At 70.4% G+C, this 53,120-nt stretch carries 61 protein-coding genes and 2 tRNA genes (2 of these 63 running past the window's edge); 39 read left to right on the top strand and 24 right to left on the bottom strand.

All coding sequences use genetic code 11. The features are described from left to right. The 3 genes in view from sdhC to GWK16_RS02100 are tightly spaced (each overlapping or abutting the next) and all read right to left on the bottom strand, a layout consistent with a single transcriptional unit that may run on beyond the window. Positions 1 to 133: the 5' portion of a succinate dehydrogenase, cytochrome b556 subunit gene (gene sdhC, locus GWK16_RS02110; protein WP_170052312.1), read on the bottom strand. It extends 209 nt beyond the left edge of the window; 133 of the gene's 342 nt are visible here — the first part of the coding sequence; its start codon is at positions 131 to 133; its stop codon lies off the left edge, out of view. Next, complete coding sequence (locus tag GWK16_RS02105; RefSeq protein ID WP_338144373.1) at positions 133 to 471, bottom strand: succinate dehydrogenase; 339 nt, start codon at positions 469 to 471, stop codon at positions 133 to 135. Before GWK16_RS02105 ends, sdhC begins: the two co-directional genes overlap by 1 nt. Beyond that, positions 468 to 1,205: a succinate dehydrogenase/fumarate reductase iron-sulfur subunit gene (locus tag GWK16_RS02100; RefSeq protein WP_170052311.1), complete on the bottom strand. Its 738-nt coding sequence runs from the start codon at positions 1,203 to 1,205 to the stop codon at positions 468 to 470. The genes GWK16_RS02105 and GWK16_RS02100 overlap by 4 nt, the downstream gene beginning before the upstream one ends. Before the next feature lie 93 nt (positions 1,206 to 1,298). On the opposite strand from GWK16_RS02100, the gene GWK16_RS02095 reads away from it, so the two are divergent. Both GWK16_RS02095 and GWK16_RS02090 read left to right on the top strand, forming a co-directional pair. Next, entirely contained in the window at positions 1,299 to 2,930 is a 1,632-nt protein-coding gene (locus GWK16_RS02095) for a thiamine pyrophosphate-binding protein (protein ID WP_170052310.1), read from the top strand. Positions 2,931 to 3,398: 468 nt separating this feature from the next. Continuing rightward, entirely contained in the window at positions 3,399 to 3,971 is a 573-nt protein-coding gene (locus GWK16_RS02090) for a transglycosylase SLT domain-containing protein (RefSeq protein WP_248291075.1), read from the top strand. Here GWK16_RS02090 and GWK16_RS02085 read toward each other — a convergent pair. The 7 genes from GWK16_RS02085 to GWK16_RS02055 all read right to left on the bottom strand — a co-directional run bounded on the left by GWK16_RS02085 (position 3,964) and on the right by GWK16_RS02055 (position 11,141). Further along, positions 3,964 to 5,325 carry a class-II fumarase/aspartase family protein gene (locus tag GWK16_RS02085; protein WP_170052308.1) on the bottom strand — a complete coding sequence of 454 codons (1,362 nt, stop codon included), beginning with the start codon at positions 5,323 to 5,325 and terminating at the stop codon, positions 3,964 to 3,966. The genes GWK16_RS02090 and GWK16_RS02085 overlap by 8 nt on opposite strands. A 202-nt stretch (positions 5,326 to 5,527) precedes the next feature. Beyond that, a complete protein-coding gene (locus GWK16_RS02080) occupies positions 5,528 to 6,640 on the bottom strand; it encodes an S-(hydroxymethyl)glutathione dehydrogenase/class III alcohol dehydrogenase (RefSeq protein WP_170052307.1) in 1,113 nt (370 codons plus the stop codon). 66 nt (positions 6,641 to 6,706) lie between these two features. After that, positions 6,707 to 8,029: a TRAP transporter large permease gene (locus GWK16_RS02075; RefSeq protein ID WP_170052306.1), complete on the bottom strand. Its 1,323-nt coding sequence runs from the start codon at positions 8,027 to 8,029 to the stop codon at positions 6,707 to 6,709. Continuing rightward, positions 8,029 to 8,523: a TRAP transporter small permease subunit gene (locus tag GWK16_RS02070; protein ID WP_170052305.1), complete on the bottom strand. Its 495-nt coding sequence runs from the start codon at positions 8,521 to 8,523 to the stop codon at positions 8,029 to 8,031. Before GWK16_RS02070 ends, GWK16_RS02075 begins: the two co-directional genes overlap by 1 nt. 13 nt (positions 8,524 to 8,536) lie before the next feature. Next, positions 8,537 to 9,583 carry a TRAP transporter substrate-binding protein gene (locus tag GWK16_RS02065; RefSeq protein ID WP_170052304.1) on the bottom strand — a complete coding sequence of 349 codons (1,047 nt, stop codon included), beginning with the start codon at positions 9,581 to 9,583 and terminating at the stop codon, positions 8,537 to 8,539. Positions 9,584 to 9,642: 59 nt separating this feature from the next. Beyond that, complete coding sequence (locus GWK16_RS02060; protein ID WP_170052303.1) at positions 9,643 to 10,263, bottom strand: 2-dehydro-3-deoxy-6-phosphogalactonate aldolase; 621 nt, start codon at positions 10,261 to 10,263, stop codon at positions 9,643 to 9,645. Beyond that, positions 10,260 to 11,141, bottom strand: coding sequence for a 2-dehydro-3-deoxygalactonokinase (locus GWK16_RS02055; protein ID WP_170052302.1), 882 nt, complete (start codon positions 11,139 to 11,141; stop codon positions 10,260 to 10,262). The genes GWK16_RS02060 and GWK16_RS02055 overlap by 4 nt, the downstream gene beginning before the upstream one ends. 129 nt (positions 11,142 to 11,270) lie before the next feature. Here GWK16_RS02055 and GWK16_RS02050 point away from each other — a divergent pair, with 129 nt between their 5' ends. Then, a complete protein-coding gene (locus GWK16_RS02050) occupies positions 11,271 to 12,467 on the top strand; it encodes a lactonase family protein (RefSeq protein WP_170052301.1) in 1,197 nt (398 codons plus the stop codon). An 87-nt stretch (positions 12,468 to 12,554) separates the two neighbouring features. Here the strand turns inward: GWK16_RS02050 and GWK16_RS02045 are convergent, their stop codons facing one another. From GWK16_RS02045 to GWK16_RS02025, 5 genes are all read right to left on the bottom strand, one after another. Further along, positions 12,555 to 12,992, bottom strand: a complete 438-nt coding sequence (locus GWK16_RS02045) for a GNAT family N-acetyltransferase (RefSeq protein ID WP_170052300.1) — start codon at positions 12,990 to 12,992, stop codon at positions 12,555 to 12,557. Positions 12,993 to 12,999: 7 nt separating this feature from the next. Beyond that, positions 13,000 to 13,713: a maleate cis-trans isomerase family protein gene (locus GWK16_RS02040; protein WP_170052860.1), complete on the bottom strand. Its 714-nt coding sequence runs from the start codon at positions 13,711 to 13,713 to the stop codon at positions 13,000 to 13,002. Positions 13,714 to 13,715: 2 nt separating this feature from the next. After that, positions 13,716 to 14,549 carry an ABC transporter permease gene (locus GWK16_RS02035; protein ID WP_170052299.1) on the bottom strand — a complete coding sequence of 278 codons (834 nt, stop codon included), beginning with the start codon at positions 14,547 to 14,549 and terminating at the stop codon, positions 13,716 to 13,718. After that, positions 14,539 to 15,354 (bottom strand): ABC transporter ATP-binding protein, encoded by an 816-nt coding sequence (locus tag GWK16_RS02030; protein ID WP_211187027.1) that lies wholly within the window; start codon positions 15,352 to 15,354, stop codon positions 14,539 to 14,541. Before GWK16_RS02030 ends, GWK16_RS02035 begins: the two co-directional genes overlap by 11 nt. 179 nt (positions 15,355 to 15,533) lie before the next feature. Beyond that, the gene (locus GWK16_RS02025; RefSeq protein ID WP_170052298.1) at positions 15,534 to 16,556 is read right to left on the bottom strand and encodes an ABC transporter substrate-binding protein; all 1,023 of its coding nucleotides are present in this window, start codon (positions 16,554 to 16,556) and stop codon (positions 15,534 to 15,536) included. A 207-nt stretch (positions 16,557 to 16,763) separates the two neighbouring features. Here GWK16_RS02025 and GWK16_RS02020 point away from each other — a divergent pair, with 207 nt between their 5' ends. The 9 genes from GWK16_RS02020 (at position 16,764) to GWK16_RS01980 (ending at position 23,687) form a co-directional block, all read left to right on the top strand. Beyond that, positions 16,764 to 17,123 carry a hypothetical protein gene (locus tag GWK16_RS02020; protein ID WP_170052297.1) on the top strand — a complete coding sequence of 120 codons (360 nt, stop codon included), beginning with the start codon at positions 16,764 to 16,766 and terminating at the stop codon, positions 17,121 to 17,123. 68 nt (positions 17,124 to 17,191) lie between these two features. Continuing rightward, entirely contained in the window at positions 17,192 to 18,394 is a 1,203-nt protein-coding gene (locus tag GWK16_RS02015; RefSeq protein ID WP_170052296.1) for a pyridoxal phosphate-dependent aminotransferase, read from the top strand. Beyond that, entirely contained in the window at positions 18,391 to 18,852 is a 462-nt protein-coding gene (locus GWK16_RS02010; protein WP_170052295.1) for a GNAT family N-acetyltransferase, read from the top strand. The genes GWK16_RS02015 and GWK16_RS02010 overlap by 4 nt, the downstream gene beginning before the upstream one ends. A 46-nt stretch (positions 18,853 to 18,898) precedes the next feature. Beyond that, positions 18,899 to 20,101, top strand: a complete 1,203-nt coding sequence (locus tag GWK16_RS02005; RefSeq protein WP_170052294.1) for a pyridoxal phosphate-dependent aminotransferase — start codon at positions 18,899 to 18,901, stop codon at positions 20,099 to 20,101. A gap of 49 nt (positions 20,102 to 20,150) precedes the next feature. After that, positions 20,151 to 21,149, top strand: a complete 999-nt coding sequence (locus tag GWK16_RS02000; RefSeq protein WP_170052293.1) for a GNAT family N-acetyltransferase — start codon at positions 20,151 to 20,153, stop codon at positions 21,147 to 21,149. 15 nt (positions 21,150 to 21,164) lie between these two features. After that, positions 21,165 to 21,689 carry a DinB family protein gene (locus GWK16_RS01995; protein ID WP_170052292.1) on the top strand — a complete coding sequence of 175 codons (525 nt, stop codon included), beginning with the start codon at positions 21,165 to 21,167 and terminating at the stop codon, positions 21,687 to 21,689. After that, on the top strand, positions 21,686 to 22,828 hold the full coding sequence (locus GWK16_RS01990; RefSeq protein WP_170052291.1) for a SpoIIE family protein phosphatase: 1,143 nt from the start codon (positions 21,686 to 21,688) through the stop codon (positions 22,826 to 22,828). Before GWK16_RS01995 ends, GWK16_RS01990 begins: the two co-directional genes overlap by 4 nt. Before the next feature lie 65 nt (positions 22,829 to 22,893). Next, a complete protein-coding gene (locus GWK16_RS01985) occupies positions 22,894 to 23,235 on the top strand; it encodes an STAS domain-containing protein (RefSeq protein WP_170052290.1) in 342 nt (113 codons plus the stop codon). Next, positions 23,232 to 23,687 (top strand): ATP-binding protein, encoded by a 456-nt coding sequence (locus GWK16_RS01980; RefSeq protein WP_170052289.1) that lies wholly within the window; start codon positions 23,232 to 23,234, stop codon positions 23,685 to 23,687. Before GWK16_RS01985 ends, GWK16_RS01980 begins: the two co-directional genes overlap by 4 nt. On the opposite strand, the gene GWK16_RS01975 is transcribed toward GWK16_RS01980, so the two are convergent. Continuing rightward, the gene (locus tag GWK16_RS01975) at positions 23,677 to 24,561 is read right to left on the bottom strand and encodes an alpha/beta fold hydrolase (RefSeq protein ID WP_170052288.1); all 885 of its coding nucleotides are present in this window, start codon (positions 24,559 to 24,561) and stop codon (positions 23,677 to 23,679) included. The two genes, GWK16_RS01980 and GWK16_RS01975, sit on opposite strands and share 11 nt — an antisense overlap. A 48-nt stretch (positions 24,562 to 24,609) precedes the next feature. Then, the gene (locus GWK16_RS01970) at positions 24,610 to 25,038 is read right to left on the bottom strand and encodes a cupin domain-containing protein (RefSeq protein ID WP_170052287.1); all 429 of its coding nucleotides are present in this window, start codon (positions 25,036 to 25,038) and stop codon (positions 24,610 to 24,612) included. A gap of 60 nt (positions 25,039 to 25,098) precedes the next feature. Here GWK16_RS01970 and GWK16_RS01965 point away from each other — a divergent pair, with 60 nt between their 5' ends. The 4 genes from GWK16_RS01965 to GWK16_RS01950 all read left to right on the top strand — a co-directional run bounded on the left by GWK16_RS01965 (position 25,099) and on the right by GWK16_RS01950 (position 27,725). Further along, positions 25,099 to 25,566, top strand: coding sequence for a MarR family winged helix-turn-helix transcriptional regulator (locus GWK16_RS01965; protein WP_170052286.1), 468 nt, complete (start codon positions 25,099 to 25,101; stop codon positions 25,564 to 25,566). A 61-nt stretch (positions 25,567 to 25,627) separates the two neighbouring features. After that, positions 25,628 to 26,026: a carboxymuconolactone decarboxylase family protein gene (locus GWK16_RS01960; protein WP_168041031.1), complete on the top strand. Its 399-nt coding sequence runs from the start codon at positions 25,628 to 25,630 to the stop codon at positions 26,024 to 26,026. Then, entirely contained in the window at positions 26,026 to 26,934 is a 909-nt protein-coding gene (locus tag GWK16_RS01955) for an NAD(P)-dependent oxidoreductase (RefSeq protein ID WP_170052285.1), read from the top strand. The genes GWK16_RS01960 and GWK16_RS01955 overlap by 1 nt, the downstream gene beginning before the upstream one ends. Further along, positions 26,931 to 27,725, top strand: a complete 795-nt coding sequence (locus GWK16_RS01950; protein WP_170052284.1) for an N-acyl homoserine lactonase family protein — start codon at positions 26,931 to 26,933, stop codon at positions 27,723 to 27,725. The genes GWK16_RS01955 and GWK16_RS01950 overlap by 4 nt, the downstream gene beginning before the upstream one ends. A gap of 132 nt (positions 27,726 to 27,857) precedes the next feature. Here GWK16_RS01950 and GWK16_RS01945 read toward each other — a convergent pair whose 3' ends face one another. Beyond that, positions 27,858 to 28,181 (bottom strand): multidrug DMT transporter permease, encoded by a 324-nt coding sequence (locus tag GWK16_RS01945; RefSeq protein ID WP_170052283.1) that lies wholly within the window; start codon positions 28,179 to 28,181, stop codon positions 27,858 to 27,860. Positions 28,182 to 28,244: 63 nt separating this feature from the next. On the opposite strand from GWK16_RS01945, the gene GWK16_RS01940 reads away from it, so the two are divergent. The 4 genes from GWK16_RS01940 (at position 28,245) to infC (ending at position 32,887) form a co-directional block, all read left to right on the top strand. After that, on the top strand, positions 28,245 to 29,381 hold the full coding sequence (locus tag GWK16_RS01940) for a glycosyltransferase (protein WP_170052282.1): 1,137 nt from the start codon (positions 28,245 to 28,247) through the stop codon (positions 29,379 to 29,381). Then, positions 29,381 to 30,286: a glycosyltransferase family 9 protein gene (locus GWK16_RS01935; protein WP_211187024.1), complete on the top strand. Its 906-nt coding sequence runs from the start codon at positions 29,381 to 29,383 to the stop codon at positions 30,284 to 30,286. The genes GWK16_RS01940 and GWK16_RS01935 overlap by 1 nt, the downstream gene beginning before the upstream one ends. Before the next feature lie 61 nt (positions 30,287 to 30,347). Continuing rightward, entirely contained in the window at positions 30,348 to 32,291 is a 1,944-nt protein-coding gene (gene thrS, locus GWK16_RS01930) for a threonine--tRNA ligase (RefSeq protein WP_170052280.1), read from the top strand. 68 nt (positions 32,292 to 32,359) lie between these two features. Further along, complete coding sequence (infC, locus tag GWK16_RS01925; RefSeq protein ID WP_168041037.1) at positions 32,360 to 32,887, top strand: translation initiation factor IF-3; 528 nt, start codon at positions 32,360 to 32,362, stop codon at positions 32,885 to 32,887. 27 nt (positions 32,888 to 32,914) lie between these two features. Here the strand turns inward: infC and GWK16_RS01920 are convergent, their stop codons facing one another. Both GWK16_RS01920 and GWK16_RS01915 read right to left on the bottom strand, forming a co-directional pair. After that, positions 32,915 to 33,310 carry a DUF1801 domain-containing protein gene (locus GWK16_RS01920; RefSeq protein WP_170052279.1) on the bottom strand — a complete coding sequence of 132 codons (396 nt, stop codon included), beginning with the start codon at positions 33,308 to 33,310 and terminating at the stop codon, positions 32,915 to 32,917. Further along, positions 33,307 to 33,750, bottom strand: a complete 444-nt coding sequence (locus GWK16_RS01915) for a DUF1801 domain-containing protein (RefSeq protein WP_170052278.1) — start codon at positions 33,748 to 33,750, stop codon at positions 33,307 to 33,309. Before GWK16_RS01915 ends, GWK16_RS01920 begins: the two co-directional genes overlap by 4 nt. A gap of 323 nt (positions 33,751 to 34,073) precedes the next feature. On the opposite strand from GWK16_RS01915, the gene ffh reads away from it, so the two are divergent. The 10 genes from ffh (at position 34,074) to GWK16_RS01865 (ending at position 41,980) form a co-directional block, all read left to right on the top strand. Beyond that, the gene (ffh, locus tag GWK16_RS01910) at positions 34,074 to 35,459 is read left to right on the top strand and encodes a signal recognition particle protein (RefSeq protein ID WP_170052277.1); all 1,386 of its coding nucleotides are present in this window, start codon (positions 34,074 to 34,076) and stop codon (positions 35,457 to 35,459) included. A 23-nt stretch (positions 35,460 to 35,482) separates the two neighbouring features. Beyond that, complete coding sequence (gene rpsP, locus GWK16_RS01905) at positions 35,483 to 35,818, top strand: 30S ribosomal protein S16 (protein WP_170052276.1); 336 nt, start codon at positions 35,483 to 35,485, stop codon at positions 35,816 to 35,818. Positions 35,819 to 35,863: 45 nt separating this feature from the next. Beyond that, a complete protein-coding gene (gene rimM, locus GWK16_RS01900) occupies positions 35,864 to 36,367 on the top strand; it encodes a ribosome maturation factor RimM (RefSeq protein ID WP_211187086.1) in 504 nt (167 codons plus the stop codon). Continuing rightward, entirely contained in the window at positions 36,364 to 37,104 is a 741-nt protein-coding gene (gene trmD / locus GWK16_RS01895) for a tRNA (guanosine(37)-N1)-methyltransferase TrmD (RefSeq protein WP_170052274.1), read from the top strand. The genes rimM and trmD overlap by 4 nt, the downstream gene beginning before the upstream one ends. A 25-nt stretch (positions 37,105 to 37,129) precedes the next feature. After that, positions 37,130 to 37,537, top strand: coding sequence for a 50S ribosomal protein L19 (gene rplS, locus GWK16_RS01890; RefSeq protein WP_170052273.1), 408 nt, complete (start codon positions 37,130 to 37,132; stop codon positions 37,535 to 37,537). Between the two features lie 60 nt (positions 37,538 to 37,597). Beyond that, positions 37,598 to 39,028 (top strand): 3-isopropylmalate dehydratase large subunit, encoded by a 1,431-nt coding sequence (leuC, locus tag GWK16_RS01885; RefSeq protein WP_170052272.1) that lies wholly within the window; start codon positions 37,598 to 37,600, stop codon positions 39,026 to 39,028. A gap of 1 nt (position 39,029) precedes the next feature. Continuing rightward, on the top strand, positions 39,030 to 39,641 hold the full coding sequence (gene leuD, locus GWK16_RS01880) for a 3-isopropylmalate dehydratase small subunit (protein WP_170052271.1): 612 nt from the start codon (positions 39,030 to 39,032) through the stop codon (positions 39,639 to 39,641). Positions 39,642 to 39,705: 64 nt separating this feature from the next. After that, complete coding sequence (gene leuB, locus GWK16_RS01875) at positions 39,706 to 40,821, top strand: 3-isopropylmalate dehydrogenase (protein WP_170052270.1); 1,116 nt, start codon at positions 39,706 to 39,708, stop codon at positions 40,819 to 40,821. Between the two features lie 78 nt (positions 40,822 to 40,899). Next, positions 40,900 to 40,976, top strand: a tRNA-Arg gene (locus GWK16_RS01870). Between the two features lie 143 nt (positions 40,977 to 41,119). Next, positions 41,120 to 41,980, top strand: coding sequence for an alpha/beta fold hydrolase (locus tag GWK16_RS01865; protein ID WP_170052269.1), 861 nt, complete (start codon positions 41,120 to 41,122; stop codon positions 41,978 to 41,980). On the opposite strand, the gene GWK16_RS01860 is transcribed toward GWK16_RS01865, so the two are convergent. Next, on the bottom strand, positions 41,939 to 42,856 hold the full coding sequence (locus GWK16_RS01860; protein WP_277613553.1) for a LysR family transcriptional regulator: 918 nt from the start codon (positions 42,854 to 42,856) through the stop codon (positions 41,939 to 41,941). The two genes, GWK16_RS01865 and GWK16_RS01860, sit on opposite strands and share 42 nt — an antisense overlap. A gap of 97 nt (positions 42,857 to 42,953) precedes the next feature. Here GWK16_RS01860 and GWK16_RS01855 point away from each other — a divergent pair, with 97 nt between their 5' ends. The 3 genes from GWK16_RS01855 (at position 42,954) to GWK16_RS01845 (ending at position 44,074) form a co-directional block, all read left to right on the top strand. Further along, on the top strand, positions 42,954 to 43,415 hold the full coding sequence (locus tag GWK16_RS01855) for a DUF1579 domain-containing protein (RefSeq protein WP_170052267.1): 462 nt from the start codon (positions 42,954 to 42,956) through the stop codon (positions 43,413 to 43,415). Between the two features lie 56 nt (positions 43,416 to 43,471). Beyond that, positions 43,472 to 43,903 carry a hypothetical protein gene (locus tag GWK16_RS01850; RefSeq protein WP_170052266.1) on the top strand — a complete coding sequence of 144 codons (432 nt, stop codon included), beginning with the start codon at positions 43,472 to 43,474 and terminating at the stop codon, positions 43,901 to 43,903. 94 nt (positions 43,904 to 43,997) lie between these two features. Next, a tRNA-Arg gene (locus GWK16_RS01845) sits at positions 43,998 to 44,074 on the top strand. 32 nt (positions 44,075 to 44,106) lie between these two features. Here GWK16_RS01845 and GWK16_RS01840 read toward each other — a convergent pair. After that, the gene (locus GWK16_RS01840; protein ID WP_170052265.1) at positions 44,107 to 44,511 is read right to left on the bottom strand and encodes a DUF1428 domain-containing protein; all 405 of its coding nucleotides are present in this window, start codon (positions 44,509 to 44,511) and stop codon (positions 44,107 to 44,109) included. A gap of 258 nt (positions 44,512 to 44,769) precedes the next feature. Further along, complete coding sequence (locus tag GWK16_RS01835) at positions 44,770 to 45,210, bottom strand: methyltransferase domain-containing protein (protein WP_170052264.1); 441 nt, start codon at positions 45,208 to 45,210, stop codon at positions 44,770 to 44,772. A 92-nt stretch (positions 45,211 to 45,302) separates the two neighbouring features. On the opposite strand from GWK16_RS01835, the gene otsB reads away from it, so the two are divergent. Genes otsB through GWK16_RS01820 form a run of 3 tightly spaced genes read left to right on the top strand, consistent with a single transcriptional unit; the run spans position 45,303 to position 49,184 of the window. Next, positions 45,303 to 46,052 carry a trehalose-phosphatase gene (gene otsB / locus GWK16_RS01830; RefSeq protein ID WP_338144372.1) on the top strand — a complete coding sequence of 250 codons (750 nt, stop codon included), beginning with the start codon at positions 45,303 to 45,305 and terminating at the stop codon, positions 46,050 to 46,052. Further along, positions 46,039 to 47,835, top strand: coding sequence for a glycoside hydrolase family 15 protein (locus tag GWK16_RS01825; RefSeq protein WP_170052263.1), 1,797 nt, complete (start codon positions 46,039 to 46,041; stop codon positions 47,833 to 47,835). The genes otsB and GWK16_RS01825 overlap by 14 nt, the downstream gene beginning before the upstream one ends. Further along, positions 47,820 to 49,184, top strand: coding sequence for an alpha,alpha-trehalose-phosphate synthase (UDP-forming) (locus GWK16_RS01820; protein ID WP_170052262.1), 1,365 nt, complete (start codon positions 47,820 to 47,822; stop codon positions 49,182 to 49,184). The genes GWK16_RS01825 and GWK16_RS01820 overlap by 16 nt, the downstream gene beginning before the upstream one ends. Before the next feature lie 76 nt (positions 49,185 to 49,260). Here GWK16_RS01820 and GWK16_RS01815 read toward each other — a convergent pair whose 3' ends face one another. After that, on the bottom strand, positions 49,261 to 50,652 hold the full coding sequence (locus GWK16_RS01815; RefSeq protein ID WP_170052261.1) for a M20/M25/M40 family metallo-hydrolase: 1,392 nt from the start codon (positions 50,650 to 50,652) through the stop codon (positions 49,261 to 49,263). 87 nt (positions 50,653 to 50,739) lie between these two features. On the opposite strand from GWK16_RS01815, the gene GWK16_RS01810 reads away from it, so the two are divergent. The 3 genes in view from GWK16_RS01810 to GWK16_RS01800 are tightly spaced (at most 17 nt apart) and all read left to right on the top strand, a layout consistent with a single transcriptional unit that may run on beyond the window. Next, the gene (locus tag GWK16_RS01810) at positions 50,740 to 51,609 is read left to right on the top strand and encodes an isocitrate lyase/PEP mutase family protein (protein ID WP_170052260.1); all 870 of its coding nucleotides are present in this window, start codon (positions 50,740 to 50,742) and stop codon (positions 51,607 to 51,609) included. Between the two features lie 17 nt (positions 51,610 to 51,626). Continuing rightward, entirely contained in the window at positions 51,627 to 52,751 is a 1,125-nt protein-coding gene (locus tag GWK16_RS01805) for an alpha-hydroxy acid oxidase (RefSeq protein ID WP_170052259.1), read from the top strand. Beyond that, positions 52,748 to 53,120 carry the start of an MFS transporter gene (locus tag GWK16_RS01800; protein ID WP_170052258.1) on the top strand. 845 nt of this gene lie beyond the right edge of the window, so the window shows 373 of its 1,218 coding nt (coding positions 1–373); its start codon is at positions 52,748 to 52,750; its stop codon lies off the right edge, out of view. The genes GWK16_RS01805 and GWK16_RS01800 overlap by 4 nt, the downstream gene beginning before the upstream one ends.

Below are 53,120 nucleotides of genomic sequence, written 5' to 3'. Positions count from 1 at the left end.
AGCGCGCCTCGCCCGAGATGGCGGTGCCCAGCGCCCAGAAATGCAGCGGCAGGAACAGCGCGAGCAGCAGCCCCGAGACGCGGTGCACCACGAAGGCGAGGTAGGTCGGATGCGAGCGCGGCCGCAGGTCCATCAGGCGAACAGCCCATAGGCGGCGCGGATGCCGAAGCCGGCAGTCACCAGCCCGATCGCCAGCCAGGCGAGGTCCGCGCCGCGCCCGCGCAGGCCGATCGTCTCGGCGGCGATGTTGCGCAGTCCGATCGCCCCATGCAGCCCCGCGCTGAGCGCGAAGACGACGTAGAAGGCGAACCAGGCGCCGTTGCCGTGGGTGCGCCCGAGGATCTCGGCCGCCGACAGCCCGCCGCGCACCGCGCCGATGATGGTCACCAGGTGCACCAGCACCGCGAGGGCGAGGATCATCGCCGTGACGCGCTGCACCATCCACAGATGCGTCTGTCCGCGCGTGCTCACCGGCGCCCCAGCAGCGTGTCCCAGAACAGCCGGCGCTTCAGCCCTGCGATCGCCGAGGAGGGATCGAGGTTCTTCGGGCAGCGCTCGGTGCAGGATTGGGTCGAATGGCAGGAATGGCAGCCGGCATCGCCCGCCACCGCGTCGAGCCGTTCGCCATGGCCGGCGTCGCGCACGTCGTTCACCAGCGTCCAGGCGCGGTTCAGTGCAGCGGGGCCGAGATAGTCCGGATTCCAGGTGACGACGTCGCAGGAGGCGTAGCACACCGCGCAGCCGATGCATTCGATGCCGGCATCGGCCTCGCGCCGCGCCTTGGAGGCGGGCGGGACGACGGCGAATTCCTCGGGCACCGCGCCGTCCGTCGCGTCCTTGGGCTGGAAGCGGCCCTGCGCGCGTTGCCACTTGTCGAAGAAGGGCGTGAGGTCGGCCGCGAGGTCTCGGATCACCGGCAGGTTCGCGAGCGGCCGCAATTCCAGTTCGCCATCCGCGCCGACGACCTTGCGCACATGGGTCCGGCAGGTCCAGCGGGCGCGCCCGTTCACCGTCATGGCGCAGGACCCGCACATGCCGACGCGGCAGGCGAAACGATAGGCGAGGGAGGGATCGAGCTCGCGCTGGATGTGCGTGACGACGTCGAGCACGGTCTGGTTCGCACGCGCCGGCACCTCGTAGCGCGCGAAGTCACCTTGCTCGCCGCCGCGCCAGACGCTGACCTTCAGGCTGGCCGGCTCGGCCATGCGCGTTTCCCCTCTCCTGTCGGCGAGACTAGCCGCGCTGGACAGGCTGTCCAGCCCGTGGCTCGCTGCGCGCGATCCAAAGGGGAGGACACCATGACCGAGACGATCCGCGGCGCGGACATCCTCGTGCAGGCACTGAAGGCCGCCGGCGTGAGCCGCATCTTCAGCCTGTCCGGCAACCACATCATGCCGCTCTACGACGCGCTGCTCGGCTCGGGCATCGGCATCGTCCACACGCGGCACGAGGCGGCGGCGGTGCACATGGCCGATGCCTGGGCGCGGCTGACCGGCGAATGCGGCATCGCGCTGGTGACGGGTGGGCAGGGGCACACCAATGCGGTCGCCGCGCTGCCGACCGCGCTCGCGGGCGAGGTGCCGGTGCTGCTGCTCTCGGGCCATGCGCCGCTCGGCGAGCTCGGCCTCGGCGCCTTCCAGGAGCTCGAGCAGGCGCGCATGGCCGAGCCGCTGGTGAAGCAGGCGGGAACAGCGGCATCGGCGGCGACGCTCGGCGCCGACATCGCACGCGCCATCCGCACCGCACGGTCGGGGCGGCCGGGGCCGGTGCACCTCTCGCTGCCGACCGACGTGCTCGAGGCACGCCTTGCGCCTGTCGCGCCGCCGCCGCCCGAGGCCTTCGCGCCGCAGCCCCTGCCGCTGTCGCCTGAGAGCGCCGCCGCGATCGCCGCGACCATCGCGCGCGCCGAGCGGCCGGTGATCGTGGCGCCGCCGGCGCTGTGCACGCCCGAAGGGCGCCTGGCGATGGCGGCGCTGTCGGACCGCGCGGGCCTTCCCGTCGTGCCGATGGAAAGTCCGCGCGGCCTCGGGGATCCGTCGCTCGGCGCCTATGCGCAGGCGCTGGCGGAGGCGGATCTCGTCGTGCTGCTGGGCAAGGCGCTCGACTTCACGCTGCGCTTCGGGCGCGCGCCGGCCATCGCCGCGACGGCGCGCTTCGTCGTGGTGGATCCGGAGGAAGCGGTGCTGGCGCGGGCGGTGCGTGGCCTCGGCGCACGCGTCGCGGTCGCGGCGATGGCGGGGGCCGCGGAGGCCGTGGCGGCGCTGACATCGGCGATGGCCCGGCACGGCAACGCGGAATGGTCGGCGCGGCTGGCCGGCGCCATCGGCTTCCGCCCACCGGGCTGGGCGGCGCTCGCCGGGGCGCCGGAAGGGCCGATCCATCCCGCGACGCTCTGTCATGCGCTGCTGCCCTTCCTCGAGGCCGGCCCGGACACCGTGCTGGTCTGCGACGGCGGCGAGATCGGGCAATGGGGACAGGCGATGCTGTCCGCGCCGGCGCGCATCATCAACGGCGTCGCGGGGTCGATCGGCGCGGCCATCCCCTTCGCCCTCGCGGCCCGCGCGGCGCGGCCGGAGGCGCGCATCCTCTGCCTGCTCGGGGACGGCACCTTCGGCTTCCACATGGCCGAATTCGACACCGCGGTCCGCAACGACCTGCCCTTCGTGGCCGTGGTCGGCAACGACGCGCGCTGGAATGCCGAGCACCAGATCCAGCTGCGCGAGTACGGCGCCAACCGCACCCATGCGTGCGAGCTCGCGCCCGGCACGCGCTACGACCTCGTCGCCGCCGCGCTGGGCGGCCATGGCGAATTCGTCACCCGCGCGGAGGAGATCGCGCCGGCCGTCGAGCGGGCCTTCGCCTCGGGCAAGCCAGCCTGCGTGAACGTGGTGATCGAGGGCCAGCCGGCCCCTGCCATCCGGATGGGCTGAAGCGCCCCCAAGACGCCCCCTGGATACCCGGACGCCTGCGGAATTTTCCCGGGTGCCCGGGCAGTCTTCAATAGTGAAAAATGAAGTATTCAATATTCGGAGCAGCCAGTCGGAGCGATCGTTTCAAAGTTGTTTTTCTTGGTGAGGACTTTGCCTCAATCCTGCCCCATTGCGTTCGACAGGGATGGGGCAGGGGAGTTGTCGTGATTTGGGTTTGATCTTTGCCGCTGACTGTGGTCGGTAGCGCCCATGACGACCGCGAATGGATTGTCGGCGCCCCCCTGCCGGCGACATGTTGCGGCGACCTCGCGCGCGTTGCCGCGGGGCGCCCGTCCCCCCGGGCTCCGGCTTCGCCGGATCTGGGACCTGGCTGACCGGAGGCGGAAACGCCTGCTTACGCCCGTCTGGACGACGGCGCTGATTGGTGTCCTGACGCTGTCGACCGGCGCCTGCGCGCAGCAGGAACCTTTGCAGACCGCCGCGCTCGCGGCGCCCGCCGTTAACCGCGACGACCTGTCCCCGCGTTCCGCCTGTCTCGAGGCAGCCCGCGAAGCCGAGCGCAAGCACGGCCTCCCCGAAGGCCTCCTCGTCGGCATCGCGCTGAACGAAAGCGGGCTCCACGCCCATGCCCTGAACATCCGCGGCCGTGCCTACTTCCCCGAAACGCGGGAGGAGGCCGTGCGGTTGCTCCGGTCAGCGGGCGGCTATGCCATGGCGGGCTGCGTCCAGGTCAATGCCAGCGTGCATGCGCGCGGCGGCCAGGACTGGCCGCTCGATCCCTGGCAGGCGACGGACTGGGCGGCGAACTATCTCCGCCAGCACTACGAGACCTATGGCGACTGGGGCATGGCCCTGGTGCGGTGGCACGGGGGATCGCCGCGCGCGGCGACCCGGCTGATCTGCCGCGTCCGCAGCAAGATCGACGTCGTCGCCCCCGGCAGCGACATCTTCCGCGAGCGTTGCGGCACCGGCGGCGTCGAGATGGCGCGCTTCCGTCGCAACGGCCAGGCGCTGCTCGAACTGGCCGAGGCGCCTAACTGACGCCCATGGACCGCGCGCGCGTGAGCACGCGGTCCACGAAGGCCCCCGCGCTGCCGAGATAGGCCGCGGGGTCCGTCATCGTCGCGATGGCGGCGGCATCGAGCTTCGCCGCCACGCGCGCATCCCGCAGCAACGCCTCCGTCAGCCCGATCCCTTCCGCGATCGCGAGGTCGCAGGCGTCGTTGACGATGTGATGGCTCTCGCCGCGACCGAAGACGGGCGCGAGGCCCATCATCACCGCTTCCGACACGATCAGCCCATGCGTCGCATCGACGTTGCGACGCATGCGCGCGGGATCGACGACCAGGCCCTCGGCGATGAAGCGCGCCTGGGCGAGCGCGCCATGGGCGAGCAGGAAGGCCTGCGGCAACGCGAGGAGTTCCGCCTGCCACGGGCCGGTCCCGCGCTCGAAATCCTGGGCCATGGCGGCGAGCATCTGCGGGACCAGCGCATGGACGCCGCGCGACTGGGAGAGGACGTATTCGCACGCGATCGGGTTGCGCTTCTGCGGCATGGTCGAGGATCCGCCGCGGCCGCGCACATGCGGTTCGGACACCTCCGCAAGCTCCGTCTGCATCATCAGCATGACGTCGGTTGCGATCTTCGAGAGGTTGCCGCAGAGGATGCCGAGCCAGCAGGTGGCCTCGTTCAGCCCGTCGCGCGCGACGTGCCAGGGGATGTCGGCTTCGGCGAGGTCGAGTTCCGTCGCGAGTTCCCGCGAGATGGCGAGGCCCTGGTCGCCCAGCGAGGCGAGCGTGCCCGCCGCGCCCCCGAAGGACAGGCGCAGCGCGCGGTCGCGCACGCGGACGAGGCCCTCGACGGAAGCCAGCAGCGGCGAGAGCCACACGGCGGCCTTGTAGCCGAAGGTCACCGGCAGGGCGTGCTGGAGGTGGGTGCGTCCGGCCATGACCGTGTCGCGATGGGCCGCGGCCATGGCGGCGAGTGCGGCGCAGGTCGCGCGCAGGTCGGATTCGATCAGCGCGAGGCCGTCGCGGACCTGGAGCACCAGGGCGGTGTCCATGATGTCCTGGGTCGTGGCACCCCAATGGGTCCAGCGCCCGGCCTCGGGGCCGGCCAGGGCGGTCAGCTGCTTCACCAGCGCGACGACCGGATAACCGGTGTTGCGCGTCGCCGCGGCCATCGCCGCGCGGTCGAGGCGCGTCGCGTCGGCGGCCCGGGTGATGGCCTCGGCGGCCTCGGCGGGGATGATGGACAGGCGAGCCTGGGCGCGGGCGAGCGCGGCTTCGACGTCGAGCATGCGCTGGAGGAAGGCGTCTTCCCCCATCGCGGCGCGCATCGCGTCGGTGCCGTAGAGCGCGCCGAGCACGGCGCCGTCGGCGGGGTTCACGGGCATGGCGTTTCCTCTCGCGTGTCGGGGCGGAGGAAAGGCGCGCCGGGCGCGCGCGTCAATCCGCGCTGATCGTCAGCAGCAACCTGCGGCCCGAAGGGCGGAGGCCGCGAATTCGGCCCGCCGCGAGTGCGGCGAGCCAAGGCCGGCGGATGCCGGCCGCCCGGCGCCTGAGGGGCACGAAGGCCAAGCCTTCGTGCCCACAACATCAGAACACGATCACCGACCGGATCGACTTGCCTTCGTGCATCAGGTCGAAGGCGTGGTTGATCTCCTCGAGCGGCATGGTGTGGGTGATCAGGCTGTCGATCTCGATCTTCCCCTCCATGTACCAGTCGACGATCTTCGGCACGTCGGTGCGCCCGCGCGCGCCGCCGAAGGCGGTGCCCTTCCAGACGCGTCCGGTCACCAGCTGGAAGGGGCGCGTCGCGATCTCGCGGCCCGCCTCGGCCACGCCGATGATGATGCTCTCGCCCCAGCCGCGATGGCAGCATTCCAGGGCCTGGCGCATCACGTTCACATTGCCGGTCGCGTCGAAGGAGAAATCGGCCCCGCCGCCCGTCAGGTCGACCACCGCCTGCACCACCTTGTCGACGCCGATCTCGGTCGGGTTGATGAAGTGGGTCATGCCGAACTTCTTGGCCATCTCGACCTTGGCCGGGTTCAGGTCGATGCCGATGATCTTTTCGGCGCCGACCATGCGCGCGCCCTGGATCACGTTCAGCCCGATGCCGCCAAGTCCGAACACCGCGACATTCGCACCCGGCCAGACCTTCGCGGTGTTGATGACGGCGCCGATGCCCGTCGTCACGCCGCAGCCGATGTAGCAGATCTTGTCGAAGGGCGCGTCCTCGCGGACTTTGGCCAGCGCGATCTCGGGCAGCACGGTGTAGTTCGCGAAGGTGCTGCAGCCCATGTAGTGGAACACCGTCCCCTGGTCGCAGGAGAAGCGGGAGGTGCCGTCCGGCATCACGCCCTTGCCCTGCGTCCCGCGGATCGCGGTGCAGAGGTTCGACCGGCGCGACAGGCAGGTTTTGCACTGCCGGCATTCCGGCGTGTAGAGCGGGATGACATGGTCGCCCGGCTTGAGCGACGTCACGCCCGCGCCGACCTCCCGCACGATGCCCGCGCCCTCATGCCCCAGGATGGCGGGGAACAGCCCTTCCGGGTCGGCGCCCGACAGGGTGTAGGCGTCCGTGTGGCAGACGCCGGTGGCCTTCACCTCGACCAGCACCTCGCCGGCCTTGGGGCCGCCGATCTCGATGGTCTCGATGGTGAGCGGGGCACCGGCTTTCCAGGCGACGGCGGCGCGGGTCTTCATGGGGCGGAGACTCCGATGGGTGTCGGCCGCACAATGGTCCGCGCCACGTCTCGCGCGCAACCCGCCTCAGGACAGCGCCCGCACCACCACGAGCGAGAGCCAGGGAAAGGCCACGCAGAGCGCGAGCCGCACGAAATCCGTCGCGAGATAGGGCAGCACGCCGCGATAGGTCCGCCCGATCGGCACGTCCCGCGCCAGGCCGCTGACCACGAAGACATTCAGCCCGATCGGCGGCGCCGTCAGCCCGATGCCGACCACGATCAGCACCAGGATGCCGAACCAGATCGCCGTCTCCTCCGTCGTCAGGCCGAAGTCGAGCGCGGTGATGACCGGGAAGAAGACCGGCAGCGTCAGCAGCATCATCGCGAGCTCGTCCATCACCGCGCCGAGCACGATGTAGACCGCGAGGAAGGCGATCAGCACGCCATAGGGCGGGAAGCCCTGCTCGCTGACCCAGACGGCCAGCAGGTCCGGCGCCTGGGACAGGGCAAGGAAGGCGTTGAACACCTCGGCGCCGAGCAGGATGACGAAGATCATCGCCGTGGTCTCGGCGGTGGCGCGCAGGCTCTCGATCACCTGGCGCGGGCGCAGCGTGCCCCGCGCCATGCCGACCAGCAGCGTGGCGCCGCAGCCGACGGCGGCGCTTTCGGTGGGCGTGAAGATGCCGCCATAGATGCCGCCCACCACGACGATGGCGATCATCAGCACCGGGATGACATTGAGCAGCGCCTCCCGCCGTTCCGCCGGCGGCACGCGCGGGCCGGCGGGGCAGAGATGCGGCCGCTTCCGCACCACCACCCAGATGGTGAGGATGTAGAAGGCCGTCGCCATCAGCCCGGGGATCAGCGCCGCCATGAACAGCCGCGCGATGTTCTGCTCCGTGCTGATGGCATAGACCACCAGGATGACGGAGGGCGGGATCAGGATGCCGAGCACGCCGCCGACCGCGATGGTGCCGGTGGCGAAGCCCGGTTCCGTGCCGTAGCGGCGCAGTTCCGGCAGCGCCGCGCGGCCGAAGGTCGCGGTCGTCGCGACCGAGGACCCGCACACCGCCCCGAAGCCGGCGCAGGCCGTGATCACCGCCATGGCCAGCCCGCCGCGCCGGTGCCCCACCAGCGCATTCGCCGCGGTGAACAGGTCCCGCGCCAGCCCGCCGCGCTCGGCGAGCGCGCCCATCAGGATGAAGAGCGGGATGACCGACAGCGTGTAGTTGGCGAACAGGAAGAAGGGCGTGGTTTTGAGGTAGGCGAGCAGCCGCGTCGTGTCGACGATGTGCGCATAGCCGAAGCAGCCGACCAGCAGCATGGCGAGACCGATCGGGCAGCGGATCGCGAGCAGCAGCAGCAGCGCCGCGAAGCCCGTGCCGGCGAGGACGAATTCCTCGGCCATCAGCCACGCCCCCGCGCCAGCCGCCACACCCAGTACAGCGCCGCGAGGCCCGTTGCCGCGAAGCCGACCGCGCCCATCAGGATCGCCCACCAGATCGGCGCGGCAAGCAGCCCGATCGTCACCGTGCCGTTGCGCAGCGCCTCGAGCCCGCCGACCGCCATGCGTTCCGCCAGCACCAGCGCCACGACGCCCCAGGCGAGGTTCCAGAAGGCATCGATCGCTTGGTTCACGCGCCGTGGCAGCCAGGTGGTGAAGCTGTCGACGAAGATGTTGGCGCGCATCAGCGTCCCGTAGGCGAGGAAGCCCAGCACCGCGAGGCCGCCGCCGAGCTGCACCAGTTCCACGTCTCCGCGGATCGGCTGGCCGAGCAGCCAGCGCATCAGCACCGAGGCGGTGACGGTGAAGGCGACGGCCAGCAGCACCAGGCCGCCACCGATCGCGATGCCGGTCGCGATCCGGGCGATCGGCCCGGCAGGCGTTCCAGGCTGGGTCACGCCGGGCGGCGGTTCAAGTCACACCCTGGCCGAGTTGCGCGACGAGGGCGCGCGTCTCCTCGACCAGCGCGGCGCCGTCGATGTTCCTTTCGCGCATCTGGCCGATCCAGGCCTGCACGACCGGGGCGGTCGCGTCCTGCCAGCGGGCCTTCTCCTCCACGCTGATCTCGGTGATGGAATTGCCGCGGCGGCGGACCTGCTCCTCCACCTTGGGGCCTTCGTCGTCCCACACCTTCGCGGCCATCTCGGCGGCGGCGGCACCGGAATTGGCGTCGAGCACGCGCTGCAGGTCGGGTGCGAGGCCCTCGTAGCGCGCCTTGTTCATCGCGAGGATGAAGGTGGCGATGTAGAAGGTCGGCGTGCCGGGAATGCCGACATGGTAGCGCGCCATCTCCTGCAGGCGGATCGAGGGCACGACCTCCCACGGCACCACCGCGCCGTCGATGACGCCCTGGGACATCGCCTCGGGCACCTGGGGGACGGGCAGGCCGATCGCGGTGGCGCCGAGCGCCTTCAGCGCCTCGCCCGCCTGGCGCGTGGGGAAGCGCAGCTTGAGGCCGCGCATGTCGTCCATCGTCTTCACCTCGCGGCGCGCATGGATCAGCCCGCCGTCATGGCCCCAGGCGGTGATGATGTGCGTCTCGCCGAATTCGCCGCGCATGTGGCGGTCGAACAGGGTCCAGGTCGCGCGCGCATTCACGCTCGCCCGCTTGTGGGCGATGAAGGGCAGCTCGATCACCTCGATGCGCGGGAAGCGGCCGGGCGTGTTGCCGGGCAGCGTCCAGACGATGTCCGCGACGCCGTCCTTCGCCTGGTCATACAGCTGCGGCGGCGCGCCGCCGAGCTGCATGGACGGGAAGATCTGGATCCGCAGCCGACCGCCCGATTCGTCGCGCACCTTGTTGGCCCAGGGGACCAGGAAGTGGCGATGGACGTTCGAGACCGGCGGCAGGAAATGGTGCAGCCGCAGCGTCACCTCCTGCGCCGCGGCCCGGCGCGCGGCGAGCAGCGCCGGTACGGCGATGGTGGCGCCGCCAAGCAGCAGCCGTCGGTTGATCATCGGATCGTTTCCCCTGTGAAGCCCGGCCGGGACTGGCGTGCCCGGCTTGCGGACAAGCATCACCCCAGACCGAGGGCGCTGCGCAAGGCCCTTGCCTTCGCGCCGACCGCGGCCGGGCTGTCGCCGGGCGCATAGAGCGAGGAGCCGACCCCGAAGCCCGCCGCGCCGGCCGCCTTCCACGCCGGGATGGTCTCGGCCGACATCCCACCGACCGGCAGGATCGCAGTGCCGCGAGGCAGCACGGCGAGCAACGCCTTCACCACGGCAGGCGATACGGCCTCGGCCGGGAACAGCTTCAGCGCGTCGGCGCCTGCGGCAAGCAGGGCGAAGGCCTCGGCCGGGGTCATGAAGCCCGGGCAGGCGATGAGGCCGCGCGCCCGCGCGGCGCGGACCAGGTCCGGGTCGCAATGCGGCGTGACCATCAGCTTCGCGCCGGCGCGCACGATGGCCGCGACCTCGTCCTCGGTCGTCACGGTGCCGGCGCCGACCAGGGCGCGCTCGGCGAAGGCGGAATGCAGGCGGCGGATGCTCTCGAGCGGCCGGGGGGAATTGAGCGGCACCTCGATGATGTTCAGCCCCTCATGGATCAGGGCGGAGGCGATCGCCTCCACCTCCTCCGGCTGGACGCCGCGCAGGATGGCGACGATGGGGCAGGCATCGAGCCAGGGGGCGAGGCTCATGGCAGGCGCTCCGCGATCAGGGAGAGGCCGCGCGCGGCGGCATCGGGGCCGGCGGCCCGGTGGGGCACGCCGAAGGCATCGAGCGCCGCGGCGTAGCGCGCCGTCAGCGCATCCGATCCGATCAGCACGATGGGCGGGGCGACGCCGTCCTCGAGCGCGGCTGCGACCTCGTGGCCGATGAGCAGGCCCGAGAGGAAGGAGGCGGCCTCGGCTTCCGCGATCTCCCCGAACAGGGAGGCGGCGCGCAGGCCGAACAGGTGGTGCAGCAGGCCGCCGCCCTGCTTCGCCCGCGCGACGCCGCGGGCGAAGGCACCGGCATGGTCCGGCGCGGCCGGGTCCATCATGCGGGCGAGGATCGTATGGCCGGAGAGTGCGGCGAAGGCCTCTCCGGTGAAATGAGTCGTGAAACCCGTCACGCGCCCCCCGGCGAGGCGCGCCCATTTCGAGTGGCTGCCGGGCAGGCAGGCGGTGGCCTCGGCCTCCCCCGCGGCGATGGCGCCAAGCAGTTGCGTCTCTTCCCCGCGCATCACCTCCGGCACGCCGTGGCGGTCGCGGCAGGACAGGCCCGGCAACAGGCGGACGTCGGCGCCGTCGAAGGGAACGCGGATGGCCGCTGCGGCGAGGCCGTCGAGGCCGGCGGGGCAGGGGAGGTAGGGCGCCTCGACCCAGCCCTGGCGGCTGCCGACCATGCCGCACATCAGGACCTGGGTTTCGCCATCCGCGATCCAGCCGCCCGCGACGGCCCGCAGCGCGTCGGGGAACCCGCCGGGTGGCACGGTGAGAATGCCGCCGGCGGTGTCGCGGCGATCGGCGATGCCTCCGTCCGCCGCGAAGCGATAGGCCCTCAGGCTCGAAGTTCCCCAGTCAATGCCGATCACCTGCGCGCCCTCCGCCCTGGTCGCAGGGGATGCCAAAGCCCGTGGGCGCACGCAACCGTGCGCTTGCACCCCTTGCATCGCAGGTGGAACATCCGAGGGCTGGGACGAAAACGGGAGGATATGCCGAAGATGAGGTCCAAGCTGCTCGGTGGCGGCGCGTTGGTGCTTGCCCTGGCGATATCCCTGCCGGCGACGGCGCAGATCGCCGTCTCCGGCAATGACAACAAGCGGCGCCTGGAAAATGCACAGGCCGCGTTCGTGCCGAATGCGCCGGCCGACACGGCGACCATCATCGATCTGTCGGGCCGCGCGCCCAGGGTGCTCGGCGAGGTGGCGCTGTCGCATTCGGTCGTCGGCCCGCCCATGTCCGTCGCCGTCACGCCGGATGAGCGCTATGCGATCGTGACATCGGCGGAGCGCGCCGATCCGGCGGATCCGACCAAGGCGGTGCCGGACAACCGCGTGCAAGTCATCGATCTCCGCGCGACGCCGCCCCGGGTGACGCAGACGGTCGAAGCCGGCGCCGGGCCGTCGGGTGTCTCGGTCAACCGGGCGGGCAACCTGGTGCTTGTGGCGAACCGCAACGCCGGGACGGTCAGCGTCTTCCGCCTGGCGAACGGGTCGCTCACGCCGCTGTCCACCGTCACGATCGGCAGCGCGACCTCATCTCCCGCGCATGTCCAGTTCACGCCCGATGGTCGGCGGGCCCTGGTCACCCGGGACGATGCGGCGGGGTCCTTCGTCTCCGTGCTGAATGTCGAGGGTGAGACGGTCACCAAGACCAACCGTGACATCACGGTCGGCATCCGGCCTTACGGCATGGGCATCACGCCGGATGGGCGCTGGGCCGCGGTGGCGAATATCGGGCGCGGCAGCGGCGATGCCGACACCATCACGCTGATCAATCTGCAGCGCGAGCCATTCCTTGCGACCGAAACCGTCTCGGTCGGCGCGACGCCGGAGGGGATCCAGGTCAGCCCGGACAACCGGCATGTCGCGGTGACGATCCACAACGGGTCCGCCCGGCTGCAGAGCGACCCCCTGCGCGGTCGGGCGCAGTTGGTCATGCTGCGGATCGACAATGGCCGGCTGCGTGAGGTGGCGCGGGCGCCGGTGGGTGACTGGGCGCAGGGGATCGCCTTCTCGCGCGATGGCAAGACGATCCTGGTGCAGAACATGGCGGACCGTAACATCGCGGTCTTCCGCTTCGACGACGGCCGGCTGCGGGATACCGGGCAGCGCATCCCGGTGAATGGTGGGCCGGCGGCGATCCGTACCGCTGATGTACCACCGGCACCGCCCCCGCCGGCCCGCCCGCGCGGATAGGCATGACGTCCGATCGGCCCGCATCGGCCGATCGGATCGTGATCTCCGGGATCGATTGCTCGTCCCGGCGGACAGCGATGCCGCGCGCTAGAGGGATCTGCTCAGCAGCCATTCGCCGCGCGGCGTCTCCCGGCCCAGTTCCGTGAAGCCATGCGCGAGGTAGAAGCCGAGCGGGCTGGCCGGACCGCGCACGACGCTCGTCTCGACCGTCGAGAAGCCCTCGGATCTCAGGTGCCGCAAGGCGAGTTCCAGCGCTGTCCAGCCATGACCGCGAGCCTGGTGGGCACGGTCGATCATGAAGCGCCAGAGGATCGCCGTCCCTGGCGTGGCGGCGGGGCGCCACTGCACGAAGCCGATCGGCTGCTGACCGAGGTAGACGGCGCGAAACGCCGCGCCGGGCTCGAAATGCGCCTGGGCGATCGACAGCGCGTTCGACGCGACATAGCCCTTCTGGTCGTCATGCACCTCGAGCGCGCAGACCGCGCGCACCGTGTCCTTCGTGACCTCGCGCAGTTCGACGGTCATGCGGGTGTCAGGCGAGACCTGCGAGGGGGCCGAGGCCGGCCACGCGCGACGCATCCGCGCCTGCCGCCCTCAATGCCCCCCACAGCGCGACGGCGACGGAATCGAGCACCGGCACCTCGGTCACCGCCGCGGCGGCCTTCAGCCCACGGAAATTCGTGCAGTGGATGGCGATGGCGTCGCAGCCTTCGGCCGCGACCTCCCGCACCAGGCGCGTGACGAGAGCGTCGTCGTGGTCCGCGAAGGAGTAGTTGCCCGGATCCTCGAGGTGCCGTTCGCCGACCGTCTCGAAACCCACCGCACGGAGATTGGCGAGGATTGCCGCCTGCACGCTGCCCAGATAGGGCGTGACCAGCCCGATCCGCCGGGCGCCGAGCGCCGTCAGCGCGTCGTGCAGCGCGAGCGTCGCGGTGGTCGCGGGGATGCCGGTCGCGGCGGTGATCGCGTCGCACACCGCGCGGTCCGCTTCGAGCCCGAGCCATGACCCGGACGTGCCGTTCCAGCAGATCGCGTGGACCTTGGCGTCGGCCAGCATCTCCGCCGCCGCGACCATGGGGGCGACGTCGAACTGTCCCGTCGATCCGCCCTCCAGCGTGATGGACAGCACCCGCAGGCGCTGGAAATGCGCGCTGACCTGCGGCACGCCGGCGAGCAGCCCATAGGTCGCCGGTTCCAGGACCGTGTTCGACGACGGCGTCAGCATGCCGAGGCGGACGGCCTGCATCGTCACCCCCCCATCGCGAGGCGCGGGTCGTTCTGCCCCCGCGTGGCCCAGCCGGTCGTGCGTTCCTCGATGGTCACGGCGACCCAGTACATCAGCACGCCCATGATGCCCGTCACGATCAGCCCTGCGAAGACCAGCGGCACGTCGAAGCGGGAGGAGGCGACGAGCATCAGGTGCCCGATGCCCTCGTTCGCCGCCACCGTCTCGCTGATGATCGACCCCACGAAGGCGACGGTGATCGCAACCTTCAGCGAGGCGAAGAAGTAGGGCATCGCCCGCGGCAGCCCGACCTTGGCGATGATGTCGCGGGAACTGGCGCCCAGCGCGCGCAGCACGTCGCGCAGCTCGGGCTCCACCGTCGCGATGCCGGTCGCGACGTTCACCACGATCGGGAAGAAGGAGATCAGGAAGGCGGTCAGCACCGCCGGCCAGAAGCCCGCGCCGAACCAGATCACCAGGATCGGCACCACCGCGACCTTGGGGACCGAGTTGAAGGCGATCAGCAGCGGATAGAGCCCGCGATAGACCAGCACCGAGGACCCCACCGCGACGCCGAGCGCCAGGCCGAAGACCACCGCCATCATGAAGCCGACGAAGGTCGTGACCAGCGTCGCCCAGGCATTGGTCAGCAGCGGCTGCCACCACTTCACCATGCTCTCCGCGATCAGGGACGGCGCGGGCAGGATGAAGGGCGGGATGGAGAACAGACGGCAGGCCGCTTCCCAGACCAGGAACATGCCGGCGATGACGAGCCAGGGCAGGGCGGCCTCGAGCCGCCGGCGGCGGCGCGCGGCCTCGGCCAGCGCCTCGGCGCTGCGGGGGGCGTCAGCGGGCATCGGCGACCTCTCCCTTGCGGGCCTCGGAGATCCGGTCGCGCAGTTCGTGGACGATGGCCTGGAACTCGGCCTCGTAGGTCTGGTCGAGCCGGCGCGGGCGCGGATAGGGGATGTGCCGCTCCGCGATGATGCGGCCCGGTCGCGCCGACATGATCAGCACGCGGTCGGCCAGGTAGACCGCTTCCTTCAGGTCGTGGGTGACCAGGATGACGGTCGGCTTCTTCGCCATCCACACCGCCTGCATCACGTCCCACAGATCCTCCCGCGTGAAGACGTCGAGCGCGCCGAAGGGCTCGTCCAGCATCAGCAGGCGCGGGTCATGGATCAGCGCGCGGCACAGGGATGCGCGCTGCTGCATCCCGCCCGACAACTGCCAGGGGAACTTCGCCTCGAACCCCGCGAGGCCCACCAGGCGCAGCAGGTCGCGGGTCTTCGCCACATACTCCGCGCGCTGCGCCCGCAGCTGGCGCCGGTGCGGCTGCACCACCTCGAGCGGCAGCATCACGTTGGCCTGGATGGTCCGCCAGGGGAGCAGCGTCGGGTTCTGGAAGGCCATGCCGGCGATGGACAGCGGGCCCGAGACCTCCCGCCCGGCGACGATCACCGTGCCCTCCGTCGGCGGCCAGAGGCCGGTGACCAGGCGCATCAGCGTCGACTTCCCGCAGCCCGAAGGGCCGACCACGGCGACGAATTCGCCATCGGCGACATCGAGCGTGGCATGGCGCAGGGCGAGCGTGCCCTCGACACCGCCATAGCGCATGGCGACGTCGTGGATCTGGACGAAGGGCGGGGGATGGGCGGTCATGCGTCCGTCCTAGGCACGTGGCGTGCCGCGAAGGGCAGGGGGGAGAAGGGAACTTCTCCCCCCTGCACCCCCCTCAACCTTTTCTGGAACTCGGCGCCGGCCGCGGCGGTCAGTTCCCAAAGGCCAAAGAAGGTTGAGGGGGGCACGGGGGGAGAAGTTCCCTTCTCCCCCCACCTCTCTCAGATGCGCCGCGCCTCGACCGGCGGCAGGAAGTCCGGCGTGTAGATCTGCGCCGCCTGCAGCCGCGGCGGCAGGTTGTAGGCTTCCTCCACCGCCCGGATGCCGGTCTGCATGCGGCCCATGTCGACCGCCGAGATGCCGTTCGCACGGACATTGTCGGTCAGGATGACGCGCTCGAGGTTCATCTGGTGGCGTTCGCGCTCGATCGCGACGTCCGTCAGCGGCTCGACCCGCTTCAGCACGTCGAGCATCTCCTGCCCGTTGCGGATGGTGTCGATGAAGCCCTTCATCAGCGCGGCCGTCACGCCGCGGACGGCGGCGGGATTGCGCTCGAGGAAGGCGCGCGTCGTCAGGATCGCGCCGCCGTACAGGTTCAGCCCGTGGTCGTAGTACATCATGATCCGCTGCTGCGGGATGTCGAGGCCGATGCCCTTCAGCGACAGCGCCGAGGTGGTGACGAAGCCCGTCACGCCGTCGGCTTCGCGGCGGACCAGCATGGGTTCGCGCAGCTGCGGCGTGACCGACAGGAAGGTGACCTTCGACGCATCGATCCCCGCGGCCTTGGCGAAGGCGGGAAACAGCTGCCGGCCGGCATCGAAGTCCGGCGCGGCCAGGCGCTTGCCTTCGAGGTCCTTGGGCGTGCGGATCGGCCCGTCGGCGCGCACGATGGCGCAGAGCGGGCTGCGGTCGTGCAGCAGGGCGACGGCGACGATGCCGCGGTCCGGGTTTTCCGCCATGAAGCGGATCGCCGGGTTCAGGTCGGCGTAGCCCATGTCGTAGGACCCGCCGGCGAGGGCGACCGGTACGCCGCCCGACCCCTGACCGCGATCGACCGTCACCTCGAGCCCGGCCTCGCGGAAATAGCCCTTCTCCCGGGCCACAAGGGCGAAGGCGTTGGGGGCCTGGAAGGCCCAGTCGAGGGTGAAGCGCACGCGCGTCGCCTGGGCACGCGCGACGGCAGGCGCGGCGACGAGGCCGCCGGCGGCGAGCAGCGCGGCGCGGCGTGAAAGCCCGACATTCATCCGGTTCGTCTCCCTTTGCGCCGGTCCGGTCCGGCCATCGGGCTCTGTCTGGGGCATGACCCGGCGCGCGCGCAAGCGGCGCGAGGGGCGGGAGCGCACGGTCCAGGTCCTGCTCTGCCCAGGGAATGGGCGGGTCTGCCCGCGCTACGGGCGGCGGGCCGGCGTTTCGGCCGTGATCCTGCCATGGGGAGGCGGCATGGTGCGCGGATGCGTCCCGCCGCCGCCCTGCTGCTTCTGCTCGTCGCCTGCGCCGAGCGCTGGGAGCGCCCCGGCGCCACCGAGGCCGAATCGGAAGCCGCGCTCGCGATCTGCACCGGGGAGGCCGCCCGCCAGGTGCCGCCCGCCATGGCCTGGACCATGGTCGCGCCGGGATCCTGGATCCCGGGGGAACAGCGCTGCTGGACCCAGAACAACCGGACCGAATGCGTCCGGTCACCGCCCCGCTTCATCCCCCCGCGCTACGACTGGGTGGACCTGGCGGCCGGCCAGCGGCGGGCGGTGCGGAACGCCTGCATGGCCGAGGGCGGATGGACCTATGAGGGGCTGCGGCCGCTGAGGTTGCAGTAGGCGGGTTGCTGGCGGGGGAGGGCGGGATTACCGTCCCGACATCCCGCAAAAACTCTTCCGGTACCGCCATGAACCTGATCGCCGACCGCCTGAACCGCATCTCGCCGTCCCTGACCATCGCCATGACGGCAAAGGCGCGCGCGCTGAAGGCCGCGGGCAAGGACGTCATCGGACTGTCGTCCGGCGAGCCGGACTTCGACACGCCCCGCAACGTGAAGGACGCGGCGATCGCGGCGATCGAGCGCGGCGAGACGAAGTACACCGACGTCGCCGGCACGCCCGCGCTGCGCAAGGCGGTGTGCGAGAAGTTCAAGCGCGACAGCGGCCTGGACTACAAGCCCGAGGAGATCATCATCGCCACCGGCGGCAAGCAGGTGATCTTCGACGCGCTGGTCGCGACGATCAATCCGGGCGACGAGGCGATCATCCCCGCGCCGTGCTGGGTGTCGTATCCGGACATCGTGCAGCTCGCCGAAGGCACGCCGGTGATCGTGCAGTGCGGCCAGAACGCCGGGTTCAAGATGACCGGCGAGCAGCTCGAGGCCGCGATCACGCCCAAGACCAAGTGGCTGATCCTGAACAACCCCTGCAACCCGACCGGCGCGGCCTACAACGCCGAGGAACTGAAGAAGATCACCGACGTGCTGATGAAGCACCCGCATGTCTGGGTCTTCACCGACGACATCTACGAGAAGCTGAACTACGACGGCTTCAAGCCGGCCACGATCCTCGAGGTCGAGCCGCGCCTGCGCGACCGCACCGTGACGATGAACGGCTGCTCCAAGGCCTATGCGATGACGGGCTGGCGCATCGGCTTCGCCGGCGCGCCGGTGCACCTGATCAAGGCGATGGACAAGCTGCAGGGGCAGTCGACGTCCAACACCTCCTCCGTCTCCCAGGCCGCCGCCATCGAGGCGCTGACCGGCCCGCAGGAGAGCATCGAGGAGATGCGCAAGGTCTATGAGCGCCGCCGCAACATGGTGGTGGAGATGCTGAACCAGGCCCCGGGCCTGCGCTGCCACAAGCCGGAGGGCGCCTTCTACGTGTTCCCCGACATGCGCGGCTGCATCGGCAAGACCACGGCCGGCGGCAGGAAGATCGGGACGGACGAGGACTTCACTATCGCCCTGCTCGAGGAAGCGGGCGTCGCCACGGTGCACGGCGCGGCCTTCCTCTCGCCGGGGCATTTCCGCATCTCCTACGCCACCTCGGACGAGGCGCTGCGCGAGGCCTGCACGCGGATCCAGAAGTTCTGCGCCGGGATGAAGTGAGCGGGGCGTTCACGCTCCGGCCGGTCGCGGAGGCGGATTTCGAGCCGCTTCTCGACCTGTCCATCCGCGTCCTGCGCGAGGACCTCGAGCGCGTCGTCCGCTTCGACCCGGAGCGGCGGCGCAGCCGGATGCGGGCCGGCTTCGATCCCGCGATGCTGTCGGCGATCGAGGTCGACGGCCGTCTCGCCGGCTGCATCGCCGCCGTGCCGGCCGAGGACCACGTCGAGGTCCATTCCTTCTACCTCGAGCCCTGGGCCCAGGGCCGGGGCCTCGGCGCCGCGGTCTTCGCCGCCGTGCTTGCGGCCCATCCCGACCTTCCGGTGCGGATCGAGGTGCTGAAGGGCGCCTCCGTCCACCGTTTCTGGGAGAAGCAGGGCTTCGTCCGGACCGGGGAGCAGTCCTTCGACTGGCTCTATGAGCGTCCGGCCGGCCTTGGCGCGGTCTCATCGCCGGCCTAGTTTCGCCATCGCTATTTTCCCCCTCACAGGGACAGAGAGAGAAGAAATGCCAGCCCTTGCCGCCCGCATGAACGAGGTCTCCATCTCCGCTTCCGTCGTGATGACGATGAAGGGGCGCGAACTGGCGGCGAAGGGGATCAAGGTGATCAGCCTGGCCTCCGGCGAGCCCGACTTCCCCTCGCCGCCGCATGCGATCGAGGCGGCGCACAAGGCGGCGCTGGCCGGCGACACCAAGTATCCGCCGCAGGACGGCACCAGGCAGCTCAAGGAAGCGGTGCAGCGCAAGTTCAAGCGCGACAACAACATCGACTACGCGCTCGACGAGATCATGGTCGCCAATGGCGGCAAGCAGTGCATCTACAACGCCTTCATGGCGACGGTGGATCCGGGCGACGAGGTGGTGATCCCCGCCCCCTACTGGATCTCCTACGCCGACATGGCGAAGGTCGCCGGCGGCAAGCCGGTGCTGGTGTCCTGCCCGCAGAACAACGGCTTCAAGCTGCGGCCCGAGGACCTCGACGCCGCCATCACGCCCAAGACCAAGTGGGTGATGCTGAACTTCCCGAACAACCCGACGGGTGCGGCCTGCTCGCGCGACGAGATGAAGGCGATCGCCGAGGTGCTGAAGAAGCACCCGCATGTCTGGGTCATGACCGACGACATGTACGAGCACCTCGTCTACGACGGCTTCGAGTTCTGCACGATCGCCGAGGTCGCGCCCGAGCTGAAGAACCGCACGCTCACGGTCAACGGCGCCTCCAAGACCTATGCCATGACCGGCTGGCGCGTCGGCTTCTGCGGCGGGCCGAAGGAGCTGATCAAGGCCATGATCAACATGCAGGGCCAGGCGACCTCGGGCATCTCGACGATCTCGCAGGCCGCGGCGGCGGCGGCGCTCGACGGCCCGCAGGATCTCGTGAAGGAACGCGCGGCGATCTACAAGCAGCGCCGCGACCTGGTGGTCGACATGCTGAACCAGGCCCCGGGCATCGCCTGCCACAAGCCCGAGGGCGCGTTCTACGTGTTCCCCAACATCGCGGGCTGCCTCGGCAAGACGACCAAGGCGGGCAAGAAGATCGAGAACGACACCGACTTCGCGATCGCGCTGCTCGAGGAGAAGCACGTCGCGGCGGTGCAGGGCGCGGCCTACGGCATGTCGCCCTATCTGCGCATCTCCTACGCGACGGACACCGAGAGCCTGCGCGAGGCGTGCAGCCGCATCCAGGAGTTCTGCAAGGAACTCTCGTGACCGCATCGCGCGGGCACCGCGCGCAGCAGGCATCGGGGGTCTGACGCCGATGTCTCCCATCGAGCTGCGCGAGGGGCGGGACAGCGACGCCGAGGGCTTCATCGCCCTCATCGGCGCCTGCTGGGGCGAGTATCCCGGCTGCCTCCTCGACGTGGACGGGGAGGTGCCGGAACTGCGCGCCCTCGCGACCTATTTCCGCGACCAGGGCGGCACGCTCTGGACCGCGGAGCGCGCGGGGCGCGTCATCGGCATGGTGGGGACGCGTCCGCTCAAGGAAGACGCGGCCTGGGAGATCTGCCGGATGTATGTCGATGCCGGGGCGCGCGGCGCCGGCCTCGCCGGCGACCTCCTCCGCACCGCGGAAGCGCATGCGCGCGCATCGGGCGCGCAGCGGATGGTGCTCTGGACCGATACGCGGTTCACGCGCGCGCACGGCTTCTACGAGAAGCACGGCTATGTCCGGCAGGGCTCGATCCGGATCCTCGACGACATCTCCCACTCGTTGGAATTCCGCTACGCCAAGCCCGCGGCGGGCCTGGTGGTCGAGGCGCTGGACGCCGCCGCGGCAGCAAGCGCGGAACGGCGCCTCGCGGACCTGCTGGTCGACTGCGTCGCCGAGGGCGCCTCGCTCGAGTACCTTCCGCCCTTGTCGCGCGACCGGGCGACGGCCTTCTGGAAGGCGGGTTCTGCCGCGGTCGCGGCGGGCAGCCGCGTGCTGCTCGCGGCCTGGCTCGACGGGCGGCTCGCCGGGACCGTGACGCTGGAACTCGTCGGCTCCGAGAACCAGCCCCATGTCGCCGGCATCCAGAAACTCATGGTCGACCCTGCGGCGCGCCGTGCCGGCATCGGCCGCGCCCTGCTGCGCCGCGCCGAACAGGCCGCGCGGGCGCATGGCCGGCGCCTTGCGATGCTGGACACCCGGCGCGGCAGCGCGGCCGAGGCGCTCTACCGCGCCGAGGGCTGGACCGAACTCGGCGCCATCCCCGGTTTCGAAATGGACGGCGACCGCCGCCCGCAGGACACGGTATTCTTCTGGAAGGCGCTCTGACACCAGGGGTGGCGGATGAACGGCCCGGACTGGAGCCGCATGATGGCGGCCTACAACACCGAGATGAACCGCCGCCTCTATGCGGCGGCCGACGGGCTGCCGGATGAGGTGCGGCGCGCGGATGGCGGCGCCTTCTGGTCCTCGGTGCACGGGACGCTGAGCCACATCCTCTGGGGCGACACCACCTGGATGAGCCGCTTCGACGATTGGCCGAAGCCGCCCGTCCCCCAGAAGGACAGCCCCCGGATGATCGAGGATTGGGGCGCCCTGCGATCCGCCCGCGCCGCGGCCGACGCGCGCATCGAGGACTGGGCCGGGCGGCTGACCGCCGAGCGCCTCGCCGCGCCGCTCACCTGGTTCTCAGGCGCGTCGGGCAGGGAGATGTCGCTGCCGCTCTGGGTCGCGGTGACGCATTTTTTCAATCACCAGACGCATCACCGGGGCCAGGCCCACGCGCTCATCACGCGCGCCGGGGCGGCGACCGGCGATACCGACCTTCCCTGGGTGGTGGATCTCGCCGCCCTGCGGATCGCGCCGTGAACGAGGACGCCACCGGGCGCCACGCGTCCGATTCCGACCGCACGCTGCTGCGTCGCCTTGCCCCCGCCACGGCCGAGGAGGACCCGCTCCTCCATCTGCTCGAGGTCGAGCCCGCCGAGGGCGTGCCGCCGCAGCGCATCCAGCTCGGTCCCGCGCCGCTGATGATCGGCCGCACGGCGCAGAACGGGCTGGTGCTGCCGTCGCCCGACGTCTCGCGCAGCCATTGCGTCCTGGTGCTCGAGGACGATGCGGTGATCGTGACCGACCTCGGCTCGACCAACGGGACGCTGGTCGATGGGCGGGTGACGGGCGGGCCGACGCGGCTGATGTCCGGCAGCCGGCTGCGCCTGGGTCCCTTCACGCTGGTCTATCGCAGCGGCCGGGCGTCCGACATGGCCCGGGTCGATGAGGTCGAGCGCGACCTGGCGCGCGCGGGACGCTACGTCGCCGCGCTGCTGCCGCCGCCGATCCTCGAGGGCCGCATCCGCGCCGACTGGCGCTTCGAGCCTTCGGCGCGCATCGGCGGCGACGGCTTCGGCTATGGCTGGCTCGACGAGGACCGCTTCGCGGTGTGGCTGCTCGACGTCGCGGGGCATGGCGCGGGATCGGCACTGCTCGCCGCCTCGGCGATGAACACGCTGCGGGAGCACGGGCTGCCGGACGTGGACTTCGCCGATCCGGTCGCAGTGATGGAAGCGCTCAACGCCCGGTTCCAGATGGACCGTCATGGCGGGCTGTTCTTCTCCCTGTGGTACGGCGTCTGCGACGTGGCCGCCTCGCGCCTCGTCTTCGGCTGCGCCGGCCAGCATCCGGCCTTTCTGCTGCTGCCGGGCGTCCCGACGCCGGCGCCGCTGCACGTCAAGGCGCCGGCCATCGGCGTGACGCCCGACTGGCCGTACCGCCAGGCGGAGGCGGAGTTGCCGCCCGGATCGCGCCTGCACCTGTTCAGCGATGGAGCCTTCGAGCTGACCGCCCCGGATGGCCGGGAACTGGGGCTGGCGGATTTCCTGCCCCATCTCCTCGCGCCGGAAGGAAACGCCTTGCCCGACCCTGAGCGCCTGCTGCGGACGGTCCGTGACCTGGCTCGCCCCGGCCCGCTTGACGATGACGTATCGATTCTGACACTCGACATTTCGTGAGCGGCGTTCGCCGGCGCCGGACCTAGGCGGCCGCATGCAACGGCCGGCCCAATGGAGGATGACGGATGGATCTGGTCGTGACCGAGGACGGCGCCCCGGCGCTGCGCATCGCGCTCAGCGGGCGCCTCGACGCCGCGGGTGCCGAGAAGATCGAGGCGGAGTTCGCCAACCGGATCGCCAAGGCCGGCCGGGGCGTCATCGTCGACATGTCGGGCGTGTCCTTCGTCGGCTCCCTCGGCATCCGGCTGCTGATCTCGAATTCCCGCAGCGCCCAGCGCGCGGGCCATCGGGTCGTCCTGTGCGGCGTGCAGCCCGCTGTTGCGGAGGTCTTCGCGACGGTCGCGCTGGATGAGCTCATCCCGACAGTGGCCGACGAGGCCGCGGCGCTCGCCCTCCTGGCGGCATGACGTCCGGCGCCGGCGATGAACGCACGCTCAGCCTGACGCTGCGCGGATCGCCGGCGGAGGAAGTCTCGCGGGCCCAGTCGGCCGTGTCGGAATTCCTCGGCCGCCACGGCGAGGGACCCGCGGCGATCTCGCGGGCGGAGCTGCTGCTCGAGGAAGTCGCGCTCAACGTGCTGCGCCACGGCTTCGATGCGCCGGACACGCCCGAGGTCTCGATCCGCCTGGCGCGCGAGCCGGCGGGCTGGGCCTTCGACTTCGAGGATCGCGGCCGCCCCTTCGATCCGACCACCGCGCCCCTGCCGCCGCCCGCGCCTTCACTGGCCGAGGCGAAGGTGGGCGGCTTCGGCCTGCCGCTGATCCGCCGCATCGCGCAGTCGCTGCGCTACGAGCGGACCGAGGACGGGCGGAACCTGTTCCGCCTCGTCCTGCCGCCGTCGGACCCGCTCAGGTCCTGAGGAAGCCGTCCAGCCGGGCGAGGACGACTTCCGGCGCCTCCTCGGCCAGGTAGTGGCCGGAGGGGACATCGCCGGTCTCGAGCGGACCGGACGCATAGTCCTTCCAGATCGCCGGCGCGTCGTACCATTTCGGGATGCTGCCCTTGGCCCCCCACAGCGCGAGCAGCGGGCAGCGCACCTTCTCCCCGGCGGCGCGGGAGGCGCGGTCGTGCTCGAGGTCGATCGTCGTCGCGGCGCGGTAGTCCTCGCAGATCGCCTCGATGGTGCCGGGCTCGTGCAAGGCGGCGAGGTAGTCGGCGCGCGCCTCGGGGTGGAAGAAGTCGGCCGGCTTGGGCTCGCGCGAGGTGTGGAAGTCGAACCACGGCTCGATGTCGGCGCGGATCATGTTTTCCGGCCCGGGGTGCCGCTGGGCGAGGAAGAACCAGTGCCAGTAGCCCATGGCGAAGGCCATGTCGGTGCGGTCGAAATGCGCGAGCGTCGGGATGATGTCCATGGTGCAGAGCCGCTCGACCGCGTCCGCGTGGTCGAGCGCCATGCGGTGCGCGACCCGCGCGCCACGATCGTGGGACACCACCTGGAAGCGGTCGTGGCCGAAGGATTTCATCAGCGCGACCATGTCGGCGGCCATCGACCGCTTGGCATAGGCCGCGTGGTCGGCGCTCACGGGCGGCTTGGCGGAGAAGCCATAGCCGGTGATGTCGGGGCAGTAGACCGTGAAACGCCGCGCCAGCACGGGCGCGACCCTGTGCCACATCGCATGGGTCTGGGGATTGCCATGCAGCAGCAGCAGCGGCGGGCCTTCCCCGCCGCGGCGAAGGCGGAAGCGCTTGCCGTTCGCCTCGTGGAATTCGAGCGTGAAGCCGTCGAAGAACATGGGACCGGATCCTCCGGCCCCGAGCATCGCACGGAGATGCGCCCCCCGTCAGGCCGGGACCAGGCCGTGGCGCAGCATCACCGTCTTCATCTGCGCGGCATCGGGCGGGCCGGGGCGGCTGACGATCTCGGCCATCTCCTCGAAGTAGCGGCGGCCGATGGTGCCGGGCGCGATGACGATCATCGCGCGGGCCGTGCCGTCGTGCAGGTTGGCGTGGTGGTGGACCTTGCCGCGCGGGACGAAGACGACCTCGCCCGGGCGGACCTCGTGCGCCACGCCATCCAGCGTCGTCGTCATGGTGCCCTCGAGGCCATAGACGATCTCGTCGCAGGCCTCGTGGAAATGCGGCACCGGGACGCGCGCCTTCTCGGGCACCACGAACTCGAACATCACCACGTCGCCGGCCCCGTCCGTCTCGTCGACATGGAAGCGGAGCTCGAGGGCGCCGATGCGGACGATGCGAGGTTGAGGTTCCATGGCGGGCCTCCCGTGAGTAAAGTCTCTTTACGAATTGGAACGTAAAAAGTCTTTACGAACATGTCAACGACGAATGCGCCCCCGATCCCCGATGGCCCGCCCTATGTCGGCGCCCTGCTGCGCATGTGCCTGCAGATCGTGCGCAGCCGCATGCAGGACGCCGCGCGCGAGGCCGGCTTCACCGACCTGCAGGACGCCCATTGGGCCATGATCACCTATCCGGTGGCGTCGGGCGTTCGTCCGTCGGAGCTTGCGCGGCGGGCGCGCATCTCGCGCCAGGCGGCGAACCACCTGATCGCGCAGCTCGAATCCCTCGGCTACTTCGAGCGGCGCAGCCCGGCGGCCGCAGCGCGTCGCCTGGTGTTCCTCACGCCGCGCGGCGAGGCCCTCGCGGCCACGATCCATGACTGCCTGCGCAAGGTCCATGCCGAATGGGCCCATGAGGTCGGAGCGGACCGTTTCGCGACCTTGCTCGACGTGCTGCGCATCCTCGCGCGGCCCGAGGATGCGGCCGCCCCGGCCCGTTGACCGGCCCTGCCTGACGGGCCAGCGTGCCGCCCTCACCAATTCCCCGAGGGAGGGATGCCAGATGTCCGATGATGCCGCCCTGTTCGACAAGGGCCTGCCGATCCGCCGCGCCGTGTTGGGTGCGGAATACGTCGATGCCTCGATGGCGAAGGCCGACGACTTCATGATGGCCTTCCAGCGCGCGACCACCGCCTGGGCCTGGGGCTGGGCCTGGGGCGACCCGACGCTGGACCGCAAGACGCGCTCGCTGCTGAACCTCGCGATGCTGACCGCGCTGGGGAAGATCCCCGAGGTGAAGCTGCACGTGAAGGGCGCGCTGAACAACGGCATCACGGTCGACGAGATCAAGGCGACGCTGCTGCACGCCACCGCCTATTGCGGCATCCCTGCCGGCCTCGACGCCTTCAAGGCGGCGCATGAGGTTCTGGTGGCCGAAGGCGCGCTGCCGGGGAAGAAGTGATGGCCGCGGCGATCAAGCGCGTCGCCTTCCTCGGCATCGGGAACATGGGTTGGCCGATGGCGGCCAACCTGGTGAAGGCGGGCTTCGAGGTCACCGTCGCCGACGTGGTGCCGGGCCGCGCGGACGCCTTCGCCGCCGAGACCGGCGGCAAGGCCGCGGCGAGCCCCGCCGAGGCGGCGAAGGGTGCCGATTGCGTCATCACCATCGTCCCGACCTCGAAGCAGGTGGCCGAGGCGGTGGAGGCGGTGGGGCCGGCGCTGGCGAAGGGCATGCTCGTCATCGACATGACCTCCGGCCAGCCGGGCCGCACGCGGGAGATCGCGGCGGGCCTCGCGGCCAAGGGTGTCGCGATGATCGACTGCCCGGTCTCGGGCGGCGTGCCGCGAGCCAAGACCGGGCAGCTCGCCATCATGGCGGGCGGTGACGAGGCGGATCTGGACCGCGCCGAGCCGGTGCTGAAGGCGATGGGCACCTCCATCCACCGCTGCGGGCCGATCGGCGCCGGGCAGGCGATGAAGGCGCTGAACAACCTGGTCTCGGCCGGCGGCTACCTGATCGGCATCGAGGCGCTGCTGATCGGCCAGCGCTTCGGCCTCGACCCGGCGAAGATGGTCGACGTGCTGAACGCCAGCACGGGGATGAACAACTCGACCCAGAAGAAGTTCAAGGAATACGTGCTGTCGCGGCGCTTCGACGCGGGCTTCGGACTCGACCTGATGGTCAAGGACCTGTCCATCGCGCTGGAAGTGGGCCGCGAGACCACGACGCCGACGCCCTTCGCGGCGCTGTGCCGCGAGATGTGGGCCTCGGCCGCCGCGCTGCTCGGGCCCGGTGCGGATCACACCGCCGTCGCCAAGCTGTCCGAACAGCTGTCCGGCACGGTGCTTGGGGGGAACGTGGAAAAATGACCTGGGAAGCCTACGCCATCCGATACGGGCGGCACGAGCGCACGGCGCAGACCAACCACCTGCTGCCGCTGGCCGACCCGCATGAGGCGATGCCGCTCGACTACTTCGTGTGGCTGCTGCGCGGGCCCGGCGGGCGGGAGATCGTGGTCGACACCGGCTTCGATGCCGAATTGGCCACGAAGCGCGGGCGGAAGCTGTCGCGCTCGGTCGCCGACTGCCTGACGGCGATGGGCACCGACCCGGCCAATGTGCAGGACGTGATCATCACGCATCTGCACTACGACCATGCGGGCAGCCTCGGCATCTTCCCCAAGGCGCGGTTCCACCTGCAGGAACGCGAGATGCACTTCGCCGTCGGCCGGCACATGTGCGTCCACGCCATCCGCATGCCCTTCGAGGCCGACCACGTCGTCTCGATGGTTCGCGCCGTCTATGCCGACCGTGTGGAATTCCACGACGGCGATGCCGAGGTCGCGCCGGGCGTGACCGTGCACCGCGTCGGCGGCCATTCGGACGGGCTGCAGATGGTCCGCGTCGAGACGGCGCGCGGGCCGGTGGTGCTCGCCTCGGACGCCATGCACTTCTACGCCAATGCGTTGAGCGGGAATCCCTTCCCGATCATCTTCGACCTCGGCGCCATGGCGGCGGGGTGGCGCACGGCGAAGAAGCTGGCGGGCGGGGACGACAGCCGCGTCATCCCCGGCCACGATCCGAAGGTGCGGGACAGGTTCCCGGCCGTGGACGGGGCGGACCGCGAGGTCGTCGCCCTGCACCTGCCGCCGATCGCGTGATGGTGTGCGCACGAAGGCTTTGCCTTTGTGCCCCTCAGACGCCGGGCGCCGCGCATCCGCGCGGCTTGGCTTCGCGGCACTCGCCGCGGGCCGCCTTCGCGGCCTCGGCCCTGCGGGCCGCAGGTTCGGGCTTCAGAAGAAGACGGTCGATCCGGCCACCAGCCCGGTGGCGCACAGCATCAGCGACAGGCCCGGCCAGGTGCGCATCGGGCCCCGCATCGCCACCAGCGCATTCACGCCCAGCGACGCCATGATTCCGGCCAGCGGCTGGGACCAGTGCAGTTCGCGGAAGCCCCAGATGATCAGGGCGATCCACATGACCAGCGCCGCGCGCGCCGACCAGCGCCAGGTGATGTCCGCCCCGGCCGAGGCGGGGCGCATCTCCGGCGCCTCGCAGCGGCTGTGAATGAAGCTGCCGGCCGAAAGCAGCATCATCGCGAGGAAATAGACGGACATGCCGCTCACTTGCGTCAGCGCCGGGTTCGGCGCAAGACCCGCCGGCCCGTCGCCCGACCGCCCGTGAACACGCCCCCCGCACCCCCCGCCGTCCTGCAGGTCCTGCCGAGCCTCGTCTCGGGCGGGGTGGAGCGCGGCACGCTCGAGATCGCCGAGGCGCTGATCGCCGCCGGCTTCCGCGCTTTCGTCGCCTCGGCCGGCGGCCAGATGGTCGCCCCGCTCGAGGCACTGGGCGCGCGGCACGTGACGCTGCCGCTCGACACCAAGTCGCCCGCGGGCATCTGGCGCAATGCCGGCGCGCTCGCCGAACTGGTGCGGGCCGAGGGGATCGGCATCCTGCATGCCCGGTCCCGTGCCCCGGCCTGGTCGGCGCTGATCGCCGCGCGGCGCACCGGCGCGCGCTTCGTCACGACCTACCACGGCACCTACAACGAGGGATTTCCGGGCAAGCGGCTCTACAATTCCGTCATGGCGCGCGGCGACCGCGTCATCGCCATCAGCGAGTTCATCGCCGGCATCGTGCGGGACCGCCACCACGTCCCGGCCGACCGGCTGCGGGTGATCCTGCGTGGCATCGACGAACGTCTGTTCGATCCCGCCCGGGTCTCGGCGGACCGCGTCGCCGCCCTGCGCGCCGCCTGGGCCGTGCCGCAGGACCGGCCGGTCGTCATGCTTCCCGGGCGCATCACGCGCTGGAAGGGACAGGGCGTGCTGGTCGAGGCCATGGCACGCCTGCCCGGCGATGCCGTCGCGCTGCTGGTCGGCGATTCCGGCGCCAAGGCAGGCTTCCGCGAGGAACTCGAGGCCCGCATCGCCACGCTTGGCCTGCGCGATCGCGTGCGCCTCGTCGGCCACGGCGCCGACATGCCGGCGGCGCTGCTGCTGGCCGACGTGATGGTCCATGCCTCCACGGATGCGGAGGCCTTCGGCCGCACGGTGATCGAGGCCCAGGCGATGGAACGCGTGGTGGTCGCGAGCGACCTCGGCGGCCCGCGCGAGACGGTGGAGGACGGCGTCACCGGCTTCCGCGTGCCGCCCGGCGATCCGGCGGCGCTCGCCGCGGCGCTCACCCGCGTGTTGGCGATGCCGGCAGACGAGCGCGCCGCCATGGGCGCGCGGGCGCGGGCGGCCGTGCTCGCCCGCTGCACGACGGCGCGGATGGCCGCGGCGACGCTCGCGGTCTACCGGGAACTCCTGTGATGCGGATCCTGGTCATCAAGCTCGGGGCGCTGGGCGATTTCGCGCAGGCCTTCGGACCCTTCGCAGCGATCCGGGCGCATCATCCCGGTGCGCGCATCACCCTGCTGACGACCAGGCCCTACGCGCCGCTCGCGCGCATGGCCCCCTGGTTCGACGAGGTGTGGGAGGACGGGCGGCCGTCCTGGACCGATATCCCGGCCGTGCTTCGCCTGACCCGCAGGCTGCGCGCGGCCCGCTTCGACCGGGTCTATGACCTGCAGACCTCGGCGCGCTCCTCCCGCTACCGGCTGATGGTCGGCATCCGGGCGGAGTGGTCCGGGATCGCGCGCGGCGCCTCCCATCCCCATGCGAACCCGAACCGCGACTTCATCCACACGGTGGAGCGCCAAAGGGACCAGCTGGAGATGGCGGGCATCCGGGACTTCCCGGAACCGGACCTGTCCTGGCTCGACGCCGACATCGCCCGCTTCGGCCTGCCCGAGCGCTTCGCGCTGGTGGTGCCGGGGGCCTCGCCGGGCCGGCCGGCCAAGCGCTGGCCGGCGGACCGCTTCGGCGCGTTGGCGGACGGCTTCGGCATCCCGGCTGTGGTGATCGGTGGGCCGGTCGAAGCGCCGCTGGCGGCGACCATCCTTGCGGCCGCGCCCTCGGCCGTGAACCTGACCGGCAAGACTGGCTTCGCCGACATTGCGGCCCTCGCGCGCCGCGCGGCGTTCTGTGTTGGCAACGATACCGGGCCTACCCATCTGATTGCGGCCTGTGGCTGCCCGACCCTCGCCCTGTTCGGGGAGGACAGCGACCCCGCGCTCTGCGCCCCCCGTGGCCCACGGGCCACCTTCCTGCGCCATGTGCCCCTCGCGGGCCTGGAAACGGCCCACGTGGCGGCGGAACTGGCCCGCCTGACTTGACCCCGAAGGGCGCGGTGCCCATGGTCCGCGCCCGTTTTTCACCCAAGGAGATGCCTCCCCGATGCCCGCGATCACCCTGCCCGATGGTTCCGTCCGGTCCTTCGATGGACCGGTGACGGGCACGCAGGTCGCGGCCGCCATCGGGCCGGGCCTGGCCAAGGCCGCGCTCGCCATGCAGGTGGATGGCGCGACCCAGGACCTGGCGCGGACCATCGAGTCCGACGCCGCGGTGCGCTTCATCACGCGCAAGGACCCCGAGGCGCTCGAGCTGATCCGCCACGACGCCGCGCATGTGCTCGCGGAAGCCGTGCAGGAACTGTTCCCCGGCACCCAGGTCACCATCGGCCCGGCGATCGAGAACGGCTTCTATTACGACTTCGCCCGCAACGAGCCCTTCACCCCGGAGGATTTCGGGGCGATCGAGGCCAAGATGCGCGAGATCATCGCGCGCAACGCCGGCTTCGAGCGCATCGTCACCACCCGCCACGAGGCCATCGCGCTCTTCTCCGAGAAGGGCGAGCGCTACAAGGTCGAGCTGATCGAGGCGCTGCCCCAGGGCGAGACCATCACCCTGTACAAGCAGGGCGACTGGATCGATCTCTGCCGCGGTCCGCACATGCGCGGCACCGGCGATGTCGGCACCGCCTTCAAGCTGATGAAGGTGGCCGGCGCGTATTGGCGCGGCGACCACCGCAACGCGATGCTCTCGCGCATCTACGGCACCGCCTGGCGCGACCAGAAGGAGCTCGACGCCTACCTCCATCAGATCGAGGAAGCGGAGAAGCGCGACCATCGCCGGATCGGCAAGGAGATGGGGCTGTTCCATCTCCAGGAAGAGGCCGTCGGCAGCGTCTTCTGGCACCCCAAGGGCTGGCGGCTCTATCGCACCGTCGAGGCCTATATGCGCCGCCGGCTCGACCGCGCCGACTACCAGGAAGTGAAGACCCCGCAGCTGGTGGACCGGAAGCTCTGGGAGGCCTCGGGCCACTGGGAGAAGTTCCGCGAGAACATGTTCATCGCGACGGTGGAGGACGAGGGCGAGAAGGACCGTGTCCTCGCGCTGAAGCCGATGAACTGCCCCTGCCACGTGCAGATCTTCAACCAGGGCCTGCGGTCCTACCGCGAGCTGCCGCTGCGCATGGCCGAGTTCGGTGCCTGCCACCGCTACGAGCCGTCCGGCGCGCTGCACGGCATCATGCGCGTGCGCGCCTTCACCCAGGACGACGCGCACATCTTCTGCTCGGAAGACCAGATCGCCGACGAGACCGTGCGCTTCGTCGAGTTGCTGTCCTCCATCTATCGCGACCTGGGCTTCGCCGAATTCCGCGTGAAGTTCTCCGACCGTCCGGCCAAGCGCGCCGGTTCGGACGAGGTCTGGGACCAGGCCGAGGGCGCGCTGCGCGAGGCCTGCCGCATCGCCGGCGTGGAATACACGCTGAACCCGGGGGAGGGCGCCTTCTATGGCCCGAAGCTGGAATTCGTCCTGCGCGACGCGATCGGCCGCGACTGGCAGTGCGGCACCCTGCAGGTCGACTTCGTCCTGCCCGAGCGGCTCGACGCCGAGTACGTGGCCGAGGACGGCACCCGCAAGCGCCCGGTCATGCTGCACCGCGCCATCCTGGGGTCCTTCGAGCGTTTCCTCGGCATCCTGATCGAGCAGCATGCCGGGCGCTTCCCGCTCTGGCTCGCCCCGGTGCAGGTGGTGGTGACCACCATCGTCTCGGATGCCGACGATTATGCGCGGCAGGTGGCGGCCGCCTTGCAGAAGGCCGGCGTCGCCGTTTCGCTCGACCTGCGGAACGAGAAGATCAACCGCAAGATCGTCGACCATATCGACCAGCGCGTGCCGGTCCTGGCCGTGGTCGGCCGGCGCGAGGCCGAGGAAGGCAATGTCGTGCTGCGACGCCTGCCGGGCCGCGAGCAGGAGACCCTGCCGCTCGCCGAGGCGGTGGCCCGTCTTGCGGCCGAGGCCACGCCCCCCGATCTGACGGTTGCAGCGGCGTGACCGCCGATCCATAAACGCCCCAAATCTGTCCGTCACTTCCACAGGAGACGACCATAGCCCGAGCCCCCATGCCCGCCGCCCAGGCCCCGACCCGCGACGGCCCGCGCATCAACGACGATATCCGCGTCCCGCAGGTGCGCCTGATCGACCAGCACGGCGAGATGCAGGGCGTGATGACCGCCCGCGAGGCGCTGATCCGCGCCTATGACGTCGGCCTGGACCTGGTCGAGATCTCGCCCAACGCGGTGCCGCCTGTCTGCAAGATCCTCGACTACGGCAAGTACAAGTACGAGCAGCAGAAGAAGGCGAACGAGGCGCGGAAGAAGCAGAAGGTCGTCGAGATCAAGGAAATCAAGGTCCGTCCGAACATCGACGACCACGACTACGATGTGAAGATGCGCCAGATGAAGACCTTCATCTCGGAAGGCGACAAGGTGAAGGTGACCCTTCGCTTCCGCGGCCGCGAGATGGCGCACCAGGATCTGGGCGTGAAGGTGCTGGACCGGATCCGGACGGAACTGGCCGAGACGACCAAGGTCGAGCAGTTCCCGCGGCTCGAGAACCGCCAGATGATCATGGTGCTGGCGCCGAAGTAAGGGAGCGGGGAGGGCGGTCCTCCCCCTTCAGCGGCGCGGCTTCTGCGCCGTGTTCAGCGCCACCGCGGCGCGGATCAGGGCCATGAAGGCGGTTTCGTCGATCGCCTCGCCCTCGCGGATATCGATGGCGCGGCGGGTATTCCCCTCCAGGCTGGCATTGAACAGGCCGGCCGGGTCGTCGAGCGCCGCGCCCTTGGCGAAGGTCAGCTTCACGACGGCCTTGTAGGTCTCGCCGGTGCAGATGATGCCGGCGTGTTCGCAGACCGGCACGCCGCGCCATTTCCAGGTCTCGGTCACCTCGGGGTCCGCCATGTGGATCAGGGCGCGGATGCGGGCGAGGGTCCCGCCCCGCCAGTCGGCGAGTTCGGCGATCCTGGCGTCGATCAGTGCCGCGGGCGACTCCATCGGGTTCTCCTTGATCATGGCTCCCAGCCTGGCTGTCGTGCGGCCTGGCGGATCCAGCCGGCCAGGCGGGCTTCGTCGAAGCCGTCTTCCTCGTGGATATGGAAGTAGCGCGTGTTCGGGTCCTTGGAGGCCACGGGCGGCATCGGGTCCAGATCGGCGCCGCGGAAGAAGGCGAGCTTGATGTACTTCGCGAAGCAATGGACACCGAGGAAGAAGCCCTGGCCCTCGACGCCATAGAGGGGGGAGTTCCACTTCACCGCCTTTTGCAGGTTCGGAATGGTGCGGGTGACGAGGGCGTCGAGTTGCCGGCCGATGTCGCTCTTCCAGCCCGGCATGGCGGCGATATAGGCCTGCACGGGGGCATCGCCGTCGCCCTTGGGGATCTGCGGGTTCCCGCCGGAGAGCAGGACGGGTTCGCCCGCGGCCTTTGCCGTCTTGTTGGGCCCATTGCGTGCCATGGCGGTATCTTCCCCCGGACCGGTCACCCGACAAGGACCCCAGGCGGGCCAGGATGGGAACCCACATTGCGGTGACGGGCGCCCAGGTATCGGTTCCCAAAGGTCTTTCGGCCTTTGGCGGGGTGGTCCGGAGGGGCGGCGCCCCTCCGGTTCCGCTTGACCCCGCCCTGTCCGGGTCCTAAACGCCGGTCTCCCCGGTTCGCCCCGAACCGTCGGTCCGGCCCCCTATGGGCTGGGCTCCGCCGCTCCGCGAAGGCTCGCGCAGCGGCGCAAAGCCTTTTGGGGCGGCCGCAACGCGTGTGAAGGACTGAACGGACCGCCCGATGTTCGAGGCATTGTCCAGCAAGCTGAACGGGGTCTTCGACCGGCTGCGCCGCCGCGGCGCGCTGTCGGAGGCCGACGTCACGGAAGCGCTGCGCGAGGTCCGCGTGGCGCTGCTGGAGGCCGACGTCGCGCTGCCGGTGGTCCGCGACCTGGTCAACAAGGTCCGCGAGCGCGCCGTCGGGCAGGAAGTCCTGCGCTCGGTCTCCCCCGCGCAGCAGGTCATCAAGGTCGTCAACGACGCGCTGGTCGAAGCGCTGGGCGGCGGCGCGTCCGATGACGGCAAGCGCGGCATCGACCTGAACGCGCCCGCCCCGGTGCCGATCCTGATGGTCGGCCTGCAGGGCTCGGGCAAGACGACGACCTCGGGCAAGATCGCGCTGCGCCTGCGCACGCGCGAGAAGAAGAAGGTGCTGCTCGCCTCGCTCGACGTGCATCGCCCGGCGGCGCAGCTGCAGCTGCAGACGCTCGCGCAGCAGGCCGAGGTTACCTCGCTCCCGATCGTGCCGGGCCAGACGCCGATCCAGATCGCCGCCCGCGCGATGGATGTGGCGCGGCGCGAGCTCTACGACGTGGTGGTGCTCGACACCGCCGGCCGCCTCGCCATCGACGAGGCGCTGATGGAGGAGGTGGCGCAGGTCAAGCTCGCCACCAACCCGCACGAGACGCTGCTGGTCGTGGACGCCATGACCGGTCAGGACGCGGTGAACACCGCCAAGGCCTTCCACGAGAAGGTCGGCGTCACCGGCATCGTCATGACGCGCATCGACGGCGATGCGCGCGGCGGCGCGGCCCTGTCCATGCGCGCCGTCACCGGGGCGCCGATCAAGCTGCTGGGCGCGGGCGAGAAGCTCGACGCGCTCGAGGACTTCCATCCGGACCGCATCGCGTCGCGCATCCTCGGCATGGGCGACATCGTCTCGCTCGTCGAGAAGGCGGCGGCGACGATCGACCAGGACGAGGCCGAGAAGCTCGCGGCCCGGATGCAGAAGGGCCAGTTCACGCTGGAGGACTACGCCTCCCAGCTGAAGCAGATCGGCAAGATGGGCAGCCTGCAGGGCATCCTCGGGATGCTGCCCGGCGTGGGCAAGATCAAGCAGCAGCTCAACGACGCGAACCTCGACACCTCGATCCTGAAGCGGCAGGCGGCGATCATCTCCTCGATGACGCCGCGCGAGCGCCGCGCGCCGGACCTCATCAAGGCGTCGCGCAAGAAGCGCATCGCCGCGGGGTCGGGCACTTCGGTTCAGGAAGTGAACAAGCTGCTCAAGCAGTTCGACGACATGTCCGCGATGATGAAGCGGATGAACAAGCTCGGCCAGAAGGGGCTGATGCGTGGCGGGCTCGCCGCGTTGCTCCCCGGGGCCGGAAACCGACGACCCTTCTGAAGACCTGACGAAAGGAAGCCTCTATGGGCCTCAAGATCCGCCTTGCCCGCGCCGGTGCGAAGAAGCGCCCGTACTACCACATCGTGGTGGCCGACAGCCGTTCGCCGCGCGACGGCCGCTTCATCGAGGCCGTGGGCTCCTACAACCCGATGCTGCCGGCCGAGCACGCCGAGCGCGTCCGCCTGAAGGACGAGCGCATCTCCCACTGGCTGAGCCAGGGCGCGGTGGCGACCGATCGCGTCGCGAAGTTCCTCGGCAAGGCCGGCCTCGCCCCGATGCCCGCGTTCCGCGAGCAGCCGAAGCAGTCCGCGCCGAAGAAGAAGGCGCAGGAACGCGCCGCGGCCGCCGCGGCGGGCTGACGCAGTCCGCGAACCGGGTGACGTGACGTGGCGGTGAAGCGCGTGATGGTGGGGGAGATCGGCAGGCCGCATGGCGTGCGCGGTCTCGTGCGCCTGCGCGCCTTCACCGAGGACCCGGCCGCCATCGCCGCCTATTCCCCGCTGACCGATGCCTCCGGCACGCGGCGCTTCGCGATCACGCTCAAGGGCGGCGACATCGCCGCCATCGAGGGTGTGGCCGACCGCGACGCGGCGCAGCGCCTGACCGGGACGAAGCTCTTTGTCGAGCGCGACCGGCTGCCGGCGACGGAGGAGGAGGAATTCTACCTGACCGACCTGATCGGCCTCGCGGCCGTGACGGAGGGTGGGGAGAGCCTCGGCACGGTCCGCGCGGTGGAAGACCACGGGGCCGGTCCCTTCCTGATCGTGGACGGCCAGGGGCGCGAGCACCTGCTGCCCTTCACGAAGGCCGTGGTGCCGGTGGTCGATGTCGCCGGCGGGCGCGTCACCGTGGTGCCGCCGGGGGAGATCATCGTCCGTCCCGAGGCCGGGGAGGAGCACGCGGCATGACCTGGCGCGCCTCCATCCTCACGCTGTTCCCGGAGATGTTCCCGGGGCCGCTCGGCCTGTCGCTCGCCGGCCGCGCGCTGCGTGACGGCAGGTGGTCGCTGGAGGCGCACGACATCCGTGCCGCCGCCACCGACCGCCACCGCACGGTGGACGACACGCCGGCCGGCGGCGGGGCGGGGATGGTGATGCGCCCGGACGTGCTGGACGCGGCGATCGGGGGGGTTCTGCCGGACGGCGATGCCCGCCCGCTGATCTACCTGACCCCGCGCGGGCGGCTGCTGGACCAGGCCATGGTCCGGACGCTCGCCGAGGGGCCGGGCTGCGTCCTGCTCTGCGGCCGCTACGAAGGCATCGACCAGCGCGTCATCGAGGCGCGCGGCATGGTCGAGGTCTCGATCGGCGACTACGTGCTGAGCGGGGGCGAGACGGCGGCCCTCGTGCTGCTCGACGCCTGCGTCCGGCTGCTGCCGGGCGTGATGGGCGCGGCGGACAGCGCGGCCGAGGAAAGCCACGGCGCCGAGGGGCTGCTGGAATACCCCCACTACACCCGGCCCGCCGACTGGCAGGGGCGGGCCATCCCGGACGTGCTGCTCTCCGGCCACCATGCGGAGATCGCCCGCTGGCGGCGCGCGGAGAGCGAGCGGATCACCAAGGAGCGCCGGCCCGACCTGTGGGCACGGCACGAAGCGAAACAACGCGGGGCAGGGGGCATGGACGGCCACCCCGCCGCCGCCTAAACGGACTTAGGAAAGGACCACGAAGATGAATCTTCTGGAGCAGTTCGAGGCCGAGCAGCTGTCTCGCCTCACCGCCGCCCGCGCCACGCCGGACTTCGCCCCGGGCGACACCGTCCGCGTCATGGTGAAGGTGCAGGAAGGCGAGCGCGTCCGCACCCAGGCCTACGAAGGCGTGGTCATCGCGCGTTCCAACAAGGGCGTGCAGAGCAACTTCACGGTGCGCAAGCTCTCCTACGGCGAGGGCGTGGAGCGCGTGTTCCCGCTCTATTCCCCGAACGTGGCCGAGATTCAGGTGGTCCGCCGCGGCAAGGTGCGCCGCGCGAAGCTGTACTACCTGCGTGGCCGCACCGGTAAGTCGGCGCGCATCGCCGAGAAGCTGGGCAACAAGGCCGACGCGGCGCCCAAGGCTGCCGCCGCCGCCGCGGAAGCCTGACGACCTCAAGGGGCGCCGCGATGCGTGCGGCGCCCTGGACTGCACTTTCGGGAGAAAACGATGTCAGCGCAGAAGCCGCGCACTTTGTTCGACAAGATCTGGGACGCCCATGTGGTGGACACGCTCCCGGACGGCACGGCACTGCTCTACATCGATCTTCACCTGACCCATGAAGTGACGACGCCGCAGGCCTTCGACGGCCTGCGGGCGGCTGGCCGCAAGATCCGTCGCCCCGAGGCGACGCTCGGCGTGATCGACCACAACATCGCGACCGACGAATCCCGCTACACGGGCATCGTCGACCCCGAGAGCGCGCTGCAGGTCGCCACCCTCGAGAAGAACGCCGCCGAGTTCGGCATGCCGCTGATCCCGCTGCTGGATGAGCGGCAGGGCATCGTGCACGTCATCGGGCCGGAGCTCGGCCGCTCGCTGCCGGGCATGACCATCGTATGCGGCGACAGCCACACCTCGACGCATGGCGCGATGGGCGCGCTCGCCTTCGGCATCGGCACCTCGGAGGTCGAGCACGTGCTCGCCACCCAGACGCTGCTGCAGAAGCCGGCGAAGAACATGCGCATCAGCGTGGACGGCAACCTCGCCTTCGGCTGCTCGGGCAAGGACATCGTGCTTGCCATTATCGGCAGGATCGGTACGGCGGGCGGCACGGGGCACGTCATCGAATATGCCGGCGACGCGATCCGCGCGCTCGACATGGCCGGCCGCATGACGGTCTGCAACATGTCGATCGAGGGCGGCGCCCGCGCCGGCATGGTGGCCCCGGACCAGACGACCTACGACTACATCGCGAAGACGCCGAACGGCCCGAAGGGCGATGCGCTGAAGCGCGCGATGGAGTGGTGGAAGACGCTGCCCTCCGACGCCGGGGCGCATTTCGACACCGAGCTCCGCCTGAACGCGCATGAGATCGCCCCGCAGGTCACCTGGGGCACCAACCCCGAGGCGGTGCTGCCGATCACCGGCGTGGTCCCGAACCCGGCGGACGTGGCCGACGAGGCCAAGCGCGCCCAGATGGAGCGCATGGTCCAGTACATGGGCCTCACGCCCGGCCAGCGACTGCAGGACCTCAAGGTCGATGTCGTCTTCATCGGCTCCTGCACCAATTCGCGCATCGAGGACATCCGCGCCGCCGCCGCCATCGCCCGCGGCCGCAAGGTCGCCGATGGCGTGCGCGCCATGGTCGTGCCGGGCTCGGGCCTGGTGAAGAAGCAGGCGGAACAGGAAGGCCTCGACCGCATCCTGCGCGAGGCAGGCTTCGAGTGGCGCGAGGCGGGGTGCTCCATGTGCCTCGGCATGAACCCGGACAAGCTGACGCCGGGCCAGCGGTCGGCCAGCACGTCCAACCGCAACTTCGAAGGCCGCCAGGGCCCGGGCGGGCGCACGCACCTGCTCTCCCCGGCGATGGCCGCGGCCGCCGCGGTGGCCGGGCACCTCGCCGACGTGCGCGACTATCAGCCGAAGGAGACCGTGTGACATGCAGGCCTTCACGACGCTGACCGGCATCGCCGCCCCGCTCCCCAAGGCGAATGTCGACACCGACCAGATCATCCCGGCGCGCTTCCTCAAGTCGATCTCGCGCCTCGGCTTCGGGAAGAACCTCTTTGCCAACTTCCGCTACAAGGAAGACGGCTCGGAGAACCCCGACTTCGTCCTGAACCAGGAGCCTTACCGCAAGGCCGAGATCCTCATCGCCTTCGAGAATTTCGGCTGCGGCTCCTCGCGCGAGCATGCGCCCTGGGCGCTGCTCGACTTCGGCATCCGCTGCGTGATCGCGCCGGACTTCGCCGACATCTTCCACAACAACTGCTTCAAGAACGGCGTCCTGCCGGTGCGGCTTCCGAAGGACGTCTGCGCGCAGCTCATGGAAGACGCGAAGCTGGGTGCGAATGCCCGCGTCACCGTCGACCTCGAGCGCGAAGTGGTGGTGCGCCCGAACGGAGAAGAGATCCCGTTCAAGATCGACCCGCTGCGTCGTCACCTGCTGCTGAACGGCCTCGACGACATCGGCCAGACGCTGCAGCACGCGCCCGCCATCGACAGCTTCGAATCCAAGCAAAAGGCGGCTCAGCCCTGGCTCTACGCCTGAGCTGACCGTTCCCCGGGCGGCGTCCACCCGGGGCGTCTCCCGACTGACCAGGAGACGTTCCCGTATGGCTTCCAACAAGAAACTTCTCATCCTGCCCGGCGACGGGATCGGTCCCGAGGTGATGCGCGAAGTGCGTCGCGTCATCGACTGGATGGGTCGCCGCCGCGCCGTCTCCTTCGACATCGATGAAGGCATCGTCGGTGGCGCGTCGATCGACGCCCAGGGCACGCCCATCACGGACGAGACCGTGGCGAAGGCCAAGGCGGCCGATGCCGTGCTGTTCGGCTCGGTCGGCGGGCCGAAGTGGGACAGCCTGCCCTTCGAGCAGCGTCCGGAGCTCGGCATCCTGCGTCTGCGCAAGGACCTCGGTCTGTTCGCCAACCTGCGCCCGGCGCTGGTGATGGACCCGCTGGTGGAGGCCTCCTCGCTGAAGGCGGACATCGTGCGCGGCGTCGACATCATGGTCGTGCGCGAGTCGACCGGCGGCGTCTATTTCGGCGAGCCGCGCGGCGTCGAGACGCTGCCCGACGGCAAGCGCCGCGGCTTCGACACCGACGTCTACCATGAGGACGAGATCGCCCGCGTCGCTCGCGTCGCCTTCGACCTGGCGCGCAAGCGCCGCAACAAGGTGACGTCGGTCGAGAAGGCGAACGTCATGCAGTCGGGCCGCCTGTGGCGCGCCGTCGTCGGCGAGATCCAGAAGGCCGAGTATCCGGACGTCCAGCTCGAGAACATGTACGCCGACAACTGCGCGATGCAGCTGTGCAGCCGGCCCAAGCAGTTCGACGTCATCCTCGGCAGCAACCTGTTCGGCGACGTGCTGTCGGACCTCGCGGCGGCGCTGACCGGCTCGCTCGGCATGCTGCCTTCCGCGACGCTCGGCGCGGTGGACCCGACGACGGGCAAGCGTCACGCGCTCTACGAACCGATCCACGGATCGGCGCCCGACATCGCGGGCAAGGGCATCGCGAATCCGCTCGCGCAGATCCTGTCCTTCGCCATGCTGCTCCGCTGGTCCTTCGGCATGGAGGAGGATGCGGTGCTGCTCGAGAGCGCGGTTGGCAAGGTCCTCGCGGGCGGCCTGCGCACGGCGGACATCATGCAGCAGGGCATGGCCCGCGTCGGCACCTCCGTGATGGGTGAGGCCGTGGTGCGCGAACTCGACAAGCTGTCGGCATGACGTGATTTCAGGCGGCGGAGGGGTTGCGCCCCACCGCCGCCTCGGCTATTTCCGCCGCCTCGCCGCGATGCGGCACGGGCGCCCGTAGCTCAGCTGGATAGAGCACCAGACTACGAATCTGGGGGTCAGAGGTTCGAATCCTTTCGGGCGCGCCACTTTTTCCTTCGATACAATCTCTCAGCACGTCCGGGCCGGCGGCCATGTCGAGAGCCAGCCGCCACCGTGAGACCGGAACACGTTCCGGGGAGCGCATCGCGCAGGACTTTTCCGCGCATCGCGATACCTGCACGACGTACGGATGGAAGCCGCCCGGTACTATCGGCTACGGCTCTCGACAGGCTCGGACCTGTCGTTCCGGATCGCGGGCTCGCCATCGGCGCCGCCGGTCCTGCTGATCCACGGGTTCCCGAGTTCGTCACGCATGTTCCGGCATGTACTGGCGCACCTTCCGGGGGCCTACATGATCGCACCCGACCTTCCCGGCTTCGGCGACTCCGACGTGCTGCGCGCGCCGTCCTTCTCCGCCTTCGCGCAGGCAGTCACCGAGCTGCTGGCGCATCTCTCGATCGGGCCGCGCTACATCTATCTGCATGACTTCGGCGCACCCGTCGGCCTCGAGATCGCCATGCGTGCACCCGAACAGGTGCTGGGCCTGATCGTCCAGAACGCCAATGCCCATGACACCGGGCAGGGAGAGGCATGGGCCGCGACCCACGCGTTCTGGAAGGACCCGACGCCGGCGAACGCGGCGCAGGCGACGGCCCACCTGACCTATGAAGGTACGCGCGACCAGTACATCCAGGGTGTGCCGCCCGACGTCGCGGCGCGCATTCCCGCGAGCCGCTGGGAGGACGACTGGCGCGTGATGCAGCGGCCTGGCCGTATGGACACGCAGCGTGCCCTCATCGCCGACTACGGTCGCTATTCGGCGACCTTCCCGGCGATCGCCACCTATCTCGCCACGCATCGGCCGCCCGCGCTCCTGATGTGGGGGCGGCACGATCCCTTCTTCGAACTGCGGGAGACGCTGTCCTGGCTCGAGGCGCTGCCGAGGATGGAGGCGCACATCCTCGATGCCGGGCACTTCCTGCTCGAGACCCATGCGGCCGAGGCCACGTCATTGATGCGCCGCTTCCTCGTGCGGACCGGTGCCGGATGAAACCGCGGCCAGGAAGGCACCGAAGGCCGGGGACGACGCGACGGCCGGCCGCGCCACAAGACTGGTGGTCCGACGCAGGGGCGGCCCCGCGGGCGTTCGCACGACCACGGCGGCGTTGGGATGGAGGTCTAGCGCGACGCGCGGGACGAAGCTGATGCCGAGATCCGCCGCGACGGCGCCGAGCAGCAGCTCGTAATCGTCGATCGCATGCGTCACCCGCGGTGCAAAGCCGGCGAGCGCGCAGGCGCGGCTGGTCAGGGTGCGGCCTTCGGATTCGCGCGCCCCGCCGATCCAGGCGCAGGTGGCCAAGGCGGCCAGGTCCACCGTTGCCGGCAGGGTGGCGAAGCGCGGCGGCAGGGCGAGCAGCACCGGCTCGTCCATCAGGGCGTGCGAGACGAGTCCGGGATCGACGACGCGTGGCACCAGGCTGTGGGTGTAGATGATCCCCGCATCGCAGCGGCCGATGCGGACGGCGTGCAAGGCGTCCTCGGGCTCCATCTCGTGCACCACGATGCTCAGGTCGGGGTGCTTCTCCCTGGTACGGAGGATCGCGGGCAGAAGATGGGCCTTCGCGAAGGTGCCGAAGCAGGCGATGTCGAGCGCGCCGCCGGGACGGTCTGCGACGATCCCCATGTCGATGCGCGCCGCATCCACGGCATTGAGGATGGTCTCGGCATGCGCGGCGAGGCGATGGCCCGCGGCCGTCAGCCTCACGCGCCGACCGACCGGTTCGAACAGCTTGACCCGGGCCTCGGCTTCGAGCGTCGCCAGCTGCTGGGACACGGCCGAGGGCGTGAGCCGGTTCGCGACGGCGACCGCCGTCATCGTTCCGTGTCGCCGGAGCTCCCTCAGGAGCCGCAACCGCCCCAGGTCCATCATTCAGATCTGCTTACAATAATTGATATCACTTTGAAACAGACCTGAATGCCGAGCCGCTGCTACCGCTTGCGCGTGATCCTCCATGGAGCCTGCGATGACCGGCGAACGGGATTTCGACTTCCTGCACCGCGACTGGAGGGTGCGGCATCGCAAGCTCCAGACACGGCTCGCGCGGGCGGCTGACTGGGTGGCCTTCGACGGGACGAGCAGCACCCGGCCGATCCTCGGGGGCCTCGGCAACGTCGAGGACAACTGGCTCGACGATCCTGCCGGGGCCTATCGGGCGACGGCGGTGCGCGCCTTCGAGGCAGGCACGGGCCTGTGGCGCATCTGGTGGCTCGACCTGCGCCACCCCGGCGTGCTGGGACCGCCGGTGGTCGGTCGGTTCGACGGCGCGCGCGGTGCGTTCCTGGCTGACGACATCTGGGACCGAACGCCGATCAAGGTGCGTTTCGTCTGGCTGACGGATGGGCAGGCCGGGCCGCGCTGGGAGCAGGCCTTCTCGCAGGACGGCGGGGCCACATGGGAAGTGAACTGGATCATGCAGTTCAGCTGACCCACGCGAGGGGTCGCCGGCTGCCACGCCACGCCACGGAAGCGAGGACCGCACCGATGACATCCACGACCGACGAGCGCGTCGCCGCCTTCTTCGACGCCTATGCCGCGGCTTCGTTGGCGGGGGATGCGGCCACCATCGGCGCCGCCTATGCCCCGACCTACATCGAGTCGGCGCCATCCGGCATGGAGGCCTTCCAGGTCGACGCCGCGTACCGGCGTGCTGTCGCAGCCAAGGCGGCCGCGATGCGGCGGATGGGCCTGAGCGCATCGCAGGCCGTCGTGCGCGAGGTCAGGAAGCTGGCGCCGAAGCACCTCCTCGTCGAGGTCGCCTGGCGGCTGCGCTTCGAGCCTGCGGGGCGCGCGGCGGCGGAGGCCGCCTTCCGGATCAGCTACGTGCTGCGGCTGGACGATGACGTCCTGAGGATCCTCCTCGCGCTCTCCCACGACGATGAGGCGCGGGCGCTGGAGGAACTGGGCCTCTCCTGATGCTTCCGGTGCGGCCGGCGGGGCGCCGTACGGCGGCCTTGCTCCAGCCCTCAATCGCCGCTACTCCGCGGCTTCGCCGGATCGCTTCGGCCGCGCGCCCGTAGCTCAACTGGACAGAGCACCAGACTACGGATCTGGGGGTTGGGAGTTCGAATCTTCCCGGGCGCGCCAGATGCCGGACGGGGCCGCGCTGCCGCCGGACGCTACTGGTCGATCAGCATGTGAAAGCCGCCTGCGACGAGGCGCCGTCCTTCGAAGATCGCTTCCTCGCCGTCCTTCGGCTGCACCCGCGCGTCGGCCAGGATCCTGGGCAGGGCGTCGTCCCTGACAGCCTTGCTCGGCCATTCGGTCCAGGACACCACGACGACCTCCCCCGTGCGGGCGGCCGCGGCGGCGCGGAAGTCACGCAACGGGGTGCCTGCGAGGTCGGCCTGCGCGCCATCGGCATGGAAGGCCGCTCCGTCCGCCGTGCCGGCATCCAGCAGGCAGTCGACGATCCGGCCTGCCCCGTATTCCCGATAAACGGCCGCCATCTCCGTGGAAAAGCGCCGATAGGCTTCGAGCTTCGGCTCCGGCACCGGGATCAGATAGCAATCGACGTAGGGCATGCGCGTCGCGTCCTCCGTGCGGGCCCGCACCTGCGGAAACGATGATGGATGGAGGGCCAAGGGCCCCGTCGCCGCCTGGCTCGGCGCGTGGGGCTCGCGCGATGGCGGTCTGCACCGTCGCGCGCCGCGGCCGGGGAGCGTTCCTGCCCAGTTGCCAGGCCCAGCCGGACCACCACCATAAGTCCGCACGCAGGGGTTGTAAAATTGGCGATGAAGAAAAACTAAAACGTGAATGCCAATCTTGTGATGTATGGACCCTCAGGCGCGCCAGGCGGCCAGGCTGACTTCGCGCAACGGCGCCCCGGCATCGATGAAAAGCCTGCCGTGCGGCGACAGCGCGGCCGCGATCCGGGGGAGGGCACGGCGGCCAGCCTCGGGGTGCCGGCCGTCCAGCGCGCCGACCCGCACGGCGAAGGCAAGGTCGTAGGCCGCCTCGCCCTGCTCGAGGACGAAGTCCTCCACCGCGACCTGCCGCAGGGACAGCGTGCCGGCCGCCAGCTCCGCGGCGCACGCGCTGCGGGCCTGGGCGATGGCCCGTGCCGAACGATCGATGCCGAGGACATGGCCGCCTTCGAGGTGCGCAGCGATCGCCCGCGTCGCAGCGCCAGGTCCGCAACCGATCTCGATGACGCGCATGCCACGCCGCAACGGCAGCGCCGCGACAACCGCGGCCAGCCGCGGGGAAAGCCCCTGGATCACGATAACTTTCCTGGCGTTCCTCGCACCCTACACCACATCACGTGACGTTACCAGGGTGTAATTCCACGTGATGATGCCCTACGTAACGCCGAGTGACTTCCTTCGGTGTTCCCGAGATCGAGGCCGGCTGGGCGCTCTTCCTCGATCTTGACGGCACCCTCCTCGACATCGCGCCCAGGCCCGACGCCGTCGTCGTGCCGAGTGGGTTGCCGTGTGCCCTTGCGCGTACCGCCGTCAGGCTCGGTGGTGCGCTGGCCGTTGTGAGCGGCCGGCCACGGGCGACCGTGGACTCCCTTCTCGCCCCCCTGGTCCTGCCGGGCGGGTTCGGCCATGGGGCTGAACTGCGGGACGCGCTGGGCCGGACCGGTGCCCCTGGTACCGTGCCGGTGCCGCCCCAGCATTGGGCCGTACGGCTCGCGGCCTTCGTCGCCGCGCATCCTGGCCTGCTGCTCGAGCGCAAGCCGCATGGTCTCGCGCTGCACTACCGCGCGGCTCCGGACCAGGCGCGGGCCGCGAAGGCGCTGATGTCGGCCTTCGCCGACGAGGCGCCCAGCGATTTCGAGCTCCTGCCCGCGCACATGGCCTTCGAGATCCGTCCGCGCGCCGCGACCAAGGGGCGCGCCGTCGCGGCCCTGATGGCCGCCGCGCCCTTTCGCGGCCGTCGCCCGGTCTTCGTCGGCGACGATGTCACCGACGAAGACGGCATGGCCGAAGCCAGGCGCCTCGGAGGCTTCGGCCTGCGGGTCGGCGAGGACTTCACCGGCGGTCCGACCGAAGTGCGGGCCTGGCTCGCCCGCGCGGCGGACCGATCGAACACGGAGGCGACCCTTGACCAACCTTGACTATGCGGTGCTCGGCAACTGCGCCATCGCTGCCCTGGTCTCGTCGACGGCGCGGCAGGAATGGTTCTGCTTCCCGCGCCTCGACGGCGAACCGGTGTTCAACGCCCTGCTGGGCGGGGAGGACCCGCCGCGCGGCTTCATGGACGTGCTGCTGCGCAACCAGGAACAGGCGTCGCAGCGCTACCGGCGCAACACGGCGGTCGTCGAGACGCTGCTCACGGACGACACCGGGGCGGCGTTGCGCATCATCGATCTCGCGCCGCGCTTTCGTCGGTTCGGGCGCATCTATCGCCCGCCGATGATCGTACGGCGGCTCGAGCCGGTTTCCGGGCGGCCGCGCATCCGCATCCGCATCCGGCCCTCCTTCGACCATGGCGCCGAGGCCGGGCGGACCAGCATCGGCAGCAACCATGTGCGCTATGTCGGCCCCGAGATGGTGCTGCGCCTGACGACCGACGCGCCGATCTCCTACGTCACGGAGGAAGCGGAGTTCGGCCTCGATCGTCCCGTCAGCCTGATCCTCGGCGCCGACGAGAGCCTGCCGGAAGCGCCGGACCTGGTCGCACGGACGGCCATCGCCGAGACCGAGGCCTATTGGCTCGAATGGGTGCGCGGTCTGAACCTGCCCTTCGACTGGCAGGATGCGGTGATCCGCGCGGCGATCACGCTCAAGCTCTGCTCCTACGAGGACACCGGCGGCATCGTGGCGGCGCTCACCACCTCGGTGCCCGAGGCGCCGGGCAGCGGGCGCTGCTGGGATTATCGCTTCTCCTGGCTGCGGGATTCCTTCTTCACCGTCGGCGCGCTCAATCGCCTGAATGCGACCCGCACCATGGAAGGCTTCATGCGCTTCATCATGGATGCGGTGCCGGACGGCTCGGCCGGGCCCATCCCGCCCCTGTTTCCGATCGCGCCCGGAACCTCGGTCGAGGAGCGGATCGCCGGCGCGCTGCCCGGCTTCCGCGGCGACGGGCCCGTGCGCATCGGCAATGCCGCCGTCAGCCAGCTGCAGAACGACGGCTACGGCGCGATCGTGATGACCGCGGCGCAGATGTTCCATGACCAGCGCCTGACGCGGGTCGGCGACATCGCGCTGTATCGCCAGCTCGCCACGCTCGGCGAGCAGGCGGAGCGCGCCGCCTTCGTTCCCGATGCCGGCCTGTGGGAGTATCGCGGCCGCGCCGTGCCGCACACGCATTCGGCGGCGATGTGCTGGGCGGCGCTCGACCGCCTGGGCGCGATCGCCGAGCATCTCGGACTGGACGACGAGGCACGGGACTGGGACCGGCGCGCCGAGGAGCTGCGCCGCCGGATCCTCGCAGCCGCGACGGTGCCGGGGGAAGGGTGGCTGTCCGGTGCGCTCGACGGCACGCAGGTTGCCGACGCATCCACCTTCCTGCTGCCCGAGTTCGGGCTGATCCGCGCGACCGATCCGCTGTTCCTGCGCACCGTCGAGGTGCTCGAGAAGCGCCTGGTCCGCGACGGCATCGTGCTGCGCTACGACCATGAGGACGATTTCGGCACTCTCGAGGTCGGCTTCCTCGTCTGCACCTTCTGGTACATCGACACCCTCGCCCGCATCGGCCGGAAGGACGAAGCGAGGGCACTGTTCGAGCGTGCCCTGGCCTGGCGCAACCATGTCGGCCTGCTGTCCGAGGATGTGCACCCGGCGACCGGCGCGCTCTGGGGCAACTTTCCGCAAACCTACTCGCAGGTCGGCCTGATCCTGTCGGCGATGCGCCTGTCTCGAACCTGGGAGGAAGGCCTTTGGCGCGCCTCGTGATCGTCTCGAACCGCGTGCCTCCACCTCGCGCACGCGGCGCGGCGAGCGCCGGCGGCCTTGCGGTCGCTTTGCAGTCCTTCGTGGCCCCGGGGACGCTTTGGTTCGGCTGGTCCGGTCGCGTTCACGAACGGACCTCGGAGAAGCCGCGCCTCGTCGAGGGTCACGGCGTCACCTATGCCACCATCGATCTCGGGGCCGAGGACTACGACCGTTTCTATGTCGGCTTCGCCAATTCGTCGCTCTGGCCGCTGCTGCATTTCCGGCTCGGGCTGATGCGTTATCGCCGGGAGGACTTCGAGGGCTACCTGGCGGTCAACGCCGCCTTCGCCGATGCGCTGGTGCCGATGCTGCGTCCCGACGACGTGATCTGGGTGCACGACTATCATCTCATCCCGCTCGCGGCCGCACTGCGCGCCCGCGGCTTTGCGGGGCGGATCGGATTCTTCCTGCACATCCCCTTCGTGCCGCCATCGGTGCTCGAGGCGCTGCCCCCCGCGCGGGAGGTGCTGCAGGCCTTGTGTGCCTATGACGTGGTCGGCTTCCAGACGCGGACGCACCTCGCGGATTTCCTCGATTGCGCGCATCGTTTCAGCGGCTTCGCGGTGGATGGCGACGAAGTGGTGACGGATGGCCGGCGCGTGCGTGCCATCGCCGATCCGATCGGCATCGACGCCGCCGGCTTCGCGCGCAGCGCCGCGCGGTCGACGGGCACGGCCTACATCCAGCGCATGAAGGACAGCCTGGCGGGGCGTGCGTTGGCCATCAGCGCCGAGCGGCTGGACTACTCCAAGGGCCTGCCCAACCGATTCGAAGGGTTCGCCCGCCTGCTCGACCGCTTTCCGCAACAGCAGCGCCGCGTCTCCCTGCTGCAGATCGCCGCCCGGTCGCGCGAGGACGTGGAGGAATACCAGACGCTGCGCCGCGAGCTCGACCGGCTGGCGGGCGACATCAACGGGCGTTTCTCGCAGTTCGACTGGGTGCCGCTGCGCTACATGACCCAGACCGTGGAGCGCACGAAGCTCGCCGGCCTGTTCCGCATTGCGCGCATCGGCCTGGTCACGCCCCTGCGTGACGGGATGAACCTGGTGGCGAAGGAATTCGTCGCGGCACAGGACCCCGCCGATCCAGGAGTGCTGATCCTGTCGCGTTTCGCTGGCGCGGCGGAGGAGTTCTCCGAGGCCCTGATGGTCAACCCCTACGACCCCGACCAGATCGCGGAAGCGATGAACGCCGCGCTCGAGATGTCGCTCGAGGAACGCCAGGCGCGCCACGCCGCCTTGCGGCGCGCCGTCTTCGAGGTGACCGCCGCGCGCTACTGCAACGTGTTCGTGGACGCGCTGGCGGCCTGAGCCGCGCAAGGGCGCACGAGGGCTTCACCTTCGTGCGCCCCCGGCGGCACGCTGATCGTGTCGGCCTTGGCAGGCCTCAGCGTCCGCGCAGCGCTTCCGGCGTCACCTTGCCGAGTTCGCTCAGCAGCAGCGGCCAGCCGCGCAGGCCTTCCTCGAGCGAGGACAGCCGGAAGAACTCGTTGGGCGCGTGCACGTCCTCGTCCGGCATGGCGTAGCCGAACATCAGCGTGTCGAGGCCCAGTGTCTCCTGGAAGATCGCGGTGATGGGCAGGGTGCCGCCGATGCGCGCGCGGACGGGGGCGCGGCCGGTGGTCGTCTCGATCACGCGCTCGGCCGCGACCAGCAGCGGATGGCCTTCCCGCAGGGTGAAGGCGGGCGAGCCGGCATCCTGGTCGAGGAATTCCAGCGTCACCCCCGCGGGCGCCTTGGCCAGCAGATGCCCCCGCAGCACCTTCTGCACCCGCGCCGGATCCTGCCCCGGCCCGAGGCGCATGGTGAACTTCGCATGGGCCTCGCAGGGCAGGACGGTCTTGCTGCCGGCGCCGGTATAGCCGCCCCACATGCCGTTCACCTCGATGGTCGGCATCAGGGTGATGCGCTCCCGCAGGCCAAGCGCCGGGTCGCCATAGGGCGTCGCAGCGATGTCTCCGTAGAACTCGGCCTCCTTCATCGCGAGCGCGGCAGCGTCCGCGCGTTCCCGCGGGCCGATCGGCGCGAGGTCGTCGAAGAAGCCGGGCACGGCGATGCGTCCGGCATCATCGTGCAGGCCGGCGATCAGCTTCGCCAGTTCATGGTTCGCGTTGCGCACGGCGCCGCCGTAGCGGCCGGAATGCATGTCCTTCGATGCGGTGCGCAGGGTGACTTCCAGCTTCGTCAGCCCGCGCGACCCGACATTGACCGTGGGCAGGGTCGTGCTCGCCCGCCCGCCATCGGCGGACAGCACGGCATCGGCCACCAGCGCGTCCCGGTTGCGTTCGATGAGCGTCAGCAGGGAGGGGCTGCCGATCTCCTCCTCGCCTTCGAGGAAGAAGCGGATGTTCACCGGGCAGCCGCCGGCCGCGATGAAGGCCGCGACCGTCTCGACCGCGATCAGCGTCGATCCCTTCACGTCCGAGGCGCCGCGCGCGTAAATCCGCCCGTCGCGGATGGTCGGCTCGAAGGGCGGGCTGATCCACAGGTTCAGCGGATCGGGTGGCTGCACGTCGTAATGGCCGTAGACGATCAGCGTCGGCTTGCCGGGGGCGCCCATCCAGGCGCCGGTCACCGCCGGCTGGCCGCCGCCGTCCAGCAGCCGGACGTCGGTCAGCCCGGCTTCCTTCAGGCGGGCCAGCAGGAACTCCCGCGTCGCCTTCATCCCCTCGGCATAGGCCGGGTCCGTGCTGACGCTGGGCAGGCGCAACAGCGCCTTCAGCCGCTCCAGGATCTCGTCCTTGCGCGCCACCAGCGCCTCGGCCACTGCTTCGCTCATGCTGCATTCCTCGACTGCGCGGGGCCAGCCTAGACCGGGCGGGCGGAGGGTTGCAGAGTGCCGCCCGACAAATCCGAGGGAAACGGGATGGGACGTCCACCGAGCACGGCCGAGCGCCGCGCGGCTTTTCGCGCGATCCTGGCAGGGAATGCCTGCATCCACCCCGCTTCCGTGCACGACCCCATCGCCGGGCGGATCGCCGCCGATCTCGGCTTCGAAGCAGCGATGTTCGCCGGTTCCGTCGCGTCGCTCACGGTGCTCGGCGCGCCCGACATCATCGTCCTGACGCTGTCCGAATTCGCCGACCAGGCGCGGCGCATCTGCCGCGGCGGCGCCCCGCCGCTGATGGTCGATGCCGACCACGGCTACGGCAATGCGCTGAACGTCATGCGTACGGTCGAGGAACTCGAGACCGCCGGCATCGCCGCCCTGACCATCGAGGACACCGACCTGCCGCGCGGCCATGGCGTCGCGGAACCGGGCCTGCTGAGCCTCGAGGCCGGGCTGGGCAAGATGCGCGCGGCGGTCGCGGCGCGGGAAGACAAGGGCCTCGTCGTCGTCGCCCGCACCAGCGCGCTGAACCTCGTCAGCCTGGACGAGGCGGTGCGCCGCGCGAAGGCCTATGCGACCTGCGGCGCCGATGCGCTGTTCTTCACCGGCGTGAACGACTGGGAACAGCTTGCCGCCATCCAGGCCGTCGCGGGTGGGCTGCCGATCATCCTCGGCGGCACGCCGCCCAAGATGGCCGACAAGCCGCGGCTCGCGGCGAATGGCGTGCGCGTCGCGCTGCAGGGGCACCAGCCCTTCGCCGCCGCGGTCGCCGCCATCCATGCCACGCTGAAGGCGCTGCGCGACGGCACCCCGCCGGCCGACCTGCAGGGCATCGCGCCGCCCGCGCTGATGAAGCAGGTGACGCGCGAAGCCGACTACGCCGCCTGGACCCGCGACTTCCTCTGAGACCGGACGAGACCGCCATGCCCGTCGATCCCGACACCCTCGCCACGCTCCAGGACAAGTACCTGGTGCTGCATGAATTCGTGCGCGCCGCGAAGAACCGCCTCGACGCGAATCTGTGGGACTACCTGGTCGGCGCGACCGAGACCGAGACCACCATGCGGCGCAACCGCATGGGCATCGACGCGCTCGCCTTCCGCCCGCGCGTGCTGCGCGACGTGTCGCAGATCGACACCAGCTCGACTATCCTCGGCAAGGCGGTGCGGCTGCCGGTCTTCCTCGCCCCGGTCGGCGGACTCGAATTCATGGCGGTCGGCGCCAACGGCGCGGTGACGGCGGGCGAGGGGGCCTCGGGCTTCGGCGTGCCGATCATGCTCTCCTCCGTCTCCAAGCCGGGGCTCGAGGAGGTCGCGGCGGCGACGCCGGGGATGAAGATCTACCAGCTCTATGTCCGCGGCGACGCCGCCTCGATCGAGGACAGCATCCGGCGCGCGGTCGGCAACGGCTACGATGCGTTCTGCCTCACGGTCGACACGGCGATCTATTCGCGGCGCGAGCGCGACATCGCCCGCCGCTTCGCCAAGCCCTGGCGCGCCACCGCGACCGGGGAGGCGCAGCGCTACCAGGCCGCGCTGAACTGGGACGACGTGAAGCGTATCAAGGATGCCCATCCCGACTTGAAGCTGATCCTCAAGGGCATCGCGACCGGCGAGGACGCGATGATCGCCTGCGAGCATGGCGTCGAGGTCGTCTATGTCTCGAACCACGGCGGTCGCCAGCTCGATGCCGGGCGCGGGTCGATCGAGGTGCTGCCGGAGGTCGTCGCGGCCGTCGGCGGCCGCGCGAAGGTCTGGGTCGATGGCGGCTTCTCGCGCGGGACCGATGTGGTGAAGGCGCTCTGCCTCGGCGCCGAATGCGTCGGCCTCGGGCGGCTGTATTGCTACGCGCTCGCCGCCGATGGTGCCGCCGGCGTGGTCCGGATGCTCGAGATCCTGGAGAACGAGATCCGCTCCTGCCTCGGCCTGCTCGGCGTGACCTCCATCGCGCAGCTCGGCGCGGGCTTCGTGCATGCGGCGATGCCGACCAACCTGCCGCATGTCCACAGCGCCTTCCCGCTGCTGCGGCTGGACGATTCCGGGTATTGAGCCCGCCCGAACCGGACCGAAGTCCCGTCCGCGACCTGCTCGCGGACGCGGCCTTCGTCCGCCTCTGGGCGGCGGGCGGCCTGACCAACTCGATGCGCTGGGTGGAGATGCTCGTCAGCGGGCTCTTCGCCTATGAGCTGACGCATTCGGCCTTCGCCGTCTCCCTCGTGCTGATGTCCCGCGCGCTGCCGATGCTCACGGCCGGCGCGCTGTCGGGCGCGCTGGCGGAAAGCCTCGATCGCAAGAAGCTGCTGATGGCGGGCCAGGCGGCGACGGCGGTCGGCGCGATGGTCATCGCGGCGCTGGCCGCGAGCGGCTCCCTCGCGCTGTGGCACCTGTTCGCCAACGGCATGCTGGGCGGCCTCGTCT

The organism is Neoroseomonas marina, from assembly GCF_012927745.1.
Taxonomy (GTDB): domain Bacteria; phylum Pseudomonadota; class Alphaproteobacteria; order Acetobacterales; family Acetobacteraceae; genus Neoroseomonas; species Neoroseomonas marina.
This window is presented reverse-complemented; position numbering and strand designations above follow the sequence as displayed.

What these genes read in the sequence shown, in the direction of transcription:
- GWK16_RS01805 (WP_170052259.1), top strand. Translation starts at nt 51,627, where the DNA reads ATGCCCGTCGATCCCGACACCCTCGCCACGCTCCAGGACAAGTACCTG.
- GWK16_RS01850 (WP_170052266.1), top strand. Translation starts at nt 43,472, where the DNA reads ATGACATCCACGACCGACGAGCGCGTCGCCGCCTTCTTCGACGCCTAT.
- GWK16_RS01960 (WP_168041031.1), top strand. Translation starts at nt 25,628, where the DNA reads ATGTCCGATGATGCCGCCCTGTTCGACAAGGGCCTGCCGATCCGCCGC.
- GWK16_RS02030 (WP_211187027.1), bottom strand. Translation starts at nt 15,354, where the DNA reads ATGACCGCCCATCCCCCGCCCTTCGTCCAGATCCACGACGTCGCCATG.
- GWK16_RS02050 (WP_170052301.1), top strand. Translation starts at nt 11,271, where the DNA reads ATGAGGTCCAAGCTGCTCGGTGGCGGCGCGTTGGTGCTTGCCCTGGCG.
- GWK16_RS02025 (WP_170052298.1), bottom strand. Translation starts at nt 16,556, where the DNA reads ATGAATGTCGGGCTTTCACGCCGCGCCGCGCTGCTCGCCGCCGGCGGC.
- GWK16_RS02075 (WP_170052306.1), bottom strand. Translation starts at nt 8,029, where the DNA reads ATGGCCGAGGAATTCGTCCTCGCCGGCACGGGCTTCGCGGCGCTGCTG.
- rpsP (WP_170052276.1), top strand. Translation starts at nt 35,483, where the DNA reads ATGGGCCTCAAGATCCGCCTTGCCCGCGCCGGTGCGAAGAAGCGCCCG.
- rplS (WP_170052273.1), top strand. Translation starts at nt 37,130, where the DNA reads ATGAATCTTCTGGAGCAGTTCGAGGCCGAGCAGCTGTCTCGCCTCACC.
- GWK16_RS02080 (WP_170052307.1), bottom strand. Translation starts at nt 6,640, where the DNA reads ATGAAGACCCGCGCCGCCGTCGCCTGGAAAGCCGGTGCCCCGCTCACC.
- GWK16_RS02000 (WP_170052293.1), top strand. Translation starts at nt 20,151, where the DNA reads ATGTCTCCCATCGAGCTGCGCGAGGGGCGGGACAGCGACGCCGAGGGC.
- GWK16_RS02045 (WP_170052300.1), bottom strand. Translation starts at nt 12,992, where the DNA reads ATGACCGTCGAACTGCGCGAGGTCACGAAGGACACGGTGCGCGCGGTC.
- GWK16_RS01975 (WP_170052288.1), bottom strand. Translation starts at nt 24,561, where the DNA reads ATGTTCTTCGACGGCTTCACGCTCGAATTCCACGAGGCGAACGGCAAG.
- GWK16_RS02095 (WP_170052310.1), top strand. Translation starts at nt 1,299, where the DNA reads ATGACCGAGACGATCCGCGGCGCGGACATCCTCGTGCAGGCACTGAAG.
- GWK16_RS02100 (WP_170052311.1), bottom strand. Translation starts at nt 1,205, where the DNA reads ATGGCCGAGCCGGCCAGCCTGAAGGTCAGCGTCTGGCGCGGCGGCGAG.
- rimM (WP_211187086.1), top strand. Translation starts at nt 35,864, where the DNA reads ATGGTGGGGGAGATCGGCAGGCCGCATGGCGTGCGCGGTCTCGTGCGC.
- leuD (WP_170052271.1), top strand. Translation starts at nt 39,030, where the DNA reads ATGCAGGCCTTCACGACGCTGACCGGCATCGCCGCCCCGCTCCCCAAG.
- ffh (WP_170052277.1), top strand. Translation starts at nt 34,074, where the DNA reads ATGTTCGAGGCATTGTCCAGCAAGCTGAACGGGGTCTTCGACCGGCTG.
- GWK16_RS02085 (WP_170052308.1), bottom strand. Translation starts at nt 5,325, where the DNA reads ATGCCCGTGAACCCCGCCGACGGCGCCGTGCTCGGCGCGCTCTACGGC.
- leuB (WP_170052270.1), top strand. Translation starts at nt 39,706, where the DNA reads ATGGCTTCCAACAAGAAACTTCTCATCCTGCCCGGCGACGGGATCGGT.
- GWK16_RS02040 (WP_170052860.1), bottom strand. Translation starts at nt 13,713, where the DNA reads ATGCAGGCCGTCCGCCTCGGCATGCTGACGCCGTCGTCGAACACGGTC.
- GWK16_RS01950 (WP_170052284.1), top strand. Translation starts at nt 26,931, where the DNA reads ATGACCTGGGAAGCCTACGCCATCCGATACGGGCGGCACGAGCGCACG.
- GWK16_RS01915 (WP_170052278.1), bottom strand. Translation starts at nt 33,750, where the DNA reads ATGGCACGCAATGGGCCCAACAAGACGGCAAAGGCCGCGGGCGAACCC.
- thrS (WP_170052280.1), top strand. Translation starts at nt 30,348, where the DNA reads ATGCCCGCGATCACCCTGCCCGATGGTTCCGTCCGGTCCTTCGATGGA.
- GWK16_RS01810 (WP_170052260.1), top strand. Translation starts at nt 50,740, where the DNA reads ATGGGACGTCCACCGAGCACGGCCGAGCGCCGCGCGGCTTTTCGCGCG.
- GWK16_RS01840 (WP_170052265.1), bottom strand. Translation starts at nt 44,511, where the DNA reads ATGCCCTACGTCGATTGCTATCTGATCCCGGTGCCGGAGCCGAAGCTC.
- GWK16_RS01945 (WP_170052283.1), bottom strand. Translation starts at nt 28,181, where the DNA reads ATGTCCGTCTATTTCCTCGCGATGATGCTGCTTTCGGCCGGCAGCTTC.
- GWK16_RS02020 (WP_170052297.1), top strand. Translation starts at nt 16,764, where the DNA reads ATGCGTCCCGCCGCCGCCCTGCTGCTTCTGCTCGTCGCCTGCGCCGAG.
- GWK16_RS02015 (WP_170052296.1), top strand. Translation starts at nt 17,192, where the DNA reads ATGAACCTGATCGCCGACCGCCTGAACCGCATCTCGCCGTCCCTGACC.
- GWK16_RS01965 (WP_170052286.1), top strand. Translation starts at nt 25,099, where the DNA reads ATGTCAACGACGAATGCGCCCCCGATCCCCGATGGCCCGCCCTATGTC.
- GWK16_RS02060 (WP_170052303.1), bottom strand. Translation starts at nt 10,263, where the DNA reads ATGAGCCTCGCCCCCTGGCTCGATGCCTGCCCCATCGTCGCCATCCTG.
- infC (WP_168041037.1), top strand. Translation starts at nt 32,360, where the DNA reads ATGCCCGCCGCCCAGGCCCCGACCCGCGACGGCCCGCGCATCAACGAC.
- GWK16_RS01855 (WP_170052267.1), top strand. Translation starts at nt 42,954, where the DNA reads ATGACCGGCGAACGGGATTTCGACTTCCTGCACCGCGACTGGAGGGTG.
- GWK16_RS01920 (WP_170052279.1), bottom strand. Translation starts at nt 33,310, where the DNA reads ATGATCAAGGAGAACCCGATGGAGTCGCCCGCGGCACTGATCGACGCC.
- GWK16_RS01995 (WP_170052292.1), top strand. Translation starts at nt 21,165, where the DNA reads ATGAACGGCCCGGACTGGAGCCGCATGATGGCGGCCTACAACACCGAG.
- GWK16_RS01985 (WP_170052290.1), top strand. Translation starts at nt 22,894, where the DNA reads ATGGATCTGGTCGTGACCGAGGACGGCGCCCCGGCGCTGCGCATCGCG.
- GWK16_RS02035 (WP_170052299.1), bottom strand. Translation starts at nt 14,549, where the DNA reads ATGCCCGCTGACGCCCCCCGCAGCGCCGAGGCGCTGGCCGAGGCCGCG.
- GWK16_RS02005 (WP_170052294.1), top strand. Translation starts at nt 18,899, where the DNA reads ATGCCAGCCCTTGCCGCCCGCATGAACGAGGTCTCCATCTCCGCTTCC.
- GWK16_RS02065 (WP_170052304.1), bottom strand. Translation starts at nt 9,583, where the DNA reads ATGATCAACCGACGGCTGCTGCTTGGCGGCGCCACCATCGCCGTACCG.
- trmD (WP_170052274.1), top strand. Translation starts at nt 36,364, where the DNA reads ATGACCTGGCGCGCCTCCATCCTCACGCTGTTCCCGGAGATGTTCCCG.
- GWK16_RS01865 (WP_170052269.1), top strand. Translation starts at nt 41,120, where the DNA reads ATGGAAGCCGCCCGGTACTATCGGCTACGGCTCTCGACAGGCTCGGAC.
- GWK16_RS01815 (WP_170052261.1), bottom strand. Translation starts at nt 50,652, where the DNA reads ATGAGCGAAGCAGTGGCCGAGGCGCTGGTGGCGCGCAAGGACGAGATC.
- GWK16_RS01970 (WP_170052287.1), bottom strand. Translation starts at nt 25,038, where the DNA reads ATGGAACCTCAACCTCGCATCGTCCGCATCGGCGCCCTCGAGCTCCGC.
- GWK16_RS01980 (WP_170052289.1), top strand. Translation starts at nt 23,232, where the DNA reads ATGACGTCCGGCGCCGGCGATGAACGCACGCTCAGCCTGACGCTGCGC.
- GWK16_RS01955 (WP_170052285.1), top strand. Translation starts at nt 26,026, where the DNA reads ATGGCCGCGGCGATCAAGCGCGTCGCCTTCCTCGGCATCGGGAACATG.
- GWK16_RS01935 (WP_211187024.1), top strand. Translation starts at nt 29,381, where the DNA reads ATGCGGATCCTGGTCATCAAGCTCGGGGCGCTGGGCGATTTCGCGCAG.
- leuC (WP_170052272.1), top strand. Translation starts at nt 37,598, where the DNA reads ATGTCAGCGCAGAAGCCGCGCACTTTGTTCGACAAGATCTGGGACGCC.
- GWK16_RS01860 (WP_277613553.1), bottom strand. Translation starts at nt 42,856, where the DNA reads ATGGACCTGGGGCGGTTGCGGCTCCTGAGGGAGCTCCGGCGACACGGA.